This is a genomic window from Mesorhizobium sp. CAU 1741 (genome assembly GCF_039839275.1).
Taxonomy (GTDB): Bacteria; Pseudomonadota; Alphaproteobacteria; order Rhizobiales; family Rhizobiaceae; genus Aerobium.
Genome location: NZ_JBDOQP010000005.1, coordinates 225,435 through 282,040 on the forward strand (window position 1 = coordinate 225,435; position 56,606 = coordinate 282,040).

The window sequence follows — 56,606 nt, forward strand, 5'->3', positions numbered from 1 at the left end:
GCGACGGATAGCTTGCGCGGCTGTGCGGCAGCCGCAGCTTGATTGCCGCCTCGGCGAGGCGATAGGTCAGCGGTCCGGGATTGATGATCGGCACCGGAAGCCGCTCGGCGAGATAGGCGTGCGCCTCGTGCATGGTCGTCGAGCCAAGCAGGATGACGTCGGCGCCGTCTTCCTCGACGCAGCGCATCGCCGCCTTGTGCAATGCCGGAAAGAACTCATCTTCCTTGCCCGCAAGCAGGCTCTGGTTGTTCGGTTGCAGGCCGGCCGAACGGATCGACGCGCATTTGTGCTGCAAGCCCAGCTCCGCAAGCGTCTTTGTGTAGAGGTGACGCCACCGGTCCCACATTGCGAGGATCGAGAAGCGTTCGCCCAGCATCAGCGCCGCCAGCATCGCATGGCGGCCGGGCCCGATCACCGGGATGTCGAGGACGGAGCGCAGCGCCGACATTCCCGAGTCGCTCACCGTGTCGATGCAGACCGCATCGTAGCCCTCCGCCTGGGCAGTCATTCCCGCCTCCAGAATGCCCACATCGGCCAGAACGGAATCCTGCTGGCTGACATAATTCGCCGGCGCTATGCGCACGGGCCGGTAGTCGAAGGAAATGCCATCGCCGAGACGAACGGCGTCGAGCTGTGCCCGGCGCTTCGCGACATTGCCTTCGTCCATCGGAAACGGAACCACGACCAGAACTCTCGCCACGTCTCCATCCTCCCCTGCGCTGTTCAGCGTGCCGCGGCGCGTGGCGGACTTGCGAGCAGCGCATCGAGCGCCTCTGTCCCCTCGGTCAGATCGATCGTGTCGATCGCTGCGTGGACCTTGTCGGCATGAATCTGCCCCCAGACCGGGACGGTGAGTTCGAAGAACTTCTCGCGCACCTCGTCCGGCGTATAGGGATCGACCGAGTCGCCGCGGTTGGTCATCGTTTCACCCGTCAGGACGCGGCCATCCGCCAGACGGATCGTCAGGCTTGCGGGTCGCTTGGCGGGCAGAAGCGCGGTGTGGGCGGGATTTTCCCTGACGGTCACCCTGCGCGCCAGCGAGCGGACTGCCGGGTCGTCGAGTGCCGCCTGTCGGAATGCCGGCACCGAGGCTTCGCCATGAACGATCGTGGTGGCAAGCGCGAATGGCAGCGAAAACTTCGCCGCGAGCATGTTCGAGGGTTCCGCGCTGTCGAGCTGTGCCGCGTGGGCATAGGTCTCGACCTCGATTTCGACGATGCCTGCGGGATCGATCGCCGCATGTTTGGCCAGCAGCATCCTGGCGACGTCGAGCGCGGCATGGGTGTAGCGGCATGCGGCATGGCGCTTGAAATAGTTTCGCTGGAGCTCGTAGCGGCTTCCCAGTTGCTCCACCATCACCTCTGGCTGAAACCCTTCCGCCAGTATCGACCCGTAGACGCTGCGCAGGGAATCGCTCTCACCCGTAAAGCCGCTGGCCACGAGATCCCATGCCGCGAGGCCGTTGCGATTGGAAAACCCGCAGAAGCTGTTGCGCACCGTCGCGCCTTCCAGCATCGAGCGAAGGCTGGCTGCCACGCTCAGCGTCGCGGAGACGTTGACCGCCTCCATCAAGGCCGGTTCGTCGGCGCCCTCCAGCCTCGCCGTGGCGAGGGCGGCGCCAATCGTCCCCCAGGTTCCGTGCGGATGGACGGTGGGGCGCAGACGGCAGGCCGCGCCGGCGCGTGCGCCGATCTCGTAGCCGAGGATGAACGCGCCGAGCAGGTCGGCGCCGCTGCGGCGGCCTTCCAGAGCGGTCGCCAGCGCGGCGGGCAGCACGTGGATGCCCGGATGGCCCCTGGCAAACTGGTTGCCTTCGTCCAGCTCCAGCGTCGTTCCCGCAACGCCGTTCACGAAGGCGGCGTCGTCGCCACGCAGCCGGATGCCCGCGCCAACCGCTGCGACATTGCCCTCGCCGCGCCGTGCCATTCGGCGCACGAGCGCGGATAGCTCCGGCTCCTGCATGCCCGCCGCCATCGCGCCGACGCAGTCGAGCATCACCAGCTTCGCCTGCGCGACCACCTCCGGCTCCAGGCGGTCGAGCGAGAAAGACGCCGCAAACCGCGCCCACTCCTCAAGCCAGGCCGGGCGTGGTTCGGCGAGCAGCACTGAAGCGGGGACGATGCCCGGGGTGACGATGGTCATCTTGCCTGTCTCCCTAGAGCCCGAGATAGGCCCTCTTGAGTTCCGGATTTTCGGCGATCTGCGCGGCAGGTCCCGACATGATGATCTGGCCGTTCTCGATGATGTAGGCTCGCGTGGCGATCTCCAGCGACTGGACCACGTTCTGCTCGACGAGCATCACCGGCAGACCCTCCGCGTTGAGCTTCTGCACCAGCGCGAACATCTCCTCCACCAGGATCGGCGACAGCCCCAGCGACGGTTCGTCGAGTATCAGCAGTTTCGGTTCCGCCATCAGCCCGCGGCCGATGGCGAGCATCTGCTGCTCGCCTCCCGACAGCGTTCCCGCGGCCTGCGCGTGCCTCTCCTTAAGCCGAGGAAAGATCGAATAGACATTGTCGAGATTGCGCGCCCGGTTGGGCCGCCCACGACGGTAGCTGCCGAGTTCGAGGTTCTCCAGGACGGTCATGTTGGGGAAGATCTTGCGGCCCTCGGGCACATGGATGAGACCTTCGTCCACGGCCGCCGCCGATGCGTTTCCCAACGGCGTGCCGTCGAAGACGATGCTGCCTGCGGTGATCGGCAACACGCCCGACAGGGCCAGGTTGAGCGTGGTCTTGCCGACGCCATTGGCCCCCAGGACCGCGACGATCTCGCCCTTGCCGACGCTCAGGTCGACGCCGCGCAGGACTTCGATGGCGCCGTAGCCGGCGCGCAGGCCGGTGACGTCAAGCATCCGCCGCTCCATGTCTTGCGAGGCGCTCCGCCGAGCCGCGCCCGAGATACGCCTCGATCACGGCCGGATCGTCGCACACGGCCACAGGCGTGCCCTGCGCGATCATCCTGCCCTGCGCCAGTACATGGACATGTTCGCACAGGTTCATCACCGCCTGCATCACGTGCTCGATCATCAGAATCGTCACGCCGCTATCGCGGATGGTGCGGATCACCGGGATGATGTCGCGTATTTCCGACGGGTTGAGGCCCGCCAGCACCTCGTCGAGCAGGAGTATCTTCGGTTCCGTCGCCAGCGCCCGGGCCAGTTCCAGGCGTTTGCGCCCCGCGACCGTCAGGCTGGATGCCGACTTTTCGAGGTCCTCGTGAAGTCCCACCTGCCGGGCCACGTCACGGGCCTTGCCGACAGCATCGGCCGGCTTGTGGTGGCGCAGATAAGCGCCCACGGTGATGTTCTCGCGCACGTTGAGCCCGCTGAACGGCTGCACGATCTGGAACGTTCGCGCGATGCCGGAAGCCGCGCGCAAGTGCGGCGCCATCGCAGTCACGTCGTCGCCGAGCCAGGTGATCGTGCCTTCGGTGGGCCTGAGGAATCCGGCGATGATGGCGAACAGCGTGGTCTTGCCCGCGCCGTTGGGGCCGATCAGGCCGGTGATGGAGCCCTCGCGGACCGACATCGACGCGTCGCTGACCGCGACGAGCCCGCCAAAGCGCATGGTGACGTTTGCGATCTCGAGCATCATGCACCTCCCTTGCGGAAGAGACGCGCCGAATGCTTGCGAAGCAGTCCGAGTATGCCCTCTGAGGCGAAGGCGACAACCACGATGAGCACGACCGCGAAGACCATGAGGTCGATGCCGGGAATGCGGCCTGCGATCCCCTTGGTCATCTCGCCGAGCCCATGCAGGGTGAAGGCACCGATCAGGGGACCGAGCACGAGGCCGCGCCCGCCGACCATCGGCGCGAGAAGCGCCTCGATCGAGATCCAGAGGCCAAAGCCGATCGCGGAATCGATGTAGAGGAAATACTGGCTGTAGAGCACGCCGGCCGCCGCCGTCATCGCGCCGGAAATGCTGATCGCCTTCAACTTCACCCTGAGCACGTCGACGCCGAGGGCCCGCGCGGCGTCCTCGTTCTCGCGCACTGCCGCCAGATGCGCGCCGAAGCGCGAGTCGACAATGCGCTGGGCAACCACGAGGCTGACGAAAACGAAGGCCAGCGCAAGCCAGAGGAAGCTCGCCCGATCCGAAAATTGCATGTTCCAGAAGCCGGGGTCGAGCTTCAGCAGCAACCCCGCTGCCCCGCCGGTGAATTCCATGGAGTTTGCCAGCACGCGCATCAGTTCGGCGAAGGCGAGCGTGACGAGGGCGAAATACGATCCGCGCAGCCCGGCGCGGAAACTCAGGAACCCGACGGCGAGCCCGAACAGGCCGCCGGCCGCCACCGCGAGCACGAAGGCGAGCCAGGCGTTCATGCCCAACTGGATCTGAAGGATCGACGTCGCATAGGCGCCGACACCGAAGAACATCGCGTGACCGAACGAGGTCTGCCCGCCAATGCCGCCCAGCACGTTCCACCCCTGCGCCGCCAGCGCGATGATCAGCACCAGGATCAGGAAGTTGAGGAACGTGTTGGACGCAATGACGAACGGCGTCAGCGCCAGCAGCAGCGTGACGGCAACGAGCCAGAAATAGCCGCGGCCGATCATGCCTTCGCTCCGAAGAGACCGGTCGGCCTCAACAGGAGGACGAGGATGAAGATGATGAATATACCGATCTGTCCCAGGCTCTCGCCGAGAAAGAGGCCACTGACGCTTTCCACCATGCCGATGATCAGGCCTCCGGCCATGGCTCCGGGCACTGATCCCATTCCACCCAGGACGACGACGGTGAAAGCGATGCTGACGAAGGCCCCGCCGACGCGCGGATTGACGTAGAAGGTCGGCATGAGAAAGCTCGCCGCAATCGCGAGCGCGGCGCAGCCGAGACCGAAGGTCACCGCATAGACGTGGCCGACATTGATGCCGACGAGCCGCGCGCCGAGCTTCTCTTTCGCCACCGCGCGGATCGCCTTGCCAGTATCGGTATGCGTCATCAGAAGCCAGAACAGCAGCCCGACGACCGCCGAGCCGGCAAACCCGACGAGGCGCGCGGTCGACAGCAGGAATGGTCCCAGTTCGACGACTGAAAACGATATGTCGGTCGAGACCGAGCGCGTGTCCGACCCGAACGCGGCGAGCAGCGAATTCTCGATCAGGATCGAAAGGCCAAGCGTGATCAGCAGGATGTTGCCGTCATCGCCGTGGGCTGCCGGGCCGATGACGAAGCGTTGCACCGCATAGCCGAGCACGAAGAAGATCGGTGCCAGGATCGGTATCGCCAGATAGGGGTCGACACCCAGCCCTGCGTTGAGCCCCCAGACTGCGAACATCGCACCGGCCAACGTCGCCCCATGCGCGAAATTGATGATGTGGAGCACACCGTAGACCAGCGTCAGCCCGAGCGCGACCAGCGCGTAGATCGCGCCGGTGAGGAGCCCGTTGAGCATCGCCTCGATGATGATGATTGGGGGATACATCGCCCGTTCCAATGCGCTTGCCAGAAAGCTGCCCGGACCCGCTGCGCGAGCGGATCCGGGCGCGATCCTGGGTGATCGTCAGGCGTTGGACGGGAAGTTCGGTTCCGCGTTCGCGAACTCTTCGGGGAACACCACCTTGATGTCGCCCGACTGCACCTGGGTCGAGACCGGCGCGGCCCCCATGTTCTGGCCGTTCTCGAACTTGGTGGCCCCATACGGCATCAGGTGGTCGGCATAAGTCGAGCTTGCCAGCGCCTCGATGATCCCCGCGCGATCCGCGGTCGCGGCGCGCTCGATCGCATCGGCAAGCAGGCCAACGCAGGAGTAGTTGAGCGGCGTGTTGTAGTTGTACTGGTTGCCGTCGGCCTCGATGCGCTCCTGCAGAGATGTCGCCTTCTCGTTGCGCGGATCGTGCCAGTGGTTGCAGTCCATGACGTTTTCCGCCGCCTCTGGGAACTCGCTGACGAAACGCCGGTTGGAGGCGGCACCGTTGAGCACGGCATAGACGCCCATCGGTCGAACGCGCTGCTGCTGCATCGTGCGGGCAAGCAGCACGGTTTCGCCGTAATAGGTGCTCGGGATGATGAGGTCGGGGTTGAGCGAGCGAAGCTGCAGGACGACGTTCGACAGATCGCGTGACGGGGTGGGAACCGCCAGCATTTCCAGGATCTCGAAACCGTGCTTGGGCAATTCAGCCGCCATCAGCTTGGCAAGGCCAGAGCCGAAGAGCCCGTCCTCGTGGACGAGCGCGACCGTCTTGGCCGGCTTGCCCGCCGCCTCGTTGATGCGGATCAGGTTCTCGACCGCCGCCGCCGTGCACAGCGCGAAGCCCGGCGCGAAGCGGAACGTGTTGGCCAGCCCGCGATCGACGATCTGGTCGCTGACGCCGACGTCGACGATATAGGGAAGGTCGTAGCGGGCCGCGGCCTGCGAGGCGGCAAGGCAGATCGGGCTGGCGAAACCGCCGACGATGGCCACGACGCCCTCCTCCTGCATGCGCTCCACTTCCTGGGTGCCGGCTTCCGGCGTCGAGCGCGCATCGCCGAAGACCATTTCCAGCTTGGCGCCGTCGAGCGCCTTGATGCCGCCCGCCTCGTTGATGTCGGCGATGGCGAACTCGGCGCCGCGCCGGCCATATTCGCCGTCCTGGGCGAGCGCGCCGGTGACCGGCTGCAGGATTCCGATCTTGATCGGATCGGGCTCCGCGCCGCGGACGATGGCGGGAGCGGCAAGCGTGGCGACGATCGCCGCGCCGCCCTTGAGGACCGTTCGGCGGCCCAGTGCGTGATTGATCAGCTTCATGTCTTTGTTCTCCTCTGGATTGAAGCACGCTTGGTGCGTGCATTTTTCTTGTTGTCGTTGTTCTGGTCCGACACCCGCACCGCGTCGGCGGGGGTCCATCGCCGCGCGCCGTCGACGCCGGTTCGATCAAGCTCCATATGGAAGGAATAGCGATCCGGCCTGTAGAGCGCCTGTAGATGCTCGATCCCACGGCCGGACGGATCGAAGACCACGCGGGTCATCGAGATCACCGCGGCCCCGACATCGAGATCAAGCGATGTCGCGACATCCGGTCCGGCAAGGGTCGCGCCGATGGTCTGCATGGCCCGCTCCGCGACGAGGCCCGAACGCTCCAGCAGTTCCAGCAGCGGCGTCGACGCAAGGTCGGCCTCGGAATAGGACACGCCGATACGCTCGGGGACGTGCGTGACGAGATAGGAGAAGGGCTGGCCATCGATCAGGCGCACGCGAACCGAACGCTGAAGCTGTTCGCCGGGGTCGAGATGGAGTTCACGGGCCAACGCGGATGTCGCCGGCACGTAGCCGAACGAGATCAGCCGCACGCCGGTCTTGCGCCCCATCTCCACCAGATGTGACAGCGCGTTCGAGAAATCGGCGATGACGGGCATCCTCGCCTTGCCGCCGGCCACGAAGGTGCCCGAACCGGGCCTCCGCTCGATCATGCCGTCGCCGGCCAGCCTGTCCAGCGCCCGCCGCACGGTGACGCGCGATACGCCGTGTTCCTGCGCCAGGGAGGGTTCGCTGGGCAGGCGCGCATCGACTTCGACAGCGCCGCTGAGAATCTGTTCGCGCAGGAGAAGGTAGAGGCGGTGCGCCTTGAGCGGCTCCATCGGCGATGTCATCGGCGCATCCCAGCCTGTCTCATATCAAGGACATTATCCTGTATGGACTAGAATACCGATCTGCATGGCTGTCAACCGCTTTGATCCCGGGTTCAGCGCTTCGTGCGCCCTCGGGCGGCAGGCGGTTCCGTCAGCCGGGCCGCCTTTGCGGCAGCATCCATGGCCGGGCGGCGTGATCGGCGGCCATATGGGCCGATATCGCAGCGGCATGGCTTTTCGTCAGGTCTATGTCGTCCCAGCCGTTCAGCAGCTTGGTGCGCCAGACGGGATCGATGGAGAATGGAACGGCGACGCCGCCCGCCTCGACTGTCAACGCTTCGAGGTCGACCTTTGCGGTGCGCGCACCCTGCATCAGTTCCGCCAGCAAAGCTTCGCAGTCCGGTTCCGTCACGATGGCCGGCAGAAGGCCGTTGTTCACGGCGTTGGACGCGAAGATGTCGCCGAAGGACGGCGCGATCACGCAGGAAAAGCCATAGTCGACAAGGGCGTAGACGGCAGCTTCGCGGGACGAGCCGCTGCCGAAATTCCGCCGTGCGACGAGAATTTCCGCGCCCTGCCTCGCGGGGTCGTTGAGCACGCAATCGGCGCGCGGCGCGCCCGACTCGTCGAAGCGCATGTCGTAGAGCAGATACCCGCCATAGCCGTCGGCCCGCGACCGCTTCATGAAGCGTGCCGCGATCAACTGGTCGGTATCCACATTGGTCAGCGGCAGCGGACAAGCGACGGCTTCGAGCGTGGTGAAGGGCTTCATGGGCGCGCCTCGGCCTCGGCTTGCGCGGGTTCGCGCATGAGTAGCCGCATGTCCGTCAGATGCCCCGTCACCGCCGCGGCGGCCACCATTGCCGGCGACATCAGGTGGGTGCGGGAGCCGGGACCCTGCCGGCCGCGGAAGTTCCGGTTGGTGGTCGAGGCGCATCGCTCGCCAGGCGGCACGAGGTCGCCATTCATGCCGACGCACATGGAGCAGCCGGCATCCACCCACTCCAGGCCCGCATCGCGAAAGATGTGGTCGAGGCCCTCCTGCTCCGCCTGCCGCTTCACCTGCATAGAGCCCGGCGATACCAGGCCCGGCACGCGGGACTTGCGACCCGCGAGGATGGCCGCGGCCGCACGGATATCCTCGATGCGGCTGTTGGTGCACGAGCCGATGAAGACCCGATCGATCCTGATGTCGGTGAGGTTCTGGCCCGGACGGATGTCCATGTAGTCGAGCGCGTCACGGACCTGCGCGGCGCGGGCCGGATCCGCGATCGTCGCCGGATCGGGCGCCGATCCCGTTATCGGAGCGGCATCTTCGGGACTGGTTCCCCAGGTGACCACCGGTGCGATCTCCCCCGCGTCGAGCACCACTTCGCGGTCGAAGACCGCATCGGCATCGGTGTTCAGCGCCAGCCAGTCCCGGGTCGCGCGGTCGAAAAGCGCGCCCTGCGGCGCGTAGGGCCTGTCGCGCAGATAGTCGATCGTGGTGCCGTCCGGTGCGACCATGCCGCATCGGCCCCCTGCCTCGATCGACAGGTTGCACAAGGTGAGGCGTCCTTCCATGGAGAGCCCGCGCACCGCCGAACCCGCATATTCGATGGCGTGGCCGGAGGCGCCGTCGGCGCCGATCCGTGCGATGATGGAAAGCGCCATATCCTTGGCCGACACGCCCGGCGCCAGCGTTCCGTCCACCGTGATGCGCATCCGCTTCGGCTTCTTCTGCCAGAGCGTCTGCGTGATCAGCACATGCGCGACTTCCGATGCGCCGATGCCGAAGGCAAGCGCCCCGAAGGCACCGTGGGTGGCGGTGTGGCTGTCGCCGCATACCACCATCAGCCCGGGCAGCGTCAGTCCTTGCTCCGGCCCTACGACGTGAACGATGCCCTGACCCGGATCGGCAAGGTCGAACAGGCGCAATGAATGCCGGGCGCTGTTGTCGCGCAACTGCTCGATCATGCTGCGCACGGCCGGGTCGATCGTCGACAGATCGCGCGTCCGGGTCGGAACGTAGTGATCCTCGATGCCGAAAGTGAGATCGGGTCGCGACACCTCAGCGTCGCGCTCCTTCAGCTTGTTGAAGGCATGGAAGGAGCCCTCATGCAGGAAATGACGGTCGATGGCGAGCAGGCATTGGCCATCGTCGCCGCGCACGACGACGTGCGAATCGAACACCTTGTCGAAGAGCGTCCTGCCGCTGCTTGCACCCTGTGGGGCCACGCCGAACTCCCTGCTGTACAAGCCCGCAATCCTAGGCGCGGGCATCGCCGAAATCAAATGTTGTTTTAGATATAAGACAGCTTATTGTCTTGTGTAGAGACAATTCGTCGACCGTTTGCAGCGCGGGAGTGAGACGCATGGCGCAGGTGACGCGCGTGGACAACAGAACCTTCCAGCACCGCGTGCCGGTCGTGATCATCGGTGCGGGCGCGGCCGGCATGATCGCCGCCCTCGCGGCCCACGAGGACGGCATGGAGGTTCTGGTCCTGGAGCGCGATCCGCTTCCGCGCGGCTCCACGGCTTTGTCCGCCGGCCTGATTCCAGCGGCAGCGACACGCTGGCAAAAGGCTGCCGGCATTGCCGACGACGCCGAGCTGTTTTCGCGTGACATCATGGCCAAGGCGCACGGCGAACCCGACCCCGGGATGGCGGCGTTCGCGGCCGGCAACGTCGGCCGTGCGCTCGAATGGCTGGCCGACAGGCACGGCCTCGATTTTTCCGTCGTCGAGGATTTTTCGTATCCGGGTCATTCGGCACTGCGCATGCACGGCCTTCCATCGCGCTCGGGAGAAGAGTTCATCGACGCCTTGCGCCAGGCCGCCGAGACGGCGGGACTGTCGCTGCTCTGCGATGCCCACGTCACCGAACTCTTCGCGGATGCGGGCGGACGCGTGACCGGCTTGCGCTTCCAGCGCCCCGACGGCACGTCGGAGGAGGTGGGCTGCGACCAGCTCATCCTTGCCTGCAACGGCTATGGCGGCAACAAGGAGCTTGTGGCGAGGCACATTCCATCGATGGCTGACGCGCTGTATTTCGGCCATCCGGGCAACCAGGGCGACGCGCTCCTGTGGGGCGAGGCACTGGGTGCCCGATCGAGGCACCTCGGCGGCCACCAGGGACATGGCTCGGTGGCGCATCCGGCCGGTATCCTCATCTCCTGGGCGACCATCACCGAGGGTGGCTTCCAGGTCAATCTGGACGGACACCGCTTCAGCAATGAGGCGCGCGGCTATTCCGAGCAGGCAGCGGAGGTGCTGCGTCAGCCCGAAGGCATCGCCTGGACGATCTTCGACACGCGAATTGCGGCGGTTGCCCGCCAGTTCGAGGATTTCCGCCGCGCCGAGCAGATCGGCGCCATCGTGTCGGCGCCCGACATCGACTCTCTTGCCCAACGGATGAACGTGGCCGAGTCCGCCCTGTCGGAGACATTCGATGCCGTCGGGTCGTACCGGGCGGGGACGGCCACCGACCCGTTCGGCCGGTCGTTTGCAGGCGTCGAGGCGCTTGTTCCTCCCTTTTGCGCGGTGCGCGTGGCCGGCGCGCTGTTCCACACACAGGGCGGTCTCGTCACCGACACCGCGGCCCGGGTCATTGGCGAGGATGGGCATCCCCTGCCCAATCTCTTCGCCGTTGGCGGCGCGGCATGCGGCGTTTCCGGCGACGAGGCCTCGGGCTACCTGTCGGGCAACGGCCTCCTGATGGCGGTCGCGCTAGGCTACGCCGCCGGCAGGCAGATGCTTGCAGCCAACGAAGCAACGACCTCTTGAGGCCACGGCCGTCATTCGGCCTCGTTCTGCCCAGCCTTGCGGGCCGCCAAGATCAGTGACGTCCGGCGGTACAACCTGAAGAAGATCGCGGCCATCGCCAGGCTGAACACGATCCTCACGAACTGGAAACTCGCCACGAGCGGCACTTCGAGGTGCAGCACCTGGGCCGTCACCACCATCTCGGGCACGGCGCCCGGCGCATTGGCAAGCGCCATCGTCGCCAAGTCCGAGCCATAGATCTGCGCTATCGCCTCGGCGACGAGGAAACTGACCACCATCAGGCAGGCCGAGGTGGCGAGGATGGAGCCGAGGAACCGGCCGGCGCCCGACAGCACCTCGCGCTGGAACATGCCGCCGAGCGACACCCCCAGCAGCACCTGCGCGGCCGGGACGATCCCTTCGTGGAAATGCGACAGGCCGACATTCATGCCGGTCGCCGCGCCCACGACCAGCAACGGGCCGAGGAAGAAGGCATTGATGAAGTTGAGACGCTTCGCGATGATGCCGGCGACAATGGCGACCAGCACGATGAGCAGGCTGTCGAAATACGTTCCGTACTCGACGATGCGGGGCATCGGATCGTCCGACAACCCGAACAGGATCGGCGGAAAGAGCAGCACGACCATCGCGATGCGCAGCGTCTGAGCAAGCGCGGTGCGGCCGGGATCGCCGCCGTTCTGGTGAGCCAGCAGGGCCATGTCCATGGGACCGCCGGGAACATTCGAGAACACCGCGGTGGCGGGGTCGGCACCCGCGAAGCGAATCTGGATCAGCGCGATGACGCATGCCGCGCTCGTGATGGCGGCGGCGCCCAGCAGGATCGGCACCGCGAATTCGACGATCCGGGCCAATGCCTCCGGCGTCAGGTACAGGCCAACCGCCGCACCGACCACGCACTGGCCGATGTAACGCACCTTGACCGGCAGCCGGGGCAGGTCGAAAATCATCGTCGACGTGGCCGACAGGATCATCGGCGCCACCATCCAGGCCAATGGAATCCCGGCACGATTGGCCAGCCATCCGATCCCCGCGCTGGCTATCAGAAGCAGCGGCAGTCCGATCTTGCGACGCAGGCCAGCCACGCTCATCGACTGCTCACCGGCACAACGATGCCGCTGCCCGCAAGTAGATGTTCCGCTGCCATGTCATGCTCCGTATCGACCCTGCCGCGTGCGCGAATACGTCATGCACGCGCGCCCTTCATAGTCGGGGGAGACCGGACAATGCCAGCCGAAATTACTTGAGCACGGTGCGCTTGCGCGTATCTTCTCCGATACGTCCGGCCAAGGATCGCTCGGCTTCGGGCTGTCGTACCGCCACCCTTCGGACGCCGTCGGTCGACAGCAGCGCCGTCACGATGCGGCCGCGGAACAGCTCGACATGGCCGCCGGCGTGAGCCTCGGCGGCGTCCGCGTCACCGGCCACGATCGCGTCGAACATGTTGCGGTGATCGCTCATCGTGTTCGCAAGATGCGTCTCGAGCCGCTCGTCGATGCCGCTGTGATCGCTGAAGCAGACATAGCCGATGCGCAGGCCCTCCACGAGGCTGCGCTGGTAGGCATTCGCAAGATAGCTGCTGGATGCCGCATCCCCGATCGCGGCGTGGAAATCGTAGTTGACCTCGTTCACCTTCTCGCTGTCGAGCTGGCGGGCGCCTTCCTCGAAGGCGACCATGTGGGCCTCGATGATCTCGAGATCGACGGGCCGCCGCCGGAGCGCGGCCAGCCTGGTGATGGCACGCTGGAGAATGTCGAGGCCTTCGAAAAACGCACGCAAATTCTGCAGGTCGAGCGCGGCAACTCTGGCGCCACGCCCTTTGGTCCCCTGTACCAGTCCCTCCGCCGTGAGACGGATCAGCGCCTCCCGGACGGGGGTTCGCGACACGCGGTAGCGCGCTGCCACGCTGGCCTCGTCGAGTTCGCTTCCCGGTATCAGCTCGAGCCGCAGGATCTCCTTGCGAAGGTTGCGGTAGACCATTTCGCTGCCGATGCCGCTGACTGCGCTCGCGTCGCCCATGCTCTCTCCCTGCATCGCCGGAAATCAATGGATAGAATGCGGCAAACACATCATGGATACAAGCCGCTTGACACTCGGTATACGCGCTGCATACGCTACGAAAAAACAGGGAACGACATATGCAGGCTGGCAACTGGTTCATTGGCGTGGACGTGGGGGGCACGTTCACCGACCTCTACGCGTTCAACCGCGATGAGGGCACGGTCGCCCTTCACAAGACTTCCAGCACCCCTCAAAATCCCGCCGAAGCGATCATCAACGGATTGCGCGAACTGGCGGCCAAGTCGAACGTGCCGCTCGACGCCATGGCGAGCCTCGCGCACGGGACCACGGTCGCGACCAACGCGCTGATCCAGCGGCGCGGCGCGAAGGTGGCGGTTGTGACGACGCGCAACTTCCGCGATCTCGTGGAAATCGGTCGCCAGATCAGGCCGAAGCTCTACGACCTGAAAGCGGACTACCCGATGCCGCTGGCGCCCCGCGAGATGCGGTTCGAAGTCAGCGAGCGCATCGGTCCGCAAGGCGAAATCATCGAACCGCTCGACATGGCGAGCGTCGACGCAGTCATCGAGCAACTGCGCGACAGCGGCACGGAAGCCTGCGCGATCGCGTTCCTGTTCTCCTACCTCAATCCTGTCCATGAGCAGGCCGTCAAGGCCCGCATCCAGCAGGCGCTTCCGGACATCGCGATCTCGGCGTCGTCCGACGTCCAGCCGGAATTCCGCGAGTATGAGCGCACCTCGACAACGCTGCTCAACGCCTATCTGCAGCCTGCCTTCTCGCGCTACATGAGTACCCTAAAGGACGCCGTGGCCGAGATGTCGCCCACGGCCCATGTCGGCATCAACCAGTCGAATGGCGGTCTGATGTCGATCGACAAGGCGCGCGACTACCCGATCCGGACCGCGCTGTCCGGCCCTGCCGCCGGAACCATCGGCGCCATCCACATGGCGCGCCAGTCCGGCAAGCCCGACATCATCACCTTCGACATGGGCGGCACCAGCGCGGACGTCGCGCTGATCCGCAATTGCGAGACGAGCCTGGCCTTCGACCGAGACGTGGCGGGCTTTCCCGTCCGCATGCCGATGGTCGACATCAACACGGTTGGTGCCGGCGGCGGCTCGATCGCGTGGTTCGACCGCGATGGCCTCATCAAGGTCGGTCCGATCAGCGCCGGCGCGGTGCCCGGTCCGGCCTGCTACGGCCGGGGCGGCACGGAGCCGACCGTCACCGACGCCAATGTCGTGCTCGGTCGCCTCTCGGGGCACGGCCTGCTGGGCGGCGCCATGTCGCTCGACGAGGACGCCGCGCGGCGCGCCGTCGGCAAGGTCGCCGATCGGCTCGGGTTCACGATCGAACGGGCCGCCAAGGGCATCCTCGACATCGTCTCCGCCAACATGGTGCGTGCCATCCGCGCGATTTCGATCGAGCGTGGTCACGATCCGCGCGACTTTGTCCTGATGCCGTTCGGCGGAGCAGGACCGCTGCATGCCGATGGCTGTGCGCGGGCGCTGGGCATCACCCAGATCATCGTTCCCTATTCGCCGGGCATCCTGTGTGCGCAGGGCCTGCTGGTCGCCGACCAGTCGGAGAGCTTCGTGCGCAGCCAGCGCCTTGCGCTGGACGCGGCCTCGGCCCCGGTTCTGGCCGGCCTGGTAAGCGAGCTGCATGGCGAGGCACTGGCATGGTGGCAAAGCGAGGCGATCCGCGAGGACAATCGCGCGCTCAAGCTCGCGGTCGACATGCGCTATGCCAGCCAGAACTACGAATTGCAGGTTGCGGTCGACGCCGAGCTGGCCGATCCCGCCCTTCCGGACACCGCGACGCTGAAGCAGCTCTTCTTCGCCGCGCACGAGCAGGCATACGGCTTCTACAATCCCGACGACCCGGTGGACGTGGTTGCGGTTCGCCTCACCGCGCTCGGTCAGCTTCCGTCACCCGGCACGCCGCCGCTTCAGGATGGCGCGTCGGACAGCCCGAAGCCGCGCACCACGCGAAAGGTCTGGTTCGAGCAGCCGGAAGCCGTTGACACGCCCGTCTACGACCGCGCCTCCTTTGCCCCCGGCGCGCGGGTCGAGGGACCGGCCGTCATCGACCAGTTCGATGCGACGACGCTCGTCTTCCCCGGCGATGTCGCCACCGTCGACGAGGCCCTCAACATCATCATCGACCGTGCGAGGACCGCATGACGCGCGAAGCCATCGACCCCATCACGATCGAGATCGTCGCCAGCGCGTTCCGCTCCGTCGTCGACGAGACGTTCATTGCGCTTATGAAAAGCGCGTACTCGACCAATATCAAGGAGCGCCACGATCATTCGACCGCGATCTGCGACCAGGATGGACGGCTGATCGTCCAGGCGGACATGTCGTTGCCGATCCACATCGCCTCGATGACCGGGCTTATGAAATCGATCCTGGCGAAATATCCGCCGAGCGAGATCGAGGAAGGCGACGTCTTCGTCGCCAACGATCCGCACGTGGCGGGCGGCACCCATCTGCCGGACATCAACTACGCAGCACCGCTGTTTCTCGAAGGCCAACTCATGGGCTTCGTCTGCAACATCGCCCACCATGCCGATATCGGGGGCATGGCGCCGGGCTCGATGGCCGGCGGCATGTCGGAGATCTACCAGGAAGGATTGCGCATTCCTGTGGTGAAGCTCTTCCGCAAGGGCCAGATCCAGCAGGACATCATGGATATCATGCTGCTCAACGCGCGCATTCCCGACGAGCGGCGAGGCGACCACTTCGCCCAGATCGCCGCCTGCAGGCTCGGCGTGCGCCGCGTGCTCGAGATCGGCCAGCGCTACAGCCTTTCGACGATCCGCTCGGTCTTCGACGAACTGGTCGAGCGCACCCGCGCGCGCATGCGTGCGGCGATCGCCGAAGTGCCGGACGGCATCTATGAATTCGACGACGTGATGGACGATGATGGCCTGGGCACCGTCGATATCCCGATCAGGCTCAAGGTCACGGTGACCGGAGACCGCGCCATCTTCGACTGGACCGGTTCGGCGCCTCAGGTGCGCGGCAACATCAACGTGCCCATCAACGCCACCCAGGCGGCGGTCGCCTATGCCCTGCGCGCGCTCCTCGACCCCGAGATCGCCAACAACCAGGGCATCATCGACTGCTGCGAGATCGTCAGCGAGAAGGGCTCGATCGTCGACTGCATTGCGCCCGCGCCAGTGGCGGCGCGCGCCAATACCTCGCAGCGCCTGATCGACATCATCATCGGCGCCTTCTCCAGGGCCATTCCCGAGCGGGCCGTCGGCGCCTCCAACGGCGCCAACACGACCGCCGTGTTCTCCGGCATCGACCCGCGCAACGGCAAGCCATACCTCTATTTCGAGACGCTGGGCGGCGGCTTCGGAGGGCGAAACGATCGCGATGGCAAGGACGGGGTCCAGGTGCACATCACCAACACCTCCAACCTGCCCATCGAGGCGATCGAGACCGAATATCCGCTGCGCGTCGTCAGCTATGGCTTCATCCAGGATTCTGGCGGGGCCGGCAGGTATCGCGGCGGCGGCGGCCTTCGCAGGGTCATCGAGCCGGTCGGCCACGAGTGCATCTTCAATGGTGCCGGCGAGCGCTTCGCGAATGCGCCATGGGGCATTTTCGGCGGCCAGCCCGGCCGCCCGGGCCGTTTTGCGCTCGCCGACGGAAGCGGCGAAACGCAACTCGAGGTCAAGCCATCCGGCGTGGATGTCGCGCCGGGACACCGCATCGTGGTGGAGACGCCGGGCAGCGGCGGCTATGGTGATCCGGCCGAGCGCAGCGACGAGGCGCTCGACAACGACAGGATATCGCAGAAATATTCGAAGGATTATCTCGCAAGGCACTACCCGGGCATTGCCAAAAGGGCCGCCCAGCCCCCACGATGAAAACCACCACCGACAGAGAGGACAAAAACAAATGAAACACATGCTTGCAACTGCCGCGCTGGCGCTTGGCGTCACCTTCTCGACCCAGTTCGCCTGGTCCCAGGTCGCATGGGATTTGGCCAACGAATATCCGCCGAATTCGGTTCACGCCCAGTCGGCCGACACCTTCATCAAGGCGCTCGGCGAGGCCACCGGTGGCGAGATCACGATCACGGCGCATCACGGCGCGGCACTCGGCTACAAGTCCGTCGACCAGTTCGATGCCGTCGGCGACGGCGCGATCCAGGTCGCCTCGTCCTTCGTCGGTGCCTGGGCGGGTATCGATCCGGTGTTCCTCGTCTCGTCGCTGCCGTTCCTGGCGCCTACGGTCGAAGACAACCGCGCGCTCTACAACGCGACGAAGCCGTACTACAAGAAGGTCCTTGCCGACGCCAACCAGGTCTTCCTGTTCGCCACGCCGTGGCCGCCGAGCGGCCTGTGGGGCAACAAGCCGATGGATTCCATGGAAGCCATCAAGAGCGTGCGCATCCGCACCTACGACGCCAACGGCACCGTGACGCTTCGTGAAGCAGGCGCCTCCCCGATCCAGCTTTCGTGGGCCGATACCGTTCCGCAGCTCACGACCAACGGCATCGACGGCGTGCTGACGTCGGCAGACGGCGGCGCCGCCGCGCAGCTCTGGGAGCATCAGTCGCACTTCACCGAGGTGAACTATGCGATGCCGCTCCAGATCCTGCACATGAACAAGGACGTGTACGACGAACTCAGCGACGAGCAGAAGGCGGCGGTCACGGAAGCCGCCAAGACCGCCGAGGACTTCGGATGGGACCTGCTCGCGAACCGCGTCCAGGAGAACTACGCCCAGATGAAGGAGAACGGCATGACGATCGTCGACGGCGTCTCGGCTGACTATCTTGCCGCGCTCGGAGAGGCCGCCGAACCGGCAATCGCCGACTGGAAGTCCAAGTTCGGCGAAGAGTCCGAGAAGCTGCTCGAAGCCTACGAAGCAGGTCGCACTCAGTAACCAGCGCCGCTTATCAGGATGCAGGCGCTTTTGCGCCTGCATCTCCACAGCGAACCGGAGCTGGTCATGAAACAATTCCAGGACGGGGTCTTCCTGATCTCGCGGCTTGCGGCCGGCCTTGCCTGTCTCGTGCTCGTGGGAATGGTCGCGCTGATCCTCTACGAGATCATCCTGCGCTACTTCTTTTCCACGTCCACCTATGTGCTCGACGAGTTCGTCGGCTACGGGGTGGCCACCTGCACCTTCCTCGCAGTCGGTTATTCGCTCGAACATGGCGCGCTGATCCGCGTCAACGTGATCATCAGCCGTACCAGCGGCGCGACGCGACGGATCATCGAGGCATTCTGCGCCGCCGTCACGATGGCCACCATCGGCCTCTTCATCTGGTACTTCTGGATACGCGTCGCCCGCCACTGGACACGCGGCACAACATCGAGCTCGATCGCCGAGGTGCCGATGTGGATTCCAGAAGGCGCCGTGCTTCTGGGCCTCGCGGTCCTCTGGCTGCAGCTCTTCGCATACTTCCTGCGTCAGGTGGCAGATACGCCGCCTCCGGTCGAACAGCCCGAGGGCGCGCAGGAATTCTAGGCTTTCGCGGTAGGAAGCCGTCGCGCGAGGGGGATGCGCGGAGGCTGACGTCAATCAACCGGCTCCCGGGCCGACCATAACAGGGGACACACATGGAAGCCGTGCTTTCCGCCGGCATCGTGCTGGGATTGATCTTCTTCTATCTCGGCCTCGGCGTCTGGGTATTCGCGGGATTGCTGCTCGTCGCCGCGACAGCCCTGTGGCTCGTCCTCGGCATGAGCATAGACCGGGTCGGCACGATCGCCGCCAACATCGCCTACCGCTATGCTTCCACCTGGGAACTTGCCGCCATTCCGATGTTCATCTGGATGGGCGAGATCATCTTCCGGACTGACATCTCCGACCGGCTGTTTCGAGGCCTGATCCCGTTCGTCAACCGGATTCCCGGCGGCCTGCTGCATACCAACGTGCTGGGCTGCACGCTGTTTGCCGCTGTCAGCGGTTCGTCCGCAGCCACGACCGCGACGGTCGGCAAGATAACCACCACCGAACTGGCCAAGCGCGGCTACAACCGGTCGCTTGCGCTCGGCTCGCTGGCTGGCGCGGGTAGCCTCGGGCTGCTCATCCCGCCGTCGATCGTCATGATCGTCTACGGGATTCTGGCGGAAGTGTCGGTCAGCCGCCTGTTCGCCGCCGGCATCCTGCCCGGTGTCATGATCGCAGCGCTCTATTCGGGCTACATCATGATCCGCGCGCTGATGGACCCGAGCATCGCCCCGTCGGACAATGTGCGTCATGGACTGCGCGACTACCTGGTCGCGCTGCTCAACCTGTCGCCGATCCTGATCCTGATGGTGATCGTGCTCGGCTCGATCTACACCGGCATCGCCACACCTTCGGAAGCCGCCGCGGTCGGTGTCGCCGCGGCACTCGTGATCGCGCTGTTCATGCGGCAGATGACGCCGCGTCTCTTCGTGGAAACGCTGCTTGGCGCGGTGCGGACCAGTTGCATGGTGTGCATCATTCTCATCTCCGCCGCATTCCTCTCGACGGCGATGGGATATCTGCACATCCCCGCCAACGTCGCGCGCGCCATCGGAGCGCTCGACCTGTCGCCGCTCGGGCTGATCCTGATCCTCTCCGTGTTCTACATCGTGCTCGGCCTGTTCCTCGACGGCGTGTCCATCATCGTGATGAGCCTGCCGATCACCTTTCCGTTGGCCATGCAGGCAGGCTTCGACCCGATCTGGTTCGGCATCTATCTCGTCATCATGACCGAGATGGGCCAGATCACGCCGCCGGTCGGCTTCAACCTCTTCGTGCTTCAGGGGCTGACGGGCACGCCCATCGGCAAGGTTGCCGTCTATGCCTTCCCGTTCTTCTGCCTGATGGGCCTGGGCGTACTCATTCTCACAGTCTTTCCCGAGATCGCGCTCTGGCTGCCGAATACACTCTATGGATGATGACACATGACAAGCAGACCCTTAGGCCGGTTCGACGCCGCCGCCGCGCTCGCAGCGATCGGCGGGGCCCAGGCGGGCAGCGGCCAACCGGCCACCACCTTCGCTGCCTTCGATCACTATTGCCAGGAAGCGGTTGGCCACAGGCTTTTCACGATGCTGGAGTGGGCGCCGGCGACCAACGACGTCGAGCGGCTGTATTCGAGCCGGCCTGTCGAATACCTGTTGCTGGGCCGCAAGGCGATGGGGCCGACCGAATGGGGCGCCAAGGTCCTCAAGGGCGGCGAGAACTGGATCGGGCGCAATGCCGACGACATTCGCTGGGCCTTTCCCGACCACGAACTGATCGCGAGCCTCGGCTGCGCCGCCTGCATCAACGCGCCGATCCTCTGGGACGGCGCCGTGCTTGGCGTGGTTTCCGTGCTCGGGCCTGAAAACGCCTATGACGACAACGACCTTGCCGGCCTCGTGGCGATTGCGCCGCTGCTTGCACCGGCCTTCCTGGCGCGCCGCGCCTGACCTAGACTTGCTGGAGTAGACCCATGTCAGTGACGATTTTCGAGAACGCATCGGTGATCGACGTCGTAGCCGGCGAGATCATGGCCGATCGCCATGTCGCCGTCGAAGGTGCGATGATCAAGGAAGTGTCGGAGTCGGCGATCAGCGCGTCTGACGCGCGGCGCATCGACCTCAAGGGCAAGACGCTGATGCCGGGCCTGATCGACAGCCATGTGCATGTCACCGCGTTCTCGGCCAACTTCACCGAGCTCCAGCGCAGCTCGCCATTCTACGTTGCCGCCGCCGCCGCCAGGATCATGGGGGGCATGCTGGATCGCGGCTTCACCACGGTGCGCGACGTCGGCGGTGCCGACTTCGGTCTCGCCCGCGCAGTCGAGGAAGGCCTCATTCGTGCACCGCGCCTGATCTATGGCGGCAAGGCGATGTCGCCGACCGGCGGCCATGGAGACACACGGCCGGCAGGGCTGGACCGTCACGACGACGCCTACAACCAGCCGGGCCTCGGCGCCATCGTCGACGGCGTACCCGAGGTGCGCCGGCGCGCGCGCGAGGAAGTGCGCCGTGGCGCGCATCACCTCAAGATCATGGGCAATGGCGGCATCTCATCGCCGACGGACCGCATTTCCTCCGACCAGTTTTCCGAAGAAGAGATCGCAGCGGTGGTGGAGGAGGCCGAGATGGCCGATCTCTACGTCGTCGTGCATGCCTATACGCCGCGCTCGATCAAGCGCAGCGTCAGGCTGGGCGTCCGCTCGGTGGAACACGGCAACCTCGCCGACCGGGAAGCGATCGACCTGATGAAGGAGCGCGGCGCGTTCCTCGTGCCGACGCTGGCGACCTATCGGGCACTGAAGGACGAAGGCGTCGAGGCAGGCCTGCCCGCTGAACTCGCCGCCAAGATCGACGACGTCCTCGATGCCGGCATCAATGCGGTGGAACTCGCCTATCGCGCCGGCGTGCCGATGGCCTATGGCACCGACCTGCTCGGCGTCATGCACCGGCGTCAGGCCAGCGAATTCGCGCTGCGCTCGGACGTCGTGCCGGCCGCCGACCTCGTGCGTGCGGCGACCATCAACGGCGCGCGCCTTATGCGCCTTGAAGACGAGATCGGACAGGTGAAGGCCGGGATGCGCGCCGATCTCATCGTCGTAGAGGGCAATCCGCTGGAAGACATCCGGCGTCTCGCCGAGCCTGAGAAGAACCTTCGCCTGGTCATGGCCAGGGGTGTCGTACAGGCATCGCAGTTTTAGAGCGGGATGAGGAAAAGTGTGAAGCGGTTTTCCGCCCGCATCCCGCTCTATCTCCTTGGAATCGATTGCGTTCATGAATTCAGGTCGATTCGACCTGAATTCATCGCGATCTAAAGGCGCTATTGGCCGTTCCCGTCGATCAGTGATCGGATGGGAACGGCATCACGGGCAAACACCGTCTTGATGACGATGTAGCTGAAATATTTCTCGACACCGAGATTGCGCTCCAGGATCGACTCCATCAGTTCCTGGTAGCGTCCGACGCTGCGCACGACGAACTTCAGCAGGTAGTCGTAGCCGCCGCTGACCAGATGGCATTCCACGACCTGCTCGAAGCGGCGGATTTCAGCCTCGAACCTGACGAAGTCCTCGCGCTTGTGGTCGGTCAGCGTCACCTCGGTGAAGACGAGGATGTGGTCGGTGAGCTTTGCCAGGTTGAGCCTGGCGCCGTAGCTGGCGATGTAGCCGCTCTTTTCGAGCCGCTTCACCCGCGCCAGGCAGGGGCTGGGAGACAGCCCGACCGCGTCGGCCAGCATCACATTGGTCAGCCGGCCGTTGGCCTGGAGTGTCGCCAGGATGTTGATGTCGATCGCGTCGAGTTTCGGCAGGCCGTTCATGGATCGTATCTACCCGACCTGCCGTTCCCCGGTCCAGCGTCAGCCGCGCAGTTCTTCCTGGTGGGCCTTGACGAGATCGGCCATGCTGTTGAAGCGGAAATCATATTTCGGCATGTCGCCCGGGTTCATCGTCGCGCCGAATCCTTCCTGGTCAAAGCGGCGGTAGATCCAGCAATTGGCCAGTCCATGCCGGTTGGCGGGCTGATGGTCGTGGAACATGCTCTCGGCCGTGTGCAGGATTTCGCCCTTCTTGACGCCCAGCGTCTCGAGCTTGGCGAGCATGTAGTCGAAGTTCCGATCCAACGGCTTGTAGGAACCGACGTCCTGAGCCGTGTAGACGGCGTCGAATTCGACCTGCAGCCGCTCGTTGCTCGCCGCAAAGCTGCGGTTGTCGACGTTCGACAGGATGACGAGCTTGTAGTGCTTCTTGAGATATTGCAGCGCCCCGGCGGAGTCGTGAAAGGCCGGCCAGTTCTTCACCGAATTGCCATAGACCTCGCACTCGTCCCACGAGACCGAAACGCCCCATTCCTCGGCGATGCGGCGATACACCGTCGCGAGCAACTCGCTGTAGATCTTCGCCGGGGTCTGGAGTTGCTGGGACGATTCATGGCGCGCATGCGCCTCCAGGATCTCGTTGCGCGAGAGCTCGCGTCCGACCTTGGCGACGAGCGGCCTGAGCCCCTCGACCATGCCGGTTTCCCAGTCGATCAGCGTGCCGTAGCAGTCGAAGGTCAGCACCTTGAAGTCCGAAAGTTTCATTTTTCTAGCCTCTGATGTCGATGATGTCGTTCAGCGAAGCCGTCAGCCGTTCCATCAGCATGTCGACTTTGTCATTGGTGATGCAGAGCGGCGGCGCAAGCCCGATCGTGCCGTCTGCGAAGGCGCGGAAGATCAGGCCGTGACGATAGCCCGCCTCTGAAAGCCGCGCCGAGACGTTCTGGTGCGCTGCCGGTTTCGCCTTGGTCTCCTTGTCGGTCACAACCTCGATGCCGGCCAGAAGTCCCTGGAAGCGTACGTCGCCGACGAGCGGGTGCTGGCGCAATTCACCGAGCCGCTGGCCGAAATAGGCGCCGACCCGCTGCCCGTTGTCGATCAGTCCGCCCTCCCGGTAGAGCTTGAGCACCGCCCGCGCGACGGCCGCACTGACAGGATGGCCTGAATAGGTGAAGCCATGACCGAAGGGCGTGCCGTCCGGCACCGCGTCGGCGATCACCTGATAAACCGCATCCGATACGAGTGCAGCGCCCATCGGCACGTAGCCCGCCGTCAGCCCCTTGGCGATGGTCATGAAATCCGGCGTCAGCCCTTCATGCTCGCAGGCGAACATCGGACCGGTGCGGCCGAAACCGGTGATGACTTCGTCGATGATGAACAGGATGCCCAGGTCGCGGCAGGCGGCCTGCATCGCGGTCAGGAACCCCTGCGGCGGCACGATGACGCCGCCGGAACCCTGCACGGGCTCGCAGATGAAGGCGGCGACGGTGTCGGCCCCGAGTTCATTCACCTTCGCCTTGAGCGCGCCGACGCTGGCGGCGATGATCGCCGCGCCATCGGGGCCCGCCTCGTGGCGATAGGGATAGGGCGAGGCGATATGATGCTGCCAGGTTCTGGGCAGGTCGAACCCGTCATGGAAAACCGGCAGCGCCGTCAGCCCGGCCCCGTTGGAGCTTGATCCGTGATAGCCGCGCTCCAGCCCGATGAACGCCTTCTTGTTCGGCAGCCCGCGCGCATTGTTGTAGTAGTGCACCATGCGGATGACGCTATCGACGGCATCCGACCCGCCGAGCGTGAAGAAGACATGGTTGAGATCGCCCGGCGACAGCTCCGCCAGTTCGGCGGCAAGCTCGATCGCCGGCTCGCTGCCGAAATGGAAATAGCCGGTCGCATAGGGCAGGCGCTGCATCTGCTCGGTGGCCGCCGCGACGATGCTGTCATGGCCGTATCCGGTATTGACGCACCACAATCCCGCGAAGCCGTCGAGCAGCGTCTTGCCTGAACTGTCGGTGAGCATCGCTCCCTTGGCCGATTGCAGGACGGTGACGCCGCGCCGCTCATGCAGCCGCAGCGGCGTGACCGGATGCATGTAGTGTGCACGGTCTTTTTCCGTGAGCGAGTTGGAACGCATTGGCCGTCTCCGTGAGCAAACTGCGGCACATAATGCCGGGTTGGACAGCGATTTGGCACGCGAATTTGCGTCTGCGACGGTGTCTTTGGTCGATTGGGCTCTGTCTTGCAGCATAAAATGCTGCGCAGGAAGGGCGCGTCCGTCTTGGACGGCTAGTCGCCATGCTGCAGCGCACGCGAGGTCGTGCCGTCAGGCGTCCGGGTGCCCCTTGGCCCAATCCTCACACAAATTTCACGACTTTTGCGGTCTGAGAGCGCTTTTTCCCTCTTGAAATCGATTTCATTTGGCCAATAAGATCAAATCCAGCAGTTCTTACCAGGGAGGAAGCTCATGAAAAAACTGACACTCATCGCACTGTCCACGGTTGCCGCGGCAGCCATTTCCGCCTCGGCCGCCTCGGCGGACGACTTCAAGATCGGCCTGTCCAACGGCTGGGTCGGCTCGGAATGGCGCACCCAGATGATCGAAGAGGCGGAGGCCGCAGCGGCAGCATGGGCCGACAAGGGTCACAATGTCGAAGTCGTGGTGCAGAGCGCCAATGTCGACGTGCCTGGCCAGATCGCGCATGTCCGCAACTTCATCAGCGAAGGCGTCGACGCGATCATCATCAACCCCAACAGCCCGACCGCGTTCGATCCGGTCTTCGCCCAGGCGAAGGAAGCCGGCATCCTCGTGATCTCCACCGACGCCGAAGTTTCTTCGCCAGATGCCCTCTATGTCGGCATCGACCAGAAAGCCTATGGCGCGCGCGCCGCTGAATGGCTTGCCGAGACCCTCGGCGGCGAAGGCCAGGTCGTGGCGATCAACGGCGTCTCCGGCCATCCGGCCAACGAGATGCGCGTCGAAGGCTACCGCGAAGTCTTCGCACAGCACGACGGCATCGAGATCGTCAACGAGGTCAGCGCCAACTGGGATCAGGCGCAGGGCCAGCAGGCCATGCAGAACATCCTCGCCACCTACCCCGACATCGACGGCGTGTATGTGCAGGACGGCATGGCTGCCGGCGCATGGAGCGCGATCGTCGATGCCGGCAAGACCGGCGACATCGCGGCCACCGGCGAAATCCGCAAGGACTTCATCGACCTGTGGACGGCCAACGACTACACCTCCGCCGCTTCGGTCAACCCTCCCGGCGTGATGGCTTCCGCGCTCAACGTCGCCGTGTTCATGCTCGAGGGCCGGGAACTCAAGGAGCCCGCCACCGACGGTGTCTACGGCAACGCCATGTATCTGGAGATCCCGTTCATCGACGGCACCAATGTCGAGGAAGCCGCGGCCCAGCTCGAAGGCAAGCCTGGTCACTACTCCTACACCAGCGCGCTTTCGATCGAAGACGCCGAGGCGCTCTTCAAGTAAACCTTTCCTCCCGGCAGGCGGTGCGGGCGTCGTCCCGTGCTGCCTGCCCCCTTTGGGGAACGGCTCAAAGTGTCAAAACTCAAGATAAGCGGCGTCACCAAGGTCTACGGCGCGACGGCCGCGCTCAGCCATGGCGACCTCGAGGTCGATGCGGGCGAAGTCCACGTATTGATCGGGTCCAACGGCTCCGGCAAGAGCACGCTGTGCAAGATCGTCGCCGGCAGCGTGAAGCCGGATTCCGGCACCGTTGTCCTTGACGGCAAGGAAGTCGTCATTCCGGGACCGCAAGGCGCCAAGGCGCTCGGCATCGGCATCTTCTATCAGGAACTCAGCCTTGCCGGACATCGCACGGTCGAGGAGAACATCTGCCTTCCGGACCTTCCGATGCGTGGCCCGTTCGTGGACCGCACGGCGCTCTCCGAACGCGCCGCGCGCTATATTGCGCTCTTCGACGGCGTGACCGGCGATGGTTTTGCGCCGGACGTCACCGTCGACGCGCTACGGCCCGACCAGCGCCAATTGGTCGAGATCATGAAGGCGCTGGCCACCGAAGCGTCCGTGCTCATTTTCGACGAGCCGACCTCCGCGCTGGATCGCGCACAGGCCGAGCGGTTCTTCGACATCCTGCGGCGGCTCAAGGGCGATGGCCGTGCGATGATCTTCATTTCGCACCGCATGGACGAGATTTTCGCCATCGGTGATCGCGTCACGGTGCTGCGCGATGGCAGGACGATCGGCACCATGCGGATCGACGAAACCGAGCCGCAGGCCGTCGTGCGCATGATGGTCGGCGACGAACCTGCCCTTGCCGCCGAGGCGGCGCCGACACCGATCGTGGATGCCACCGCGAAGACGACGGATGTGGCCCTCTCCGTGAGGGGCTTTTCCGGGCAGGGCTTCAGCAATGTCGATTTTGAAGCCCGGAAGGGAGAGATCCTCGGCTTCGGCGGGCTCCACGGACAGGGGCAGTCAGCCGTCCTGCGCGCGCTTTTCGGCGCGTTGCCGGTGAGCGCCGGCAACGTCGAACTTTCGGGCAATGCCCATGCACCCAGTTCCCCTCGTGCCGCGATCCGTGCCGGCCTGGCCTATGTGTCGGGCGACCGTGGACGTGACGGTGTCATCCAGGGTCGGCCCATCCTGGAGAACGTGACGCCGATCCACTATCTGCGCGACCGCCTGTTTCTCGCCCGCCCCTCCGCGTTGCGGGAGAAGGCCAAGCCGGCGATGGACGCGCTCAACACGCGCTTCGCGGGCTTCTCCCATCCCATCGGTTCGCTTTCGGGCGGCAACCAGCAGAAGATCGTCATCGCGCGCTGGCTCATCGATCGTCCCGGCGTCCTGCTCCTCGACGATCCGACGAAGGGCATCGACCTGTCGGCCAAGGCGGACCTGTTCTCGCTGATCCGCAGGCTTGCGAGCGAAGGGCTGGCGATCCTGCTCTACTCGTCCGAGGACGCCGAACTCCTGAGCAATGCGGACCGCATTCTCGTCTTCAACGGCGGCAGCGTCACGCGCGAGCTCACGGGTGAGACACGCACCCGTTTCAATCTCTACGAAGCCGCCTACGAGGCCGTGTGATGGTGGATGCAGTCTCCCAACCCGTCAGAAGACCCGGCGCCCTGAAGCGCGTTCTCGAGCGTTTTCCGTTCCTGCCGGTGCTGATCATCTTCGTGGCGCTGCTTGCGCTGAACGGTCTCTACCAGCCGCGCAGCGTCAGCCTCGTCGGCCTCACCGGCCTGGTGAAGACCTATCTCGCGCTCGTGCTTCTCGCCGTGGCCCAGACCTATGTCGTCTACGCCGGAGACATCGACCTGTCGGCCGGCGCGATCGTGTCGCTGGTCAATGTGGTGATCGTCAGCGTGATGGCGTACCTGGGCGACGGGACGTTCAGCGTGCTCGGCGCAATGGTCATCGGCCTGCTCGTCGGGCTTGCCTGCGGCATCGTCAATGGTGTCGTCGTGGCCGTCTTCCGGCTCCAGGCGATCGTCGCGACCTTCGCGACGTCGATCTTCTTCACCGGCGTCGCGCTCTATGTGATGCCGGTTGCCGGGACACCGGCGCCGGCGACCTTCTGGCGGACCTATGGCGGACGCATCCTCGAAATCCCATTCGTGTTCTGGCTTGCCATCGTCCTCGCGGCCATTCTCTACATGCTGGCGCGTACGCGTCTTGCCATGCAATTGCTGGCGGTCGGCGACGATGCACAGGGCGCATACCAGAGCGGCCTGCCCGTCACCGCGATCCGCATGCGCGGATACGCGATGTGCGGCCTGTTCGCAGCATTGGCGGCGTTCTGCGTCACCGGCGACACGGCAAGCGGCGACCCGCTGGTCGGAGGCGCCATGACGCTGAACAGCGTCGCGGCGGTGGTGCTCGGCGGCACCGCGCTCGCTGGCGGGTTCGGTACGGTCGTAGGGTCGGTCTTCGGAGCGCTGTCTATCGGCTTGATCAGTTCGGTCGTGTACTTCATCGGCGTCCCCTCCGAATGGCAGAACCTCGCGCGCGGCGCTGCGATCTTGCTGGCACTGATGGCGGGCGTTCTCGTCGGCCGGAGGATGCGGTCATGAGTGCGGTGCTCGATTTTGCCAAGAGGCCACTGGTGGTGGCGATGGTCCTGATCGTCGCGTTGCTCTTCGTCGGCAACGTCCTGTCGCCTGGATTTGCCTCCTCGCAGCAGATCATGCGGCTGCTCATCGTCGCCGCATTGCTCGGCATCGTCGCGGCAGGACAGAACCTCGTCATCCTCGGTGGACGCGAAGGCATCGATCTTTCCGTAGGTGGTGTCGTGTCGCTTTCGGCCATCGTGGCCGGCAACCTGATGAGCGGCAGCGATGCCGGCATTCCCCTCGCCATCCTGGCGTGTGTGGCGACCGGTGCGTTCTTCGGTCTGCTCAACGGCCTCGGCGTGACGCTGCTGCGCATCCCGCCTCTGGTGATGACCCTTGGCATGCTCGGCGTGCTGCAAGGCCTGCTGGTTGTGATCAGGCAGGGCATCCCTTCGGGCCGTGCCGCGCCTGCTCTGTCGCAGTTCGTCACCCAGCCGCTGCTCTTCGGCCTGCCGGGCATCATCTGGCTATGGATTGTCATCGGCATCGTGATGGCATTCCTGCTGGCGCGCACCGTCTACGGCCACCGCATCTACGCGATCGGCTCCAACGAGCAGGCGGCGTGGATGGCCGGCGTTCCGGTGCGGGTGATACGCGTTTCGCTCTTCGTACTCTCCGGGGTCTTCGCGGCGATCGCCGGCATGTGCCTGCTCGGCTATTCGGGCTCGTCCTTTGCCAATGTCGGCGAGCAGTACATGCTGCCGTCGATCATCGCGGTGGTGTTCGGCGGCACCTCCCTGGCCGGTGGCAAGGGCGCCTACACGGGCACGATGGCGGGTGCTGTCATGCTGACGGTGCTGCAGAGCATCCTGACCACCGTGAACATCGACGAGTCCGGCCGCCAGATGATCTTCGGCGCGACGCTGCTGGTGCTGATGCTGTTCTACGGGCGCGGCCGCGCCATGCGTGCATGACCGGAAGTCCCAAGATCAAGGACATCGCCGAGCGGCTGGGGGTGTCGCCGGCAACCGTCTCGCGCGCGCTCTCCGGAAGCGGTCTCGTCGCCGAACCGACGCTGTCGCGCATCCGCGAAGCCGCCCAGGCGATGAACTATCGCCCCAACGTCAGCGCGCGCAACCTGCGCACCCGCCGCTCGATGACCGTGCTGATGGTCGTCCGCGACATCGGCAACCCCTTCTATCTCGAGGTCATGAAAGGCGTCGAGCGCACCGCGCGTGACGCCGGCTACTCGGTGCTGATGGGCAACAGCGAGGATGATGCCGAACGGGAGAACGGCTATTTCGACATGCTGCGCGACGGCCATGCCGACGGCATGATCCTGATGACCGGCCAGCTTCCCCCGCGCATGCAGGGCCACCGCAGGATACCGGCTGGACTGCCCGTCGTCGTCGCACTGGAACTGATCCAGGGCAGCGACCTGCCGCATGTGCAGATCGACAATGTCGCGGCCGCGCGCGATGCGGTCCGCCACCTGATCGAACTCGGGCACCGGCGCATCGCTCACATCACCGGTCCGGCTCACGAAGCGATGTCGAACCTGCGCCAGCAGGGCTATCGGCTGGCGATGTCCGAAGCGGGGCTGGAGGTCCCGCCTCCCTACGAACAGTGCGGCGATTATCACGTGCATGCGGCGCGCAGCGTCTGTTCGGCCCTGTTCGACCTTGCCGCTCCGCCGACCGCGATCTTCTGCGCCAACGACGAAATGGCCTTCGGCGCGATCCACGAACTGCGTCGAAGGAAGCTCGACGTGCCGAACGACGTCTCCGTCGTCGGCTTCGACGACATCTATCTGAGCGAGGCGTTCTTTCCGTCGCTCACCACGGTCAGCCAGCCGCGCGCGGAGATCGGCCGCGCGGCAATCTCGGTGCTGCTCGACATCATCGGCGGCGGCCATCCACCAGCCGATCCGCTCGTCCTGCCGACGCAGCTACAGATACGCGGGACGACGGCGCGGTGCGCGAACCTGCAATGAAGGAGTATCAAATGGTCAGGCAAACCTTGCGTGTCGGTTTCGTGGGATCGGGCTTCATCGCCCACTTCCACCTGAAATCGATGATCGGCGTGCGCAATGTCGAGGTGACGGGCGTCTACAGCCGCAGCGCGGAGAAGCGCCAGCGCTTTGCCGACGCCGTGGACGAGCTGGGGCTGGGCTCCTGCCGCAGCCATGAGAGCCTGCAAGCCCTGTTCGAGGCAGACGACGTCGACGCGATCTGGATCCTGTCTCCCAACGACACGCGTCTTGGCGTGATGCGCGAACTCCATGCCAGTGTGAAGGCTGGACGCAGCAAGGTGCTCGCCGTGGCCTGCGAGAAGCCTTTGGCGCGGACGGTGCGCGAGGCGCGCGAGATGGTGCGGCTGGTCGAGGATGCCGGCCTCAACCACGGCTATCTGGAGAACCAGGTGTTCTGCACGCCCGTGCTGCGCGGCAAGGAAATCATCTGGCGTCGCGCCGCTTCCGCGACCGGGCGCCCCTATCTCGCCCGTGCCGCCGAGGAGCATTCCGGACCGCACGAGCCTTGGTTCTGGCAGGGAGAGCGGCAGGGTGGCGGCGTGCTGTCGGACATGATGTGCCATTCGGTCGAGGTCGCCCGCCATTTGCTGACGGCGCCCGGCGCCAGGCGCGACACGCTCAAGGTCAAGGCGGTGAACGGCACGGTCGCGACGCTGAAGTGGACCCGGCCGCATTATTCCGACCAGCTCCGCGAGCGCTACGGCGCCGAGGTCGACTACCGCAATCGCCCGTCCGAGGATTTCGCCCGCGGCACGGTCGAGCTTGAAGACGAAGACGGCAATCCGCTGATGATCGAGGCGACGACGTCCTGGGCCTATGTCGGCGCGGGCCTGCGCATCCAGCTCGAACTGCTCGGGCCGGAATACGCGATGGAGTTCAATTCGCTCTCGACCGGTCTCAAGGTCTTCATGTCACGCCACGTGACCGGCTCTGAAGGCGAGGACCTCGTGGAAAAGCAGAATGCCGAGCAGGGCCTGATGCCGGTGCTGGAGGACGAAGCCGGCGTCTACGGCTATACGGACGAGAACCGCCACATGGTGGAATGCTTTCGCAAGGGCGAGACGCCGCTGGAGACCTTCCATGACGGACTTGCCGTCGTCGAGATCCTCATGGGCCTCTACATGTCGGCGGAGCTCGAACGCACGGTGCATTTCCCCGAACCGGCGCTCGAGGACTACGTGCCCGTCGTGGCGCGTCCGGCCTGAAGCCGAGCCATGACCCCGCCCCTGCTGGTTCTCGGCAACGTCAATGTCGACCTCGTACTGGGTCCGGTTGCCGGCTGGCCCGCGATCGGAACGGAAGTCGAGGTCGACCGTGCCGAGACCCGCGCGGGTGGATCGGCAGGCAATACCGCGCTCGCGCTTGCCGGCTTGAACGAACCGCACCTGCTAATCGCCTCGACCGGCGACGATCCGAACGGCGCGTTCCTGCGCGGAGAGTTTCGCGACGAGTGGTCCGACTGGATCATCGATCCGGGCCCGACGACGCTGACCGTGGGTATCGTGCATGAGGGCGGAGACCGCGCCTTCTTCACCACGCCCGGCCATCTCCAGCGCGCCGATGCAGCCACGCTGATGCGGCGGGTGCCGCCCGCTCCGCACGCGGGCGCGATTGCGATCCTGTCGGGCGGCCTGCTGATGCCGGATATCCGTGACGGGACGTCGTTCATCCTCGCCGAGCTGAAACGGCGCGGCTGGATGACGGCCATCGACCCGGGTTGGCCGCCGCAAGGCTGGAGCGAGGAGACACATGCGCTGATCGCCGACTGGCTGGCCGTCTCCGACTACGCGCTCATCAACGAGGAGGAGATGGCGGCATTGTCTCAGGGCAAGGGATCGTCCGTCGGATCGATGCGCCCGGATGCGGTGCTGGTAGTCAAGCGCGGGCCGGGTGGCGTCTCCGCGATCACCAACGGAGTGGAGATCACCGTCCCGGCCCCACAGGTCCGGGTCGTCGACACGGTGGGTGCGGGCGACACCTTCAACGCGGCGTTTCTCGCCGCGCGCGTGGCCGGCAAACCGCTTGATGAAGCCCTGGCCAGCGGCGTCGCCGTGGCCTCGCGGGCGGTCTCGACCTATCCGCGCCGATACACCGAGTGAGCTGGACTCAGGTGACGATCAGCAGCAGCACGTAGCGATCATCGCCAGATTGTCGACATTGCCGAGATATTCACGCGCGATCCCGCCGGCCGAGGCGATTGACGCTGACGGGGCTCCGGTCACTCCGGCTTCTTGCGAATATCGAGGATGGGCCTCGCCTTCCAGCCGCGATCGGCGAAGGCCGGATCGTCCGCAGCGACGATTTCGATGCTCGGCATCACGCCGATCGTGGACTTGACCCTGTCGGCCAGCCGCGGGGCGAGGTCGTCGCCGGCGTCGGAGCGAGGCAGAAGGCGGATCCGCAGCCGGTCCATCGACAGCGCGTCGGCTTCGTCCTGCTTGTCGACGATCGCCTGATAGTCGGCGATCCCCGCCTCGGAGGCGAGCATGTCGGCCAGCGCCTGCGGATTGATGAGCATGCCCCTGACCTTGAGGAAGCCGTCGCGACGCACCGGCACGCTGACGAGCCGTTCCGTCAGCGCGCCGCAATGGGGGCAACGGTCGCGGGTCAATCGCGCCGTATCGCCCAGAGCGTAGCGCAACATGGTGGTGCCACGTCGGTCGAGATGGGTCAGCAGGATCAGGCCTTCCTCGCCATCGGCCACCGGCGCATGGCTGTCCGGATCAACCGCCTCGAACAGGAATTGCAGTGGCGCGGGATTGTGATAGCCGGCGCCGGGGCGGCATTCGACCATTCCGCCCTGCATTTCGGTGGCGCCGTACGACACGCTGATCACGGGATCTGCCGCGCCGAGGCGTTTCAGGCGATCGACGAGGTCCTGCCGTGCCTCTTCGCCGAAGCCCTCGCCGGTCACGAAGACGAGCCGGACGGCCGGCAGGGCGACGCCCATCTCCTCTGCGCGTCCAAGCATCTTGCGGATGTAGGACGGAACGCCCCACAGGATCGTCGCATTCGAACGTCCCGCCAGCGTGCACACCGCGTCCATGCGGCTGCCGAGATCGGGGTGCCGGGCGCTCGGCGCCCCGGGCATGGCGGCGACGATCGGGATGTTGAACGCGGCCGCTGCGTTCATGGCGCGGGCAAACGCGCCGTGCGGATGGCGGGTCAGCGGAAAGAGGTTGAGGATCGAGTCGCTGTCCGTGACCCCGCGCAGCCGCAGCATGTTGCGATTGAGCGCCAGAATGTTGATGAAGTCGTACGAGGTCGACGTGAACGGTGTCGGGTCGCCCGTCGATCCCGTCGTGTACATCACGTCCCACACCACCCGCTCCTCGGCGTCGAAACCGGCAGGAAGCGACAGCGTGAAATCTGCGGGCCGGGCGACGAAATCCGTCTTGCCGGTGACCGGCAGCCGCACCAGATCGTCAATCCCGCCAATGTCCCGGCGGCCTATCCCCTTCTGCTCGAAAAGCTGGCGATAGTGCGGATGATACGCAAAGATGCGGTCGAGCGTTTCCGAAAATACCGCTTCGCGCGCCGCCTTCAACGCGGCCGCGCTGTCCAGGAAAAGATCGTCGCGCATCGCAGTCATCTGGTCGTCGTTTCACGGATGAGTGGCATTGGGGCTCCAGAGCGCCGCCTGTTCGCCTTCGACACGCGACATGCTCATCTGGTATTCGTAGATGTCGGGGCGATAGAGCGCGTGCAAATATTCCACCGGGCGGTCGTTCTGGTCGAACACCAGCCGCTTGACCCACAGAAGCGGTGATCCTGTCTCCACCTGCAGCAGCGGCGCGACCATCGTGTCGGCCAGCTTGGCGGAAACGGACTGGTCAGCGGCCGAAACCTTGATGCCGGCGCGCTCCATGAGCAGCAGCAGGGGCTTGTCGGACAGTTCCTGCTCGTCGCAATGCCGTCCGATCTCCTCGGGCAGATAGGTCGTCAGGTGCGAAAACGGGACGTTCTCGTGGAAGCGGACACGCACGGCCCGCTGCACGGTCGCCCCGATCTCGAGGCCAAGCTTCTGTGCCACATGGGACGGCGCTGGAACGTATCCGAACTCGATCAGCTTGACGCGCGTTCGCAGCCCCATGGCGAGCAGGTTCTCGAAGATGCCGCGCAGGTTCGCAGATATCGCCTGGGGGGCTACGGGAGCGCGGGCAAAGGTACCCCTGCCCCGCGAGCGGCTGACGAACCCCTCCTGCTTCAGCCTGTCCAGGGCGCGGCGAATCGTTATCCTGGACACCTGAAAGGTCTGCGACAGTTCATGTTCGGACGGGATCGGCTTTTCGCCGTGGTACTGCCCTTCCTCTATCTGTTGGCGCAGCACCACATAGACCTGGTGGTGCAAAGGGGTCACTGCATCATTCGGCAAACCGTCTCGGGCCACGTCTTCCTCCAGGCAAGTTGTTATAATGCTATGCCTTTTCACTTGTTCTATTGCAAGCACGGGACGAAGAAGCGGCCCTCTTTCCTCTTTTCATTGCAACACATCATGGCGCCATTGCCACGCGTTCACTGCGGCACGTCCAGTTTGAGGATGCGGATGGCGTTTTCGCCAAGCAGGCCGTCGAGCGCCTGCTGGGGAATGTCGAGCGCGCGTGCCTCGCCAAGCGACTGGGTGATGTTCTGCACCGGCCAGTCCGTGCCCCACATGACCTTTTTCATGCCGTCGAAATTCGCGAACCCGCGCTGCGCGATGTAGTCGACGAAGTGTTGCGACCATGTCGAAGGCGGATGCGCGTCGGCGATGATGTAGACGTTCTCGTGACCGATGGCGGCACTGGTCATTTCGTAGTCCATGGGCACCCCGATATGCAGCCCGATCAGTGTCAGTTCCGGGAAGTCGTAGGCGGCATCCTCGATCCATTGCGGGCGGGCACAGAGCTTGCCCCCCGAACGCGGCGACTGGCGGCCGACCTGCATCGTGATGGGCACGCCCAGTTCGCAGCATTTGGCGTAGATCGGCCAATAGGTCCGATCGTTTATCGGCACGCCGAACCAGTGCGGATAGACATGGACACCCTTGAAGCCGAGTTCGGTGACGGCACGCTCGATATAGCGCAGCGTCTCCATGCCGCCGAGCGGATCGATGCCGCACCACCCGAAGAAGCGATCGGGGTACTTCTGGAGCACGGGATAGACCTCGTCCACATGGGTGGCGAGCAGTTCGCCGCGCACGCCGTTCTGGACGACATTGGCGACGATGCCGGTCATCGCAACCCCGTTGCGGTCCATCTCCGCAATGCAGGCCTCCGGGTCCAGACCCTTCGCGGTGGACTTGTCGATGCCGAGCACGTCATAGAGCCTGAGCTGCGTATGCGGCTTGAAATTGACACTCACGTCGATGATGCGGGCCATGGGCGCTTCTCCTTGTGTTCGCGAAACTCAGTGCTGTCCGGCGACGGACTCGTGCCATGGCGTGACGTAGCGGCGCAGCATCACGACCAGGAAATAGAGGATCAGGCCCAGCGCTGTCAGCAGCATGATGACTCCGAACATGGCCTTCACGTCGAAGGCGTTCAGCGTCGCGACGGCCATGTAGCCAAGGCCCTGGCTGCCGCCGAGATATTCACCGACGATCGCGCCGATGGTGGCCAGCACGATGCCCACTTCCATCCCGGTGAGGATGAAGGGCAACGCGTTGGGAAGCTCGACGTCGCGGAAGGTGGCCCAGGCGCTCGCGTTGAGCGACTGCATCACATCGCGGTGGCCCCGCTCGACGGATTTGATACCCAGGATCGTGTTGGTCATGATCGGAAAGAAGGCGATGACCGCGGCGAGCACCACCTTGGACGTCATGCCGAAACCGAACCAGACGATGAACAGCGGTATGAGTGCGACCTTCGGCATCACCTGGAGGCCGACGATGAGCGGATTGAGCGTGCGTTCGAGCCACGGAATCTTGCCGAGCAGCGCACCGAACCCGATACCGACGACGACGGCGATGATGAAGCCGGCGACGGTCTCGAACAGGGTCACCCAGATGTGGCCGTAGGTTCGCGGCTGCGACAGCAGCAGCACGGTTGCATCCCATACTTCAAGCGGCGACGGCAGGATGAAGGGCGACACCTCGAACACCCGGACATAGAGATCCCAGATCAGCACGAGGGCGGCGAGCAGCAGCGGCGTGGCGATCCAGGCTGTGTGGCGTGACATGGCTCGGCGTCCTCAGGCGAATGAATCGAGCCGCTGGCGCAGTTCGAGTTCGTGTTTCTGGAATTCGGGAGTCGACTGGACGTAGATGCTGCGCGGCCTCTCGATGTCGATGCTGGTGAGGGTGTCCATGCGGCCGGGGCGCGGGGACAGCAGCAACACCCTGTCGGCGAGAAACACCGCCTCGCGGATCGAATGGGTCACCAGGATCACCGTGCAGCCGCTCTCGATCCAGATGCGCTGCAGTTCGAGGTTCATCTGGTCGCGCGTCATCGCGTCCAGCGCACCGAACGGCTCGTCCATCAGCAGGATCTGCGGCTTGCAGCTCAATGCGCGCGCGATTGCCGCGCGCTGGCGCATGCCGCCCGAAAGCTCGCGCGGCCAGCGCTTCTCGAAGCCCTTGATGCCGACCAGCTCGCAGAGTTCGCCAGCCCGCCTCCGACGCTCCGCTTTTGGAACGCCGCGCAGCTTCAGCGGCAGGGCGATGTTGTCCTCGATCGTCATCCACGGGAACAGGTTGGCGTCCTGGAACACCACGCCCAGCTCCTGCATGACGGCGTCGTTGCGCTCCCGCCCGTTCCAGAGCTGCTGCCCGCTGACCTCTACGGAGCCACCCGTCGACCTCAAGAGGCCCGCGATGATCCGAAGCAGCGTGGTCTTGCCGCAGCCGGAGGGGCCGAGCAGGACGAGAAACTCTCCCTGCGCGATCTCGAGGTTGACATCTGTCAACGCCAGCACGTCGATATCGCGCGTCTTGTAGCGCTGCGCGATGTCGGTCAGCCTGATCTTGGCCGGCTTTTCGACCGGTTGCGGCGTGTCTTCAGCCATCTGAGTTGGTCCGTATGAGATGTCGTGCGCCAGCACAGTCGATGATCCTTGCAAATCCGAACTCCATTGCCTCAAGCGAGGCCTGATGCCGCGCGACGTCGAAATCGGCGCAGGCATCGGCGACCACATGGGTCTCGAAGTCCCGCTGGCCGAGATCGCGCACCGTGCTCTCGACGCACATCGACGTGGTCACCCCGCAGACCAGCACGCGCTGGTAGCCGCCGGCGCGAAGCAAGCCCTCCAACTCCGTGCCGACGAGCGCCGAAAAGCGCGGCTTGTCGATGACGATGTCCGCCTCGTGCGGCGTGACCACGTCGGACAACAACTCGTCGCCGCTGCCACGCCGCAGCGCGCCAATGCGTGCGAGATTGGGCCGTATGGTGCGGATCAGTTCGCCTCCATCGGAATAGTCCTGTGCAAACACCATTCGCGTCCAGATGATCGTGACGCCATGATCCCTGAGATCACGTGCGAGTGCGTCGGAAGTCTGCGCCGCGTGGCGCAGACCATCGATCGGCCGTCCCTGCCTCGCCATCGAACCGTGGGCATCGCAGAACGACACCTGCGGGTCGACGACGACGAGGGCGGTGCGTGGTCCGCCGTCCTTAGCCAAAGGCGAGCTGGCGAGCGCTGTCGTCGTGGAAGTTCTGGTCCGCCGTCTCTTCGATCAGACCTGCCTTCAACATCAGCGCGTAGGCCGATTCCCAGCTCTCCGGATTGGTGGCGAGCTTGTCGGCATATGGCGCTTCGTACTTGGCCAGCGTGTGCTTGAGCACGGCAAGCCCCTTGTCGGGACGATTGGCTTCGAAGACGTCGTACTTCGCGGTCATCTCCTCGATGATCGGTGCGAGATCGTCGGATTCCAGCAATATGCCGAGCGTCTCGTGGACCGAAGACAGGAAGCTGGCGATCAGCTCGCCGCTCTCTTCCAACTGCGCCTTCGACGTCATGTAGACCTGGCCGGGGCACGGCGCGAATTCGTCCGTCGACCAGGCGACGACCGGCTGCTCGTCCACCTCGAGCTGGAACACGGTGTCGCTGGTGGCGATGAAGCCCGCGATACGGCCCTGCTTGACCAGCTCGAAGGCTGCCGGCGCATTGCCGACGACTTCACGCGACACGTCGTCCTTGGGGATGTCGCGCGCGGCCAGCATCATGTCCAGAATGTTCTCGGTCGCACCGGCCGCCGAAACGATACCGATCGTCTTTCCGGCCATGTCTTCGGGTGTCTCGATGGCCGCGTCCTGCGCGCTGATCATGTAGAAGATGTCGCGCTGGTAGATGTCGCCGACGGCAACGATCGACGGATCTGTCGCGTAGGCCTTGATCAGATCGGTGCCGCCGGTGCGCGAGATCAGCGCGTTGCCGGCCGTCACCTGCTGCACCGCCATGGACGAGCCGCGGCCGCCTTCGATGGTAACGTTGAGACCGTGCTTGGCGAAAATGCCGCCAACATCGGCATACATCGTCTCGACGAAGGAGATCAGGTAGCCGAACGGCGTCAGGTACGTGATGTTCGTCAGATCCTGCGCGCGCGCGGCGGAGCCCAGGAGCCCCGGCACCATGGCGCCGGCGGCGAGCGCTTGCGCGCCAACGAGGAATTTGCGGCGGTTCGTGATGAGCTTGTTCATTGGTCGACCCTCTTTCGGTTCTTGTGTTTCGACCCGCGGGTTCAGCCTGCGGTATAGTCTTTTAGAAGGCGGGCTTGTCGATCGGTGGTCCAGCCACGCTGGTAGGCGTAGCCTCCCGTAATCTCGACCTTGCCCAGGAGATCGAGATCCTCGTCCTCGGCGTCGCCGAAGCTCAGCATGCCCGCACCCTGCTTGATGCCACTCATCGATACGTTGGAGAAACCGAGTTCGAAGAGCTGCTCGATGTCGGGCACGTCGGGCGCCGGCGATGCGATATAGCGATACAGGAACGTCGAGGCGGCATGACCCGGCAAGGCGTCGATGGCATCTCCGCCGTCTTCGAACGTGACCGCTATGTCGAGGACGCGCCGGCCGTAGCGTGACACCGTGCCCCCGAGCGTATGGGTCTTTTCGTCAAAGGCCGGGTTGGTGGCCTGATGCCTGGTCCGGTCGATCGTGCCCAGCCGCTTGCCCCAGCCGAAGATCGCGCCCATGCCCAGGGACCAGTCCCGGTCGACCCAGACCAGCGCGCTGTAGCGGCCGATCCTGTCGCCGAAGCGGCAATAGAAGCCGAGCACGCACTCATTGTAGGACGACCGGCTCGGGTCGCGCCACATCTGCTCCGGATTGGACGCGCTGACCTTGGCCATCTCGGCGATCATCACCCAGCCCTCGCCGGTATCGAGCGGCTCGAGATCCGGCGGCAGGAGATTGGCGATCGCCGAGGGCTCGGCGCGGAACGTCACGTGCAGTGCTTCGCAGCTTATGTGGTGCGGCAACGGTTCGACAAGCGAGCTCCGCCCCGTCGACGAGCGCGGCCAGGATTGGCCCATCCATGGTCGCGCCGTGGTCGTCGTCGAGGCCTGAGCCCGCTTGTCCTGGTTCATTGGGTCTCGCTCAATTGGTCTATAGGCATAACATTATGCAAAAGCCGCCGCGCATCAAGCGGATTCTTCAGCCTCCCAGGGCCCAAGGACCCGCTACGGCAGACGCAACGCCGCCTTCAGCACCTTGCCGGCGCTGTTGCGCGGCAGTTCGTCCACGAAGACGAACGCCTCGGGTACCTTGTAGGGCGCAAGCCTTGCCGCGCACCACGACCCGAGCTCATGGCCCTCGAGGGGCGCGCGCGCGACGACGAACGCAGCCACCGCTTCTCCCAGGCGTGCCGAGGCGGCGCCGACCACGGCGGCCTCGGACACCATCGGATGCTCACGCAGCACCTGCTCGATCTCTGCGGGATAGATGTTGATGCCGCCGCGGATGATGACATCCTTGCGCCGGCCCCGCAGTTCGACATGGCCACCGGCATCGATCGCGGCCAGATCCCCCGGATAGAACCAGCCATCCCGAAAGGGGCTCTCTTCGTCGTCGCTCTCACCGAAATACCCGCTGGCCACGCCCGGCCCGCGGTAGCGCAACTGCCCCACCGCGCCTGCCGGAAGACGCTCGTGCGTGTCGGAGACGCACTGGACCTCGACACCGAAGACCGGCCGCCCGACCGAATTCGGGCTGCTGGTCCGCGTCTGCGGCGTCGCCAGCGAGATGCCCCCACCCTCCGTCGAAGCGTAATATTCGACGAAATTGTCGTTGAGCGTCGCGGATATGGCGTGGCGTTCGTCGGGATCGAGCGGCGCGCCGCTCGAGATCAGCAGGCGCAGGCGTCGAATTGCGCCTTTGACGGAATCGTCCGCTTCCAGGAGCTTGCGCAACTGTGTCGGCACCAGGAAGGTGCTCGTCGCCGAGACACGCTCCAGTTCCGCCGTCAGCGCCGGCGCGTCGAAGGGCGGCGGGAAAAGCACCACCGTTCCCCCTGAAAACAGGATCGACATGGCGAAGGTGCGCCCGCCGCCAAAATAGAGCGGCGTGGCGGAGACGTAGCGATCGGTGCTGTTGAGACCGAGATTGATCCAGTGTGTCCAGAACCTGCGCAGCATCTGCTGGTGCGTGATGCAGGGACCCTTCGGCCGTCCCGTTGTCCCTGAAGACAGCGACAGCAGTAGCGGCAGGTTTTCGCCCGCGGCCGGCGCTGGCGCATCCCAACCAGAAGCCGGTTCAGGCAGAGCGTCCATGGTGCAAAGGGCAAGCGCGCCGAGCGGTTCCTGCTCTGGCAGGACGATCACCAGCCGAGCGCGGAAGTGGCCGGCCACCGCCGTCTTTTCCGCTTCCGTCCAGCGCCAGTCCATCGGGAGGATGATCGCACCCATCCGCGCCAGCGCGTAGTTCGCGGCCAGGTGGTCGATCGAATCCTTGAGACAAACGCCGACAATGTCGCCGCGCCGTATTCCCGCCGCCGCCAGCCGGCCCGACAGCCTGGTCACAGACTGCGCGAAAGCCGCGTAGCCGATGGTGGTTTCGCCGGCAATGATCGCGGCATGGTCGGGCCTTGCCGCGGCATGGATGTCGAGCGCTTCGGCGAGGTTCATGCCTGCCGGTCCAGCCCGTAGAGGCGCATGGCGTTGTCGCGCAAGAGCTTGCGCCTGGATGCTGGGCGCAGTTGCAGCTCGTCGATCTGGCGCATGGTCTCGCCGAAATCCAGGACGGGAAAATCGGTCCCGAAAATCACCTTATCCTGGCCGTAGGTGTTGATGTAGTTGACGAAGGATTGTGGCCAGTAGCGGGGCGCGTGGGCGTCCGATCCGATGTAGACATTGGCATGCTTCCACGCCATCGCGATCATCTCGTCGGTCCACGGAATGCCGATATGGATGCCGACGATCTTCAGTTCGGGAAAGTCGCAGGCGATGGTGTCGAGCGTGATCGGTCGGCCCACGCTGCGGCGCGGGAAGCTTTTGTCGTAGATCAGCGACTGGCCGACCTGCATCTGGATCGGCACGTCCAGCTCGACGCATTTTGCGTAGAACGGATAGTAGCGCGCATGGTCCGGCGCGAGCTCGAACCAGTGCGGATAGAGATGCGCGCCGATGAAGCCATCTTCCTTGACCGCTGTCTCAAGCGCCCTCACGCCGTTCATGCCTTCCGTGGGATCGATGCCGGCCAGCGCGAGGAAACGATCGGGATACCGGGCAACTGCCTCGGCAATCAGCCCGTAGGGAACGTGGTAGCATGCGCGGTGGCCGGCAGAGCCGACCTTCGCGGCGATCAGCATCGAGCGCTCGATGTTGGCCTCGTCCATGCGCCGCAGCATCTCTTCCAGCGATATGCCTTCGAAGGTGCCCCGGTCGACCTTGACCTTGGAGGTGTAGAACTCCTCGCGGTCCGGACGCCCGGCGAGCGCCTCCTTCGTCCAGATGTTCACCACCGCGTCGATCGCGCCGTAATCTTCCATCGCATACCTGTTCCGTCAGCTCTTATTGTTATATCAATGCATCATATAGGCGGCAAAGCCGCAAGAGGCTGGCAAGCAGGGGAAGCGGAAGAATGCGCAAATCGGTCGTCGCGGCAGCCCACGCATCGTCAATCATGCTCGACAAGCGTGCTTCGCTGGCCAAGGCCTGCGAGATCGTGCGCGAGGCCGGACGGTCCGGGGTTGAGCTCCTGTGCTTTCCCGAAACCTATCTTCCAGGCTTCCCCTACTGGATCAATCTCTACACGCCGGCCCAGCAGCACGGCATCTATGTCGGTTACGCCGACCAGTCGGTGGACCTCTCAGGAGACGAGTTGAAGCCGCTTTGCGCCGCCGCCGCCGAGGCCGGGACCGCGGTGGTGATGGGCCTGAGCGAACGCGCCGGCGGCACGATGTACAACACCCAGGTGTTCATCGCCCGCGACGGTGCGATGCTGGGCAAGCACCGCAAGCTTCAGCCGACCTATGCCGAACGGATGATCTGGTCGCAGGGCGATGGCTCGACGCTCGACGTGCATGACATGGCGGGCGCGCGCGTCGGCGCGCTGATCTGCTACGAGCACATGCTGAACCTGGCGCGCCAGGCGCTGATCGAACAGGACATGGAAATCCACTGCGCGAGCTGGCCGACCTTCGCCTCGAGCCGCAATGCGCGCGCGTCGAGCTATGACCAGAGCGTCGAGGTTCTGATGCGCGCGCACGCGATTACCGGCCAGTGTCACGTGATCGTGGCACAGAACCCGGTGACTCAGCAGAACGTCGACGCGATCAACACGGCGATGGGACCGAACGACGTGCTTGGCGTCGGCGGCGGGTGGTCGGCGATCATCGGCCCGACGGGCGAGTTCGTCGCCGCGCCGCATATCGGGCTGGAAGAAAAGCTGGTGATAGCCGAGATCGACCTCGAGGCGAACCGGCGCGCCAAGGTGCTGGCCGACACGGCGGGGCACTATTCGCGCCCGGAGGTTCTCTCGCTGACGATAGACAGGCGGCAGTTCCGGCGCTGAACGAGAAACGCGACCGGCTTCCGCGACCTAGCCGCGCACGCCCATGTAGAGCCGAGACACGCGTTCGTCGGCGATCAAGGCGCTCGCGCTGTCCTTGATCCGCACCTGACCCAGCTCGAGCACGTAGCCGCGGTCGGATGCTTCCAGCGCCCTCTTGACGTTCTGTTCGACCATGAGGATCGCCTTGCCGGCTTCCGCAAGGCGGCGCGCGGTCGAGAAGACGAGGTCCACCATTTTCGGGGCGAGGCCGATCGAGGGCTCGTCGAGCATCACGACCTTGGGATCCATGATCAGTGTGCGGGCGATCTCCAGCATGCGCTGTTCGCCACCCGACAGGCTGGCGGCGAATTCGCCGCGCCGCTCCTTGAGGATCGGGAACATCTCCTCGACCCTGTCAGTGCGCTCCTGCAGCAGCTTCTGGTCCTTGAGAAGGTAGCCGCCCATCCGCAGATTTTCCGCGATGGTCAGCTTGGGAAAGACGCTGTGATGCTGGGGAATGTAGGCGAGCCCGACGGTCAGCATGCGAAAGGGGCTTACCTGGAATATGTCCTGCCCGTCGAGCAGCACCTCTCCTTCGCGCACCGGCGCCATGTTGAAGAGGCTCTTGAGGATGGTGGACTTGCCGGCTCCGTTCTGGCCGATGATCGTGACGATCTCGCCCGCCTCGACGTCGAGATCGACGCCATCGACGATCAGCCTTCCGCCGCCATAGCCGCCCTTGAGGCCGCGCACCTTGAGCATGGTCATGAGCTTATCCCAGATAGGCGTCGATGACGCTCTTGTCGGACTGCACCCGGTCGGGCGCGCCTTGCGTCAGCACCCTGCCCTGATGCATGACGACGATCTCGCTCGCCAGCGACATGATAAATTCCATGTTGTGCTCGACGATCAGGAACACGATCCTGGTCTCCTCGTAGATCTCCACCAGGAAGTCGCGAAGGGTGTTGAGAAGGGTCGGGTTGATGCCCGAGGCCGGCTCGTCGAGAAGCAGGATGCGCGGCTTCGACATCAGGCAGGAGACGATTTCCAGAAGGCGCCGCTGGCCGTATGACAGCGCGCCGGCGGGTTCGTCGGCGTAGCGTTCCAGGTTGATCAGCCGAAGCAGGCGACGCGCCTCGGCCTCGGCTGCCCTGCGGGCCTTGCCGCTGCGGGTCAGGGCCTGCACCACCTCGCCTCCCAGCCGCTTGTCCTGGGCGGCGAAGAGGACGTTGTCGAGGCATGTCTCCTCCGGCAGCACGCGGCATTCCTGGAAGGTCCGGGCAAGCCCCTCGCGGGCGAGCCGGTAGGGCTTCATTCCGTCGATGCGCTGCGAATGGAACCGGACCTCTCCGGCATTCGGAATCTGCCGGCCGCAGATGATGTCGAACATCGTCGTCTTGCCCGCGCCATTCGGCCCGATAAGGCCGTAAATGCCGGGCTGGCCAAGCGAGAACGACGCGCCGTCCACGGCCTGGATGCCACCGAAATTCTTCGAGATCCCGGAGACTTCAAGTATGGGCGACAACGGCCTTCTCCCTGTTGGACAGCTTCGTGTAGGCGGCCTCGGTCAGCCCGCAGATGCCGCGCGGGGCGAAACGGGCGAGCAGCAGCAGCACGAAGCCGAAGAAGATCAGACGCAACTCGCTCGCGACGCGCAGGAACTCCGGCAGCGCCACGAAGGTGATCGCGCCGATGATCGGGCCGATGAGATAGCCAGCGCCGCCAAGAATGAGCATCATGATCAGATTGATGCTTTCCTGCAGTTCGAAAGACAGGGGCGCCGCCGCCCGCAGGAACAGCACCTTCATTGCGCCGCCGACGCCGGCGATCGCGGCCGACAGCACGAAGGCGAAAAGCTTGTGCGCGAATACGTTGACGCCGCGCGCCGCAGCCAGTGACTCGTCCTGCCGCACGGATGACAGCGAACGTCCGAAATCCGACCGCACCAGGACGTATTGCAGCAGGAAGACCAGGGCCGTGACAGTGAAGACGAGAAGATAGAACCCCGTCAGCGAGCGGAACTCGACCTCGAAGGCGCCGATGGCGAAGCCTTCCGGACGCGGAATGCCGGGCAGTCCCTCGGCGCCGCCGGTCAGCGCGTCGAGATTGTTGAACAGCGTGTACATGATCATGCCCACGGCAAGGGTGACCACGATGAAGAAATGGCTGCGCAGGCGCAGGCAGGGTATGCCGACAACCAGCCCGATGAGACCGGCCGCGCCGGCGCCCGCAAGCAGCGAGGGCACGAAGGGCACGCCGAAATCCTTCATCAGCACCGCGGTGGTGTAGGCACCCACGCCGGCAAAACCCATATGGCCGAGCGAGACCAGTCCCGTGTAGCCATAGAGCAGGTTCATGCCGATGGCGGGGATGGCGTAGCACAGGGCCAGCGTCAGCACGTACAGGATGTAGGGCTGGCTGCCGAAGATCAGCGGTGCCAGCGCGCCCAGGACGAACAATGCCAGTCCGGCGATCGCGGACAGGGAGAGCTTCATGGTCAATGCTCCCCGCGCACGCGGACACCGAAGATGCCCCACGGCCGCACCAGCAGCATGAGGATGAGGGCGCCGAAGACGATCGTGTCGCGATAGTCGGTGGGGATCACCAGCGTGGAAAGCGATTCCAGAATACCGATCCCGAGACCGCCGACGATCGCGCCGGGCACACTGCCCATGCCGCCGATGATGATGGCCGACAGCGCCTTCAGCATCGGCGCATCGCCCATCTGCGGGAAGATCAGGAACAGCGGTCCAAGCAGCGCACCCCCAAGTCCTGCCAGCGCGCATGCGATCATGAAGGTGAGCGTGTAGACCCGGTTGGGGTCTATGCCCACGACCACTGCGGCCTCGGGATGCTGGCTGGTGGCGCGCATCGCCGTACCCAGGCGGGTGCGGGTCAGGAACAGATAGAGGACCGTCACCGCCAAGGCCACGACGCCGATGATGACGAAGTGCTGCACGGTGAACGAGAGTTGGCCGACGCGCACCAGCGCGTCGACGCTCGCCGGACGCATCTGCAGCGCATGCGGTCCCCACAACTGCACGACACCGTTCTGGATGATCAGTATCAGGCCCAGCGATGCGACGATCTGCATGCGCAGGTTGTCGCGTAGCTGCCGGAATATCAGCCTCTCGAGCACCATGCCGATGAGGGCGAGCGATGCCATCGAGCACAGGATGGCCAGCGGATAACTGCCCGTGAGGTTGAAGAAATACAGGTGCGCCATGTAGCCGCCCACCATGAACAGCACGCCATGCGCGAAGTTCAGGACATGCATGACGCCGTAGATCAACACCATGCCGAGCGCCATGAGAACATAGATCGAGCCCATCATCGCGCCGTTGATGAACTGTTCGAGAATGGCGGTCGCCATGCCGGCTCCGAGTGTGAGAGCTGTCAGGATAGGCCGCGCCTTGAAGGCGGCGCGGCCTCATGAACGGTCCGGATCAGCCGGCGCCGCAATCGGCGACCATCTCGGCCGGGAAGATGACCTTGCGGTCTCCGCCCTCGCACCACTCGGTCATGTAGACGGGCGGCGATGCCTGGCCCTGCTCGTCGAACGAGATCGGCCCGATGACGCCTTCGAACGAAAGTTCAGCAAGCGCATCGCGCACCGCAGCGCCGTCGGTGGTGGTGCCGGCTGCCTTCATCGCCTCGACGGCGGCAAAGACGGCGTCATAGGACTGTGCGGCGAAGCCGTGCGATTCCTCGCCGAACTTGGCCGAATACGCGTCGCTGAACGCCTTGATGCGCTCCAGCGGCGCGTTCGGCGGAAACGAATTGTACTGCACCATGCCGTTGAGATAGTCGGCGTTCAGGCGGTCGAGGAAACGGTTGGAGCCCATGGCCAGCGTGCCGATGAGCTGCACGTCCAGTCCCGCGTCGCGGAGCTGCCTGATGGCGAGCGCGCCCGGCTCCTCATCCATCAAGAGCATGACGGACTTGGCACCCGAATTGCGGATGTTGGTGACGTGGTTCGAGAAGTCGACCTCGCCGACATTGAAGTAGCCGACATAACCGATCTCGTAGTCTTCCGGCAGCAGCGCCTGCATGCCGTTGACCCCGCCGCGACCTGCGTCGTTGTTCCAGGCGATGAAGGCGAGCGGCTCGGCATCGATCGTCTGGACGTAGTCCGCCAGCGCCCTGTTGAGCTGCCCGTTATGCGCGTTGATGCGGAAGAAGTACGGGTTATCCTGCTCCGTCAGGTTCGATGCGGTCGGAACCGTGATGATCAGCGGAACCTGCATGTCCTGCGCGATCGGGGCCTCCGCGGCGGCGACCGGGCTGCACAGTTCGCCGAGCACGATCGGCACCTGGTCGACCGTGGCAAGGCGCTGCATCGCCGATGCACCTTCGGCCGCGTTGCATCGCGTGTCGTAGACCTGCAGTTCGAGCTTGTAGGTCGTCCCGTCGACCTCGAAGCCGCCCTGCTCGTTGATGGTTTCCACGGCCAGATTGAAGCCGTTCATCTGGAACTTGCCGGGAGCGGCAAGTGGCCCCGTCTCGGCGGTGACGATGCCGATCGTCACTGTTTCTTCCTGGGCGTACGCTGCCTGCGCACAAAGCGCGGCGGCAAGCGCGGCCGGTATGGTTAGCCTTCGCATGATTTGCTCCGTGTTCCCGTTATTTTTCCAACCCATAGACGCGCAACGCATTGTCCCGGAGGAACAGGCGCCGCGCATCTTCCCGAAGGCCGAGACCGTCGATCTCGTCCATGGTTCGCTTGAAGGCCAGCACCGGATAGTCGGTGCCGAACATCACTTTGTGCCGGCCGTAGGTGTTGATGTAGTGGATGAACGGCTCGGGCCAGTATTTCGGGCTGTGCGCGTCCGAGCCGATGAAGACGTTCTCGTGCTTCCAGGCCATCGCGATCATCTCGTCGGTCCACGGGATGCCGATATGGATGCCGATCAGCTTCAGCTCGGGAAAATCACAGGCGATGTCGTCGAGGAGGATCGGCCGCGCAACGCTGCGCAGCGGTCGCTTGTCGTAGTAGACCAGCGACTGGCCGACCTGCATCTGGATGGGAATGCCAAGTTCGACGCACTTGGCGTAGAACGGATAGTATTTGCGGTGGTTGGGCTCCAGCTCGAACCAGTGCGGATAGGTGTGTGCGCCGATGAACCCCATGTCGCGCACGGCGCGTTCGAGGCGGCGCACGCCTTCCATGCCTTCCGTGGGATCGACCCCGGCAAGGCCCGAAAACCGGTCTGGATGGGCGGCGACCGCCTCCGCTATCCATTCATACGGCATGTGCCAGGCGCCGGGCGTGCCCTCCTGCCCGAGCTTGCAGGCGATCAGGAACGAGCGTTCGATGCCGGCCTCGTCCATCTGCCGGATCATGTCTTCATGGCTGACGGATGCGACGTCCGCCTCGGCACGGCCGATCTTCCCGGTATGGAACGTGCGTGTCCAGGCGGGGCGCGACGCGACGATCTGCGGCGTCAGCGGATTGACCACTATGTCGATGGCCTTGAATGACATTTCGTTGTCGCCTCCGGCTTCCCTCTGATATATTGTTATGTGAATAATACTAATCTGGCAAGGATATCGCGGATGGAATTTGCGCCTGAAACCGTAGGGGAAGCGTGGCTCAGACTGCTCAAGGCACGCGGCGTCGATTTCCTGTTCGCGAACGCTGGAACCGACTTCCCGTCGATTGTCGAGGGCATCGCGCGTGCGGAGCAACTGGGCATCGACATTCCACGCCCGGTCCTGTGTGGGCATGAGAACGCCGCCGTTTCGATGGCGCATGGACATGCCATGGTATCGGGCCGGGCGCAGGCGGCGATGGTGCATGTCAATGTAGGCACCGCCAACGCGCTGAACGGCGTCATCAACGCCGACCGGGACTATGTGCCTCTGCTTCTGGCGGCTGGACGCACCCCTTTCCTGGAATCCGGCGAAGCGGGCGCACGGTCGCTGAACATTCACTGGGCCCAGGAGATGTTCGACCAGGCGGGAATGGTGCGCGAAAGCGTGCGCTGGGACTACGAATTGAAGGACCCGCGCCTGCTCGTGCACGCAACGGACCGCGCGCTGGCGCTCGCCCATTCAGACCCGGGGGGGCCCGTCTACCTGACCCTGCCGCGCGAATTGCTGGCGATGGAACCTGCCGGCGACGAAATCGACGCGCCGCCGCTGCTGGCGCCGGCTCGTCTCGGCGCGCCCGATCCCGCCGATATCGCCAGAGCCGTACAGGCACTTCTGGCCGCGAAGTCGCCGCTGATCGTCACCGCGCGGGCCGGCGTCGACAAGACCGTCCCCGCGCTCCTGTCTAAACTCGCCGCGCGGCTCGGCGCGCCCGTCGTCGAATACCGTCCGCGTCATCTCAGCCTGTCCAGCGAGGATGCGTACCATGGCGGGTTCGAGGTTTCGCCCTGGCTGGCGGAGGCCGATGTCGTGCTGGTGCTCGAATGCGATGTGCCATGGATGCCGGGCAGCGACGGCACCCATCCAGGGCTGACGGTGATCCAGGCAGGCATCGACCCGCTGCAGGCCCGCTACCCGCTGCGGGGGTTCCGGTCGGATCTCACGATACGCGCTGCGCCGCGCCTGTTCATCCAGTCGATGCTGGATGAGCTCGGCAGTGGTGAGCCGCCGGCACGCGCGGCGGCAATGCGTGATCGCTGCCTTGCAATGCGACAGGCCGCGCGTGAGGCAGGCACCCAGATGCCGCGCCAGATGACGATGGCCTGGGCGTCGGCCTGTCTGGACCGTGCGCGCGCACAGGGCTCGATCCTCGTCAACGAATATCCGCTGGTGCGTTCGGTGATGACCACGACGGAGCCGGGCGAGTTCTACGGCAGTTCGCCAGCCGGCGGCCTCGGCTGGGGGCTGCCCGCAGCGCTCGGGGCTAAACTCGCCGCGCCCGACCGCGAGGTGATCGCGGCGGTGGGCGACGGCAGCCACCTTTTCGCCAACCCCATCGCCTGTCATCAGATCGCGGCGGCGGAGAACATTCCGATCCTGGTGATGATATTCAACAATGCCGGCTGGGGCGCGGTCGCGCGCGCGACGCGGGCAATGTATCCCGACGGATATGCGACGCGGGCCAACCGCATGCCCCTGACGCGCTTCGAACCGGTGCCAGACTTTGCCGCGGTCGCCCGCGCCTGCGGCTGCTGGGGAGACACGGTGGACGATCCGGCCTCGCTGCCGGACGCACTGGACCGCGCCTTTGCCGAAATACGCGCCAATGGCCGCTGCGCCGTGCTCGACGTGCGCTGTGCCGGCTGACCAATCCAACGGAGCACCATGATGTCGCAAACGTCTGATCCACTGCCGATGCACCCCGCCCTGCCGGCTTCCGTCATCGAGGCGGCCGCCGCGCGGCGCGGCAGGCCGCATGTGTTCGATACGATCGAGGCCGCGAAAAGCGCCCTCGTGGTGATCGACCTGCAACGCGCCTTCATGGACGCGGGCGCGCCCTCGGAAGTGCCGCAGTCCCGAACCATCGTGCCCAACGTCAACCGGCTTGCCGCCGCCATGCGCGAGGCGGGCGGGCGCGTGGTCTGGATACGGGCCACCTTCGACAAAGCGGGCTGGCCGAACTTCTTCGACTACATGGTCAACCCGCAATTGTCCGGGCGCATCCTGGACGCGCTTCAGGACGGCGCGGAGATGCACGCGCTGTATGACGGCCTCGACGTCCAGGACGGCGACATGGTCATCAACAAATACCGCCTGTCGGCATTCCTGCCGGGCACCAGCAACCTGCCGATCCTGCTGCGAACGGCCGGCATCGACACCGTGCTGATCGCCGGCTGCATGACGAATGTGTGTTGCGACAGTTCCGCGCGCGACGCCGTGATGACGGATTTCAAGACGATCATGATCGAGGATGCCAACGCAACGCGCACCGACGAGGCGCACATCGCGGCGCTGACGACATTCCTGCAGAGCTTCGGTGATGTGCGCCGCACCGACGAGATCGTGGCAATGCTCTCGGTCTGAGACCGGTCGCGCGCAGCGGGTTCAGCGCTGCGCGAGGATCGATGCAGCCTGCGCGCAGGTCAGCGGTGTAGCGATGGTCGACAGGTCGGCGACCGAGCGATCATGCGTCTCTGTCTTGAATGCGGCGCAGCCGTCTGTCAGGAGCACGGTCCTGAAGTCGCGCACGTGGGCGTCGCGCAGCGTCGATGCAACGCCGCCATTGGTGACGATGCCACAGATGATCAGCGTCTCGATGCCAGCCTTGCGCAGCACCCATTCCAGCCGCGTCATGTAGAAGGCGGAATAGGCGACCTTCTCGATCGTCACGTCCGCCGGCTGCAGCGTGTCGACAAGCGAATGTCCCCAGCCGCCGGGCGCGAAATCGCCCTTTCCGAGAAACGGCCGCAGTTCCTTCAGATGCGGCGAGATGAACGGTTCGCCGCCCTTGCCGGGCACCAGCGTGAACTGGGTCGAGATCACCCAGCCGCCCTTGTCACGAAGCGCGTCCGCAACCGGCTTGACCCGTTCCGGCAATGCGGCGATCGCGTCGCTTTTCTGCCCGCCGCGCGCATAGGCGCCATCGGGATGGATGAAGTCGTTCTGCAGGTCGACGATGAGCAGGGCGGTGGAGCCAAGGTCCGTCGCGGAAAGATCAACGCTCATTGCACGGGCCTCATCACGAGATTTCCATAATCGTCCACGGTCGCCGCCAGGCCCGGATCCACGAAGATCGTGGTATCGGCCTGCTCGAGGATCGCCGGACCTTCGATGACGGCCCCGACCGCAAGGCCGAGGCGATCGAATATCCGCGCCTCGTGGAAGGCACCTTCCGCATAGATCCGGCGCGTGCCGCGAAGGCAGTCCTCAGCCGCCTTTCCGTCGACGGGCGCGAAGACCGTCATGTCGAGCTTGGGGCGCCGCCCGACCACCGCGATCCGATAGTTCATCACGCGCGTCTGGATGTTGTCGAGGAGACGACCGAACGCTTCCTTGTAGGCTGCATCGAAAGCCGTCGAAATCGCGTCTCTCGTCAGGCCCCCGGCCGGGATCGTCACGGGCACGCTCACCGTGTGGGTCTGGCCGAGATAGAGCATGTCGAACTCAAAGATCCGGTCGATGCTCTGGAATGCGATTTCGGCGGCCTTCAGCAAGTCCTCCGTCTCGCTTGCAACCTGCTCCATCTCGGCTCCAAGAGCGGCGGCGTCGAGTTGGCTCAGGAGCTTGTTGACGGTCTGCACGCGGTCGTGGCGCATGTCGGCAACGACGCAGCCGAGGGCCGAGGTCACGCCCGGGAAGCGCGGCACCAGCGCGGAGCCGAGACCGACTTCCTTGATCAGCGCACCGGTATGAAGCGAACCGCCGCCGCCAAAGGGCATCGCTGCGAAGCGTGCGGGGTCGTGCCCCTTCTCGATGGACACCAGCCGGATCGCGCCCGCCATCTTGGCGTTTGCGAGCTTCAGGATCGCTTCCGCCGCATCCTCGATCGACAGGCCCAGCGGGCCCGCGATATGGGCGTCGATCGCCTGGCGCGCGGCGTCGACATCGAGGCGGGCCAGCTTGCCGCCGATCGGGCGATCGGGATTGATCCGGCCAAGCACGACATTGGCGTCGGTGACCGTCGGACGGTCGTTGCCAAGGCCGTAGCAGACCGGGCCGGGGTCAGAGCCTGCGGATTCGGGTCCGACCTGCAGCAGCCCGCCGCGATCCACGGAGGCGATCGAACCGCCGCCAGCACCGATGGTGGTGATCTCGATCATCGGGGTGCGAACCACCATGCCGAAGTCGATGGCGGTCTGTGCAGACAGCGCGGCCTTGTTGCCGGCGACCAGCGACACGTCGAAGGACGTACCGCCCATGTCGCAGGTGATGATGTCGTCGAATCCCGCCGCCCTGGCGATTTCCTGCGCCGCGATGACGCCTGCCGCCGGGCCGGACAGGGCCGTGCGCACGGGATATCGCTTGGCGGTCTCCACCGACATCACGCCGCCGTTTGACTGCACGATCAGCACGTCGCCGGCAAAGCCCCTTTCGGCCAGGCCCTTTTCGAGCCTGTCCAGATAGGACGAGACGACGGGCTGCAGATAGGCGTTGAGCGTCGCGGTGGAGAGGCGTTCGAACTCGCGGATTTCCGGCAGGATCTCGGTGGCCGCCGTCACGTATTCGTTCGGCCAGACCGAGCGGACGGCTTCCACTGCCTGCTTTTCATTGTCGGCATTGGCGTAGCCGTTGATGAAGAACACGCAGACCGCCTCGCACCCTGCCTCCGCAAGGTCCTTCGCGCGCGCCTTCACCTCCTCCAGATCCACCGGCTCGAGAATCGAGCCGTCGGCAAGCGTGCGTTCCGCGACTTCGACACGGTCACCGCGCTCGACGACCGGCGTGAAGGCGCCTTTCAGTCCCCAGGTGGTCGGGCGGTCGCGGCGGCGCATTTCCAGCACGTCGCGAAAGCCCTGCGTGGTGATGATGCCGGTGTGGGCACCCTTGCGCTCGAGCAGCGCGTTGGTGCCGACCGTGGTGCCATGCACGATGGTGCGGATGTCGGCGAAATCGCCGACCTCGCGGGAGATGCCGTCGACGAAACCCTTCGACTGGTCGCCGCGCGTTGAAGGCACCTTGACCGTCTTCACCTGTCCCGACGCTTCGTCGAGGATGAAGACGTCGGTGAACGTGCCGCCCACGTCAACGCCGATCGTGTACTGGACTCTCTTCATTATGCCGACGCTCCCCGCAGCGCATTCGTCTTTTCAAGGTCCGGATCACCCTGCGCATCGAGCACCACGCCGTAATCCTGCCTGGCGCGGGCCGCGGTGACGAAGCCCTGCCGCACGTCGCGCGCCACGGCTTCGGCATCCCGCTCGAACGCGCTGCCGTAGCCGCCGCCGCCGGGCGTCTCCAGCCTGACCTTCTGGCCCCTGTCGATATGGATGCCGACCATCTTGGAGACCATCGGCGGCGTGTGGTCGCCGTCGGCCTGTTCGTAGGTGAACCGGTTCAGCGCCGCGTCCCCACCGCCGACGACCCCCTTTGGCGCGAACTTGCCGCGCTCGCCGAAGAGGAAGACATCCGCGTTCTTTTCGAGAAGCTCGATCTCGTAGATCGCGCCCAACCCACCGCGATAGGCGCCGGCGCCGCCGGAATCGGGGCGCAGCCCCCATTTGGTGAAGCGCACGGGATAGGCCGTCTCCAGGATTTCCAGCGGCGGTATCGTGGCCGTCGAGATCGGGGCATTGCCGTGATTGAGGCCATCGCCTGCGCCATGGGCGCCATGTCCGCCACCGAAGAAGGAGAACATCACCCAGCGCTGCCCATTCGTCCGGTGTCCGGCGAGAGACAGCGCGTTGATGGTGCCGTAGGCGCAGGCCATCGCCGGGGCCGGCGCGATCTGTGCCACTGCCTGGAACACCACGTCGATCAGCCGCAGGATCGTTTCGGTATAGCCGCCGACAGGTTTCGGCGCGCGTACGGAGAGGAGCGAATCCTCGTCGATGCGGAACTCGACCGGCTCCAGCACGCCGGCATTGGCGGGCACATCGCCGAAAATGTGTTTCAGCGCCACGTAGCAGGCCGCCACCGTGGTTGAGCGCGAGATGTTCACCGGCCCCGCGCAGGCCGGCGAGGAGCGCGAGAAGTCCATCACCATCCGGTCGCCGTCGATCGTCAGGTCGAGCGCGATCTTCAGCGGCTCGTCGGAGATGCCGTCATTGTCAAGAAAATCCTCCGCCGAGACGGTGCCGGAAGGCAGGCCCTTTATCTGTGCGCGCATCATCTGCGCAGCGCGAGACTTCAGCTCGCCCAGGCATTGCGCGATGGTGGCGTCGCCATATTCGTCGAGAAGTTCGACGACGCGCTTCTGGCCCAGTTCCAGCGCGTTGATCTGCCCATTGAGGTCGCCATAGAGCGACAGCGGAAGGCGCGAATTGGCCGACAGGATGTCGACAATGTCGGACTTGTAGACGCCGGCCTCGAAGAGCTTCACAGGCGGAATCAGCATGCCTTCCTGGAAACACTCGGTGGCCGCCGGATTGTAGTTGCCCGGCACGTTGCCGCCAACGTCGTGCCAATGGCCCACCGAGGCCAGGAAACAGAACACCTTTCCGTCGCGAAACACCGGCTTGACGAGACGGAAGTCCGACAGGTGCGTTCCCCCGTCATAGGGATCGTTGAAAATCCAGACGTCGCCGTCCTTGATGCCGTCCTGCCGGGCCGCCTTGTCGATCACCGCCTTCACGGCAAACGCCATTACGCCGACAAAGATCGGCAGTCCGGATTTCCCCTGAACCAGCGTGTCGCCGGTCACCGCGTCATAGATGCCGTGCGAGGCATCGTGGGCCTCTGCGATGATCGGATTGAACGCCGAACGGAACAGCGTCGCATCCATCTCGTCGGCGATCTGCTCCAGGCGACCCTTGAGGATCGCCAGCGTCACGTTGTCCAGGGCCATCAGGCGTCTCCACCGTCGTAAGTCTTGGCGCTTTCGAGGAGTTCGCGCGTACCGATCACATCATTGAGCCCGGCAAAGTCGAACATGCGGGCGCGGAAGGCCTCGTTCGACCCGTTGGCCAGCAGGTTCGCGTAATAGTCGCGTGCCGTCGCCGCCACCGCGCGCACCACGCCGCCGGGAAAGATGACGAAGGAGAATCCGCGATCCTGCAGATCCTGCGCGTTCATGATCGGGGTCTTGCCGCCCTCGACCATGTTGGCCATCAGCGGGACCCGGCCGCGAAACCGCGAGCAGATCGTATCGAGTTCCTCGACAGACTGCGGCGCCTCGATGAACAGCAGGTCGGCCCCGGCCTCGAGATAGGCTTCGGCACGATCGAGAGCCGAGGAAAAGCCTTCCACGGCGATCGCGTCGGTACGTCCGATGATCAGCGTATCCTCGCTGGCGCGCGCGTCGCATGCAGCACGTATCTTGCCTGCCATCTCCGACGACGAGATCAACTGCTTGCCGTCGAGGTGACCACAGCGCTTGGGCATCGTCTGGTCCTCGAGTTGAAGGGCATTGGCCCCCATGCGCTCGAACACCCGCACCGTGCGCTGAACGTTCAGCGCATTGCCAAAGCCGTTGTCGGCATCCACCACGA

General features: G+C 64.9%; 53 protein-coding genes (2 of these 53 cut by a window edge). 18 read left to right on the plus strand and 35 right to left on the minus strand.

Translation table 11 applies throughout. The features are described from left to right. The 10 genes from AAFN84_RS20030 to leuC form a co-directional block, all read right to left on the minus strand. Nucleotides 1-700, minus strand: partial view of an aspartate/glutamate racemase family protein gene (locus AAFN84_RS20030; protein ID WP_347516446.1) — the 5' portion only. It extends 59 nt beyond the left edge of the window; 700 of the gene's 759 nt are visible here — the first part of the coding sequence; its start codon is at nucleotides 698-700; the stop codon falls past the left edge of the window. A 23-nt stretch (nucleotides 701-723) separates the two neighbouring features. Then, a complete protein-coding gene (locus AAFN84_RS20035) occupies nucleotides 724-2,142 on the minus strand; it encodes an MmgE/PrpD family protein (protein ID WP_347516447.1) in 1,419 nt (472 codons plus the stop codon). Between the two features lie 13 nt (nucleotides 2,143-2,155). Then, nucleotides 2,156-2,854, minus strand: coding sequence for an ABC transporter ATP-binding protein (locus AAFN84_RS20040; protein WP_347516448.1), 699 nt, complete (start codon nucleotides 2,852-2,854; stop codon nucleotides 2,156-2,158). Continuing rightward, on the minus strand, nucleotides 2,847-3,593 hold the full coding sequence (locus AAFN84_RS20045; RefSeq protein ID WP_347516450.1) for an ABC transporter ATP-binding protein: 747 nt from the start codon (nucleotides 3,591-3,593) through the stop codon (nucleotides 2,847-2,849). The genes AAFN84_RS20040 and AAFN84_RS20045 overlap by 8 nt, the downstream gene beginning before the upstream one ends. Continuing rightward, a complete protein-coding gene (locus AAFN84_RS20050; RefSeq protein WP_347516451.1) occupies nucleotides 3,593-4,561 on the minus strand; it encodes a branched-chain amino acid ABC transporter permease in 969 nt (322 codons plus the stop codon). The genes AAFN84_RS20045 and AAFN84_RS20050 overlap by 1 nt, the downstream gene beginning before the upstream one ends. Next, nucleotides 4,558-5,430 (minus strand): branched-chain amino acid ABC transporter permease, encoded by an 873-nt coding sequence (locus tag AAFN84_RS20055; RefSeq protein ID WP_347516452.1) that lies wholly within the window; start codon nucleotides 5,428-5,430, stop codon nucleotides 4,558-4,560. The genes AAFN84_RS20050 and AAFN84_RS20055 overlap by 4 nt, the downstream gene beginning before the upstream one ends. A 78-nt stretch (nucleotides 5,431-5,508) precedes the next feature. After that, the gene (locus AAFN84_RS20060; RefSeq protein WP_347516453.1) at nucleotides 5,509-6,732 is read right to left on the minus strand and encodes an ABC transporter substrate-binding protein; all 1,224 of its coding nucleotides are present in this window, start codon (nucleotides 6,730-6,732) and stop codon (nucleotides 5,509-5,511) included. Next, nucleotides 6,729-7,574: a GntR family transcriptional regulator gene (locus AAFN84_RS20065; RefSeq protein WP_347516454.1), complete on the minus strand. Its 846-nt coding sequence runs from the start codon at nucleotides 7,572-7,574 to the stop codon at nucleotides 6,729-6,731. The genes AAFN84_RS20060 and AAFN84_RS20065 overlap by 4 nt, the downstream gene beginning before the upstream one ends. 130 nt (nucleotides 7,575-7,704) lie before the next feature. Next, complete coding sequence (gene leuD / locus AAFN84_RS20070; protein WP_347516455.1) at nucleotides 7,705-8,325, minus strand: 3-isopropylmalate dehydratase small subunit; 621 nt, start codon at nucleotides 8,323-8,325, stop codon at nucleotides 7,705-7,707. Then, nucleotides 8,322-9,791, minus strand: a complete 1,470-nt coding sequence (leuC, locus tag AAFN84_RS20075) for a 3-isopropylmalate dehydratase large subunit (protein ID WP_347516456.1) — start codon at nucleotides 9,789-9,791, stop codon at nucleotides 8,322-8,324. Before leuC ends, leuD begins: the two co-directional genes overlap by 4 nt. Nucleotides 9,792-9,907: 116 nt before the next feature. Here leuC and AAFN84_RS20080 point away from each other — a divergent pair, with 116 nt between their 5' ends. Further along, the gene (locus AAFN84_RS20080; RefSeq protein WP_347516457.1) at nucleotides 9,908-11,317 is read left to right on the plus strand and encodes an FAD-dependent oxidoreductase; all 1,410 of its coding nucleotides are present in this window, start codon (nucleotides 9,908-9,910) and stop codon (nucleotides 11,315-11,317) included. Nucleotides 11,318-11,328: 11 nt separating this feature from the next. On the opposite strand, the gene AAFN84_RS20085 is transcribed toward AAFN84_RS20080, so the two are convergent. Then, on the minus strand, nucleotides 11,329-12,405 hold the full coding sequence (locus tag AAFN84_RS20085) for an AbrB family transcriptional regulator (protein ID WP_347516459.1): 1,077 nt from the start codon (nucleotides 12,403-12,405) through the stop codon (nucleotides 11,329-11,331). A 148-nt stretch (nucleotides 12,406-12,553) separates the two neighbouring features. Then, nucleotides 12,554-13,333, minus strand: coding sequence for a GntR family transcriptional regulator (locus AAFN84_RS20090; RefSeq protein WP_347516460.1), 780 nt, complete (start codon nucleotides 13,331-13,333; stop codon nucleotides 12,554-12,556). A 119-nt stretch (nucleotides 13,334-13,452) separates the two neighbouring features. On the opposite strand from AAFN84_RS20090, the gene AAFN84_RS20095 reads away from it, so the two are divergent. The 7 genes from AAFN84_RS20095 to AAFN84_RS20125 all read left to right on the plus strand — a co-directional run bounded on the left by AAFN84_RS20095 (nucleotide 13,453) and on the right by AAFN84_RS20125 (nucleotide 22,003). Beyond that, entirely contained in the window at nucleotides 13,453-15,522 is a 2,070-nt protein-coding gene (locus AAFN84_RS20095; protein WP_347516461.1) for a hydantoinase/oxoprolinase family protein, read from the plus strand. Continuing rightward, entirely contained in the window at nucleotides 15,519-17,222 is a 1,704-nt protein-coding gene (locus tag AAFN84_RS20100) for a hydantoinase B/oxoprolinase family protein (protein WP_347516462.1), read from the plus strand. The genes AAFN84_RS20095 and AAFN84_RS20100 overlap by 4 nt, the downstream gene beginning before the upstream one ends. A gap of 31 nt (nucleotides 17,223-17,253) precedes the next feature. Further along, nucleotides 17,254-18,246, plus strand: coding sequence for a TRAP transporter substrate-binding protein (locus AAFN84_RS20105; RefSeq protein WP_347516463.1), 993 nt, complete (start codon nucleotides 17,254-17,256; stop codon nucleotides 18,244-18,246). 66 nt (nucleotides 18,247-18,312) lie between these two features. Then, the gene (locus tag AAFN84_RS20110) at nucleotides 18,313-18,834 is read left to right on the plus strand and encodes a TRAP transporter small permease (protein ID WP_347516464.1); all 522 of its coding nucleotides are present in this window, start codon (nucleotides 18,313-18,315) and stop codon (nucleotides 18,832-18,834) included. A gap of 92 nt (nucleotides 18,835-18,926) precedes the next feature. After that, entirely contained in the window at nucleotides 18,927-20,237 is a 1,311-nt protein-coding gene (locus tag AAFN84_RS20115; protein WP_347516465.1) for a TRAP transporter large permease subunit, read from the plus strand. A 6-nt stretch (nucleotides 20,238-20,243) separates the two neighbouring features. Continuing rightward, a complete protein-coding gene (locus AAFN84_RS20120; protein WP_347516466.1) occupies nucleotides 20,244-20,753 on the plus strand; it encodes a GAF domain-containing protein in 510 nt (169 codons plus the stop codon). Between the two features lie 23 nt (nucleotides 20,754-20,776). Then, the gene (locus AAFN84_RS20125) at nucleotides 20,777-22,003 is read left to right on the plus strand and encodes an amidohydrolase family protein (protein ID WP_347516467.1); all 1,227 of its coding nucleotides are present in this window, start codon (nucleotides 20,777-20,779) and stop codon (nucleotides 22,001-22,003) included. A gap of 119 nt (nucleotides 22,004-22,122) precedes the next feature. Here AAFN84_RS20125 and AAFN84_RS20130 read toward each other — a convergent pair whose 3' ends face one another. From AAFN84_RS20130 to AAFN84_RS20140, 3 genes are read right to left on the minus strand one after another with little or no spacing between them, the layout of a single operon-like run. Continuing rightward, a complete protein-coding gene (locus AAFN84_RS20130; protein WP_347516468.1) occupies nucleotides 22,123-22,620 on the minus strand; it encodes an Lrp/AsnC family transcriptional regulator in 498 nt (165 codons plus the stop codon). Nucleotides 22,621-22,659: 39 nt separating this feature from the next. After that, nucleotides 22,660-23,382, minus strand: a complete 723-nt coding sequence (locus tag AAFN84_RS20135) for a haloacid dehalogenase type II (RefSeq protein WP_347516469.1) — start codon at nucleotides 23,380-23,382, stop codon at nucleotides 22,660-22,662. A gap of 4 nt (nucleotides 23,383-23,386) precedes the next feature. Continuing rightward, nucleotides 23,387-24,748: an aminotransferase class III-fold pyridoxal phosphate-dependent enzyme gene (locus tag AAFN84_RS20140; RefSeq protein ID WP_347516470.1), complete on the minus strand. Its 1,362-nt coding sequence runs from the start codon at nucleotides 24,746-24,748 to the stop codon at nucleotides 23,387-23,389. A gap of 330 nt (nucleotides 24,749-25,078) precedes the next feature. On the opposite strand from AAFN84_RS20140, the gene AAFN84_RS20145 reads away from it, so the two are divergent. The 7 genes from AAFN84_RS20145 (at nucleotide 25,079) to AAFN84_RS20175 (ending at nucleotide 32,781) form a co-directional block, all read left to right on the plus strand. Further along, the gene (locus tag AAFN84_RS20145; protein ID WP_347516471.1) at nucleotides 25,079-26,104 is read left to right on the plus strand and encodes a substrate-binding domain-containing protein; all 1,026 of its coding nucleotides are present in this window, start codon (nucleotides 25,079-25,081) and stop codon (nucleotides 26,102-26,104) included. A gap of 69 nt (nucleotides 26,105-26,173) precedes the next feature. Continuing rightward, nucleotides 26,174-27,682: a sugar ABC transporter ATP-binding protein gene (locus tag AAFN84_RS20150; protein WP_347516472.1), complete on the plus strand. Its 1,509-nt coding sequence runs from the start codon at nucleotides 26,174-26,176 to the stop codon at nucleotides 27,680-27,682. Next, the gene (locus AAFN84_RS20155) at nucleotides 27,682-28,671 is read left to right on the plus strand and encodes an ABC transporter permease (RefSeq protein WP_347516473.1); all 990 of its coding nucleotides are present in this window, start codon (nucleotides 27,682-27,684) and stop codon (nucleotides 28,669-28,671) included. The genes AAFN84_RS20150 and AAFN84_RS20155 overlap by 1 nt, the downstream gene beginning before the upstream one ends. Further along, the gene (locus tag AAFN84_RS20160) at nucleotides 28,668-29,624 is read left to right on the plus strand and encodes an ABC transporter permease (RefSeq protein WP_347516474.1); all 957 of its coding nucleotides are present in this window, start codon (nucleotides 28,668-28,670) and stop codon (nucleotides 29,622-29,624) included. The genes AAFN84_RS20155 and AAFN84_RS20160 overlap by 4 nt, the downstream gene beginning before the upstream one ends. Next, a complete protein-coding gene (locus tag AAFN84_RS20165) occupies nucleotides 29,621-30,643 on the plus strand; it encodes a LacI family DNA-binding transcriptional regulator (protein WP_347516475.1) in 1,023 nt (340 codons plus the stop codon). The genes AAFN84_RS20160 and AAFN84_RS20165 overlap by 4 nt, the downstream gene beginning before the upstream one ends. Before the next feature lie 11 nt (nucleotides 30,644-30,654). Further along, nucleotides 30,655-31,887 (plus strand): Gfo/Idh/MocA family oxidoreductase, encoded by a 1,233-nt coding sequence (locus AAFN84_RS20170; protein WP_347516476.1) that lies wholly within the window; start codon nucleotides 30,655-30,657, stop codon nucleotides 31,885-31,887. Between the two features lie 9 nt (nucleotides 31,888-31,896). Beyond that, a complete protein-coding gene (locus AAFN84_RS20175) occupies nucleotides 31,897-32,781 on the plus strand; it encodes a PfkB family carbohydrate kinase (RefSeq protein ID WP_347516477.1) in 885 nt (294 codons plus the stop codon). A gap of 119 nt (nucleotides 32,782-32,900) precedes the next feature. Here AAFN84_RS20175 and AAFN84_RS20180 read toward each other — a convergent pair whose 3' ends face one another. The 10 genes from AAFN84_RS20180 to AAFN84_RS20225 form a co-directional block, all read right to left on the minus strand. Then, nucleotides 32,901-34,274: an AMP-binding protein gene (locus AAFN84_RS20180; RefSeq protein WP_347516478.1), complete on the minus strand. Its 1,374-nt coding sequence runs from the start codon at nucleotides 34,272-34,274 to the stop codon at nucleotides 32,901-32,903. A gap of 12 nt (nucleotides 34,275-34,286) precedes the next feature. Then, nucleotides 34,287-35,072 (minus strand): GntR family transcriptional regulator, encoded by a 786-nt coding sequence (locus tag AAFN84_RS20185; RefSeq protein ID WP_347516479.1) that lies wholly within the window; start codon nucleotides 35,070-35,072, stop codon nucleotides 34,287-34,289. A gap of 125 nt (nucleotides 35,073-35,197) precedes the next feature. After that, complete coding sequence (locus AAFN84_RS20190) at nucleotides 35,198-36,043, minus strand: amidohydrolase family protein (protein ID WP_347516480.1); 846 nt, start codon at nucleotides 36,041-36,043, stop codon at nucleotides 35,198-35,200. Nucleotides 36,044-36,070: 27 nt separating this feature from the next. Next, entirely contained in the window at nucleotides 36,071-36,841 is a 771-nt protein-coding gene (locus tag AAFN84_RS20195; RefSeq protein ID WP_347516481.1) for an ABC transporter permease, read from the minus strand. 12 nt (nucleotides 36,842-36,853) lie between these two features. Further along, complete coding sequence (locus AAFN84_RS20200; RefSeq protein ID WP_347516482.1) at nucleotides 36,854-37,666, minus strand: ABC transporter ATP-binding protein; 813 nt, start codon at nucleotides 37,664-37,666, stop codon at nucleotides 36,854-36,856. Beyond that, complete coding sequence (locus AAFN84_RS20205) at nucleotides 37,659-38,279, minus strand: cysteine hydrolase (protein ID WP_347516483.1); 621 nt, start codon at nucleotides 38,277-38,279, stop codon at nucleotides 37,659-37,661. The genes AAFN84_RS20200 and AAFN84_RS20205 overlap by 8 nt, the downstream gene beginning before the upstream one ends. Further along, nucleotides 38,272-39,297: an ABC transporter substrate-binding protein gene (locus AAFN84_RS20210; protein WP_347516484.1), complete on the minus strand. Its 1,026-nt coding sequence runs from the start codon at nucleotides 39,295-39,297 to the stop codon at nucleotides 38,272-38,274. Before AAFN84_RS20210 ends, AAFN84_RS20205 begins: the two co-directional genes overlap by 8 nt. Nucleotides 39,298-39,338: 41 nt before the next feature. Next, nucleotides 39,339-40,184, minus strand: a complete 846-nt coding sequence (locus AAFN84_RS20215; protein WP_347516485.1) for an acetoacetate decarboxylase family protein — start codon at nucleotides 40,182-40,184, stop codon at nucleotides 39,339-39,341. A gap of 93 nt (nucleotides 40,185-40,277) precedes the next feature. Further along, nucleotides 40,278-41,720: a class I adenylate-forming enzyme family protein gene (locus AAFN84_RS20220; protein ID WP_347516486.1), complete on the minus strand. Its 1,443-nt coding sequence runs from the start codon at nucleotides 41,718-41,720 to the stop codon at nucleotides 40,278-40,280. Continuing rightward, nucleotides 41,717-42,583 (minus strand): amidohydrolase family protein, encoded by an 867-nt coding sequence (locus tag AAFN84_RS20225; protein ID WP_347516487.1) that lies wholly within the window; start codon nucleotides 42,581-42,583, stop codon nucleotides 41,717-41,719. Before AAFN84_RS20225 ends, AAFN84_RS20220 begins: the two co-directional genes overlap by 4 nt. A 92-nt stretch (nucleotides 42,584-42,675) precedes the next feature. Here AAFN84_RS20225 and AAFN84_RS20230 point away from each other — a divergent pair, with 92 nt between their 5' ends. Further along, entirely contained in the window at nucleotides 42,676-43,608 is a 933-nt protein-coding gene (locus AAFN84_RS20230) for a carbon-nitrogen hydrolase family protein (RefSeq protein WP_347516488.1), read from the plus strand. 27 nt (nucleotides 43,609-43,635) lie between these two features. On the opposite strand, the gene AAFN84_RS20235 is transcribed toward AAFN84_RS20230, so the two are convergent. From AAFN84_RS20235 to AAFN84_RS20260, 6 genes are all read right to left on the minus strand, one after another. After that, the gene (locus tag AAFN84_RS20235; RefSeq protein ID WP_347516489.1) at nucleotides 43,636-44,355 is read right to left on the minus strand and encodes an ABC transporter ATP-binding protein; all 720 of its coding nucleotides are present in this window, start codon (nucleotides 44,353-44,355) and stop codon (nucleotides 43,636-43,638) included. Nucleotides 44,356-44,359: 4 nt separating this feature from the next. Continuing rightward, nucleotides 44,360-45,112 (minus strand): ABC transporter ATP-binding protein, encoded by a 753-nt coding sequence (locus AAFN84_RS20240; RefSeq protein WP_347516490.1) that lies wholly within the window; start codon nucleotides 45,110-45,112, stop codon nucleotides 44,360-44,362. Beyond that, nucleotides 45,096-46,082: a branched-chain amino acid ABC transporter permease gene (locus tag AAFN84_RS20245; protein ID WP_347516491.1), complete on the minus strand. Its 987-nt coding sequence runs from the start codon at nucleotides 46,080-46,082 to the stop codon at nucleotides 45,096-45,098. Before AAFN84_RS20245 ends, AAFN84_RS20240 begins: the two co-directional genes overlap by 17 nt. A 2-nt stretch (nucleotides 46,083-46,084) precedes the next feature. After that, a complete protein-coding gene (locus AAFN84_RS20250; RefSeq protein WP_347516492.1) occupies nucleotides 46,085-46,960 on the minus strand; it encodes a branched-chain amino acid ABC transporter permease in 876 nt (291 codons plus the stop codon). A 73-nt stretch (nucleotides 46,961-47,033) separates the two neighbouring features. Further along, entirely contained in the window at nucleotides 47,034-48,191 is a 1,158-nt protein-coding gene (locus AAFN84_RS20255) for an ABC transporter substrate-binding protein (RefSeq protein WP_347516493.1), read from the minus strand. A 19-nt stretch (nucleotides 48,192-48,210) separates the two neighbouring features. Then, nucleotides 48,211-49,071: an amidohydrolase family protein gene (locus tag AAFN84_RS20260; protein WP_347516494.1), complete on the minus strand. Its 861-nt coding sequence runs from the start codon at nucleotides 49,069-49,071 to the stop codon at nucleotides 48,211-48,213. Between the two features lie 72 nt (nucleotides 49,072-49,143). On the opposite strand from AAFN84_RS20260, the gene AAFN84_RS20265 reads away from it, so the two are divergent. Both AAFN84_RS20265 and AAFN84_RS20270 read left to right on the plus strand, forming a co-directional pair. Next, a complete protein-coding gene (locus AAFN84_RS20265; protein WP_347516495.1) occupies nucleotides 49,144-50,826 on the plus strand; it encodes a thiamine pyrophosphate-requiring protein in 1,683 nt (560 codons plus the stop codon). A 21-nt stretch (nucleotides 50,827-50,847) separates the two neighbouring features. Next, nucleotides 50,848-51,543 (plus strand): cysteine hydrolase, encoded by a 696-nt coding sequence (locus AAFN84_RS20270; RefSeq protein ID WP_347516497.1) that lies wholly within the window; start codon nucleotides 50,848-50,850, stop codon nucleotides 51,541-51,543. A gap of 21 nt (nucleotides 51,544-51,564) precedes the next feature. Here AAFN84_RS20270 and AAFN84_RS20275 read toward each other — a convergent pair whose 3' ends face one another. The 4 genes in view from AAFN84_RS20275 to AAFN84_RS20290 are tightly spaced (each overlapping or abutting the next) and all read right to left on the minus strand, a layout consistent with a single transcriptional unit that may run on beyond the window. Next, on the minus strand, nucleotides 51,565-52,185 hold the full coding sequence (locus tag AAFN84_RS20275; RefSeq protein ID WP_347516498.1) for a cysteine hydrolase: 621 nt from the start codon (nucleotides 52,183-52,185) through the stop codon (nucleotides 51,565-51,567). Continuing rightward, nucleotides 52,182-54,233, minus strand: coding sequence for a hydantoinase/oxoprolinase family protein (locus AAFN84_RS20280; RefSeq protein ID WP_347516500.1), 2,052 nt, complete (start codon nucleotides 54,231-54,233; stop codon nucleotides 52,182-52,184). Before AAFN84_RS20280 ends, AAFN84_RS20275 begins: the two co-directional genes overlap by 4 nt. Next, nucleotides 54,233-55,966, minus strand: a complete 1,734-nt coding sequence (locus tag AAFN84_RS20285; protein WP_347516637.1) for a hydantoinase B/oxoprolinase family protein — start codon at nucleotides 55,964-55,966, stop codon at nucleotides 54,233-54,235. Before AAFN84_RS20285 ends, AAFN84_RS20280 begins: the two co-directional genes overlap by 1 nt. Further along, a protein-coding gene (locus AAFN84_RS20290) for an isocitrate lyase/phosphoenolpyruvate mutase family protein (RefSeq protein WP_347516501.1) crosses the window boundary here: on the minus strand, nucleotides 55,963-56,606 show its 3' portion. It continues 229 nt past the right edge of the window; the window shows 644 of its 873 coding nt (coding positions 230-873); the start codon falls outside the window, past its right edge — the gene reads right to left on this strand; its stop codon occupies nucleotides 55,963-55,965. Before AAFN84_RS20290 ends, AAFN84_RS20285 begins: the two co-directional genes overlap by 4 nt.

Bases quoted from the DNA above. Each gene is read 5' to 3' on its own strand.
- AAFN84_RS20090 (WP_347516460.1), bottom strand. From the start codon at position 13,333: ATGGGCGACGCGAGCGCAGTCAGCGGCATCGGCAGCGAAATGGTCTAC.
- AAFN84_RS20105 (WP_347516463.1), top strand. From the start codon at position 17,254: ATGAAACACATGCTTGCAACTGCCGCGCTGGCGCTTGGCGTCACCTTC.
- AAFN84_RS20140 (WP_347516470.1), bottom strand. From the start codon at position 24,748: ATGCGTTCCAACTCGCTCACGGAAAAAGACCGTGCACACTACATGCAT.
- AAFN84_RS20110 (WP_347516464.1), top strand. From the start codon at position 18,313: ATGAAACAATTCCAGGACGGGGTCTTCCTGATCTCGCGGCTTGCGGCC.
- AAFN84_RS20130 (WP_347516468.1), bottom strand. From the start codon at position 22,620: ATGAACGGCCTGCCGAAACTCGACGCGATCGACATCAACATCCTGGCG.
- AAFN84_RS20060 (WP_347516453.1), bottom strand. From the start codon at position 6,732: ATGAAGCTGATCAATCACGCACTGGGCCGCCGAACGGTCCTCAAGGGC.
- AAFN84_RS20275 (WP_347516498.1), bottom strand. From the start codon at position 52,185: ATGAGCGTTGATCTTTCCGCGACGGACCTTGGCTCCACCGCCCTGCTC.
- AAFN84_RS20115 (WP_347516465.1), top strand. From the start codon at position 18,927: ATGGAAGCCGTGCTTTCCGCCGGCATCGTGCTGGGATTGATCTTCTTC.
- AAFN84_RS20080 (WP_347516457.1), top strand. From the start codon at position 9,908: ATGGCGCAGGTGACGCGCGTGGACAACAGAACCTTCCAGCACCGCGTG.
- AAFN84_RS20195 (WP_347516481.1), bottom strand. From the start codon at position 36,841: ATGTCACGCCACACAGCCTGGATCGCCACGCCGCTGCTGCTCGCCGCC.
- AAFN84_RS20170 (WP_347516476.1), top strand. From the start codon at position 30,655: ATGGTCAGGCAAACCTTGCGTGTCGGTTTCGTGGGATCGGGCTTCATC.
- AAFN84_RS20210 (WP_347516484.1), bottom strand. From the start codon at position 39,297: ATGAACAAGCTCATCACGAACCGCCGCAAATTCCTCGTTGGCGCGCAA.
- AAFN84_RS20035 (WP_347516447.1), bottom strand. From the start codon at position 2,142: ATGACCATCGTCACCCCGGGCATCGTCCCCGCTTCAGTGCTGCTCGCC.
- AAFN84_RS20265 (WP_347516495.1), top strand. From the start codon at position 49,144: ATGGAATTTGCGCCTGAAACCGTAGGGGAAGCGTGGCTCAGACTGCTC.
- AAFN84_RS20135 (WP_347516469.1), bottom strand. From the start codon at position 23,382: ATGAAACTTTCGGACTTCAAGGTGCTGACCTTCGACTGCTACGGCACG.
- AAFN84_RS20065 (WP_347516454.1), bottom strand. From the start codon at position 7,574: ATGACATCGCCGATGGAGCCGCTCAAGGCGCACCGCCTCTACCTTCTC.
- AAFN84_RS20260 (WP_347516494.1), bottom strand. From the start codon at position 49,071: ATGTCATTCAAGGCCATCGACATAGTGGTCAATCCGCTGACGCCGCAG.
- AAFN84_RS20095 (WP_347516461.1), top strand. From the start codon at position 13,453: ATGCAGGCTGGCAACTGGTTCATTGGCGTGGACGTGGGGGGCACGTTC.
- AAFN84_RS20145 (WP_347516471.1), top strand. From the start codon at position 25,079: ATGAAAAAACTGACACTCATCGCACTGTCCACGGTTGCCGCGGCAGCC.
- AAFN84_RS20045 (WP_347516450.1), bottom strand. From the start codon at position 3,593: ATGCTCGAGATCGCAAACGTCACCATGCGCTTTGGCGGGCTCGTCGCG.
- AAFN84_RS20155 (WP_347516473.1), top strand. From the start codon at position 27,682: ATGGTGGATGCAGTCTCCCAACCCGTCAGAAGACCCGGCGCCCTGAAG.
- AAFN84_RS20055 (WP_347516452.1), bottom strand. From the start codon at position 5,430: ATGTATCCCCCAATCATCATCATCGAGGCGATGCTCAACGGGCTCCTC.
- AAFN84_RS20235 (WP_347516489.1), bottom strand. From the start codon at position 44,355: ATGACCATGCTCAAGGTGCGCGGCCTCAAGGGCGGCTATGGCGGCGGA.
- AAFN84_RS20180 (WP_347516478.1), bottom strand. From the start codon at position 34,274: ATGACTGCGATGCGCGACGATCTTTTCCTGGACAGCGCGGCCGCGTTG.
- AAFN84_RS20190 (WP_347516480.1), bottom strand. From the start codon at position 36,043: ATGGCCCGCATCATCGACGTGAGTGTCAATTTCAAGCCGCATACGCAG.
- AAFN84_RS20160 (WP_347516474.1), top strand. From the start codon at position 28,668: ATGAGTGCGGTGCTCGATTTTGCCAAGAGGCCACTGGTGGTGGCGATG.
- AAFN84_RS20050 (WP_347516451.1), bottom strand. From the start codon at position 4,561: ATGATCGGCCGCGGCTATTTCTGGCTCGTTGCCGTCACGCTGCTGCTG.
- AAFN84_RS20225 (WP_347516487.1), bottom strand. From the start codon at position 42,583: ATGGAAGATTACGGCGCGATCGACGCGGTGGTGAACATCTGGACGAAG.
- AAFN84_RS20230 (WP_347516488.1), top strand. From the start codon at position 42,676: ATGCGCAAATCGGTCGTCGCGGCAGCCCACGCATCGTCAATCATGCTC.
- AAFN84_RS20125 (WP_347516467.1), top strand. From the start codon at position 20,777: ATGTCAGTGACGATTTTCGAGAACGCATCGGTGATCGACGTCGTAGCC.
- AAFN84_RS20085 (WP_347516459.1), bottom strand. From the start codon at position 12,405: ATGAGCGTGGCTGGCCTGCGTCGCAAGATCGGACTGCCGCTGCTTCTG.
- AAFN84_RS20040 (WP_347516448.1), bottom strand. From the start codon at position 2,854: ATGCTTGACGTCACCGGCCTGCGCGCCGGCTACGGCGCCATCGAAGTC.
- AAFN84_RS20165 (WP_347516475.1), top strand. From the start codon at position 29,621: ATGACCGGAAGTCCCAAGATCAAGGACATCGCCGAGCGGCTGGGGGTG.
- AAFN84_RS20200 (WP_347516482.1), bottom strand. From the start codon at position 37,666: ATGGCTGAAGACACGCCGCAACCGGTCGAAAAGCCGGCCAAGATCAGG.
- AAFN84_RS20255 (WP_347516493.1), bottom strand. From the start codon at position 48,191: ATGCGAAGGCTAACCATACCGGCCGCGCTTGCCGCCGCGCTTTGTGCG.
- AAFN84_RS20250 (WP_347516492.1), bottom strand. From the start codon at position 46,960: ATGGCGACCGCCATTCTCGAACAGTTCATCAACGGCGCGATGATGGGC.
- AAFN84_RS20100 (WP_347516462.1), top strand. From the start codon at position 15,519: ATGACGCGCGAAGCCATCGACCCCATCACGATCGAGATCGTCGCCAGC.
- AAFN84_RS20120 (WP_347516466.1), top strand. From the start codon at position 20,244: ATGACAAGCAGACCCTTAGGCCGGTTCGACGCCGCCGCCGCGCTCGCA.
- AAFN84_RS20280 (WP_347516500.1), bottom strand. From the start codon at position 54,233: ATGAAGAGAGTCCAGTACACGATCGGCGTTGACGTGGGCGGCACGTTC.
- AAFN84_RS20270 (WP_347516497.1), top strand. From the start codon at position 50,848: ATGTCGCAAACGTCTGATCCACTGCCGATGCACCCCGCCCTGCCGGCT.
- AAFN84_RS20175 (WP_347516477.1), top strand. From the start codon at position 31,897: ATGACCCCGCCCCTGCTGGTTCTCGGCAACGTCAATGTCGACCTCGTA.
- AAFN84_RS20245 (WP_347516491.1), bottom strand. From the start codon at position 46,082: ATGAAGCTCTCCCTGTCCGCGATCGCCGGACTGGCATTGTTCGTCCTG.
- AAFN84_RS20215 (WP_347516485.1), bottom strand. From the start codon at position 40,184: ATGAACCAGGACAAGCGGGCTCAGGCCTCGACGACGACCACGGCGCGA.
- AAFN84_RS20220 (WP_347516486.1), bottom strand. From the start codon at position 41,720: ATGAACCTCGCCGAAGCGCTCGACATCCATGCCGCGGCAAGGCCCGAC.
- leuD (WP_347516455.1), bottom strand. From the start codon at position 8,325: ATGAAGCCCTTCACCACGCTCGAAGCCGTCGCTTGTCCGCTGCCGCTG.